Source organism: Pseudomonas sp. BF-RE-21 (assembly GCF_019947305.1).
GTDB classification, from domain to species: Bacteria; Pseudomonadota; Gammaproteobacteria; order Pseudomonadales; family Pseudomonadaceae; genus Aquipseudomonas; species Aquipseudomonas migulae.
In genome coordinates this window covers 1-42,525 of the sequence record NZ_JAGYGF010000058.1, presented here as the reverse complement: position 1 = coordinate 42,525, position 42,525 = coordinate 1, and the positions used below count along the sequence as shown (strand labels likewise).

Below are 42,525 nucleotides of genomic sequence, written 5' to 3'. Positions count from 1 at the left end.
GCGATGGCGTCCTCGAAATCGCCATCGCCGGCAAGCCGGCTCCTACAAGTAATAAAAAAGGCGATCCTTTCGGATCGCCTTTTTTATTACTTCACCACTTTCAAACTTGGCCGACCGCTTGGGCGCGGTGGCTCACTGTCCGGCGGCGGAAGATCATCATCCGGCTCGATCTCTTCCTCGTCCTCCATAGGCGATTCCAGATCGAACACCATGCCCTGACCGTTCTCCCGGGCGTAAATGCCCAGGATCGATGCGATAGGCACGTACAGGGTGTGCGGCACGCCACCGAAGCGCCCCTCGAAGCTGACCGCTTCGTTATCCATGTGCAGATGACGCACGGCGGCCGGCGATACGTTCAGGACAATCTGTCCGTCACTGGCAAAACCCTGAGGCACCTGCACCGACGGATACTCGGAATTGACCAGCATGTGCGGGGTGCAATCGTTGTCCACAATCCACTCGTAGAGCGCGCGGACCAGATAAGGTCGACTGGAGTTCATAGCGGCTCCTTAAGCCTTAGCGCATATCGCGTTCGACGCCAGACAGACTTGCCTGGAAAGCCTCACGCGCAAACGAGCGCTCCATATAATCAAGCAACGGCTTGGCGGGCCGTGGCAGTTCAATACCCAAAATCGGCAAACGCCAGAGTATTGGTAGTAGGCAGCAATCCACCAGACTTTGTTCCTCGCTGAGGAAAAACGGCTTGTCGGCGAACAGCGGCGACACGCCAGTCAGGCTTTCGCGCAGCTCTTTACGAGCAACGACACGGGCAGCTTCCTTGGTCCGCGAATCCAGAATCAGATCCACCAGACCACACCAGTCACGCTGAATACGATGAATCAGCAAACGGCTGTTGGCACGCGCCACTGGATAAACCGGCAGCAAAGGCGGATGCGGGTAACGCTCATCCAGATATTCCATCACCACGGTCGACTCCCACAACGCCAGGTCACGATCGACCAGGGTAGGCAGGCTTCCGTAAGGGTTCACCTCAATCAGTTTAGGCGGCTGGCGGCCAGCTTCCACGTAAATGATCTCGGCGCTGACACCCTTCTCTGCAAGTACGATGCGCACTCGGTGGGAATAGTGGTCGGCGGGGTCGGAGTAACAGGCCAACCGATTGGTCACGCCCATGGCGGTCCTCCTCGCTTGTTGAAATTATCGGAAGCGGAAAAACGAGCGCGCCCAGAGGGCGTCTCCCGTAACGCCTGGATAAACCAGACTCGTTACACCTTCAGAGACGCCCTTGGGCGCGCGCGATTAACAGCAATTGCTTGAAACTTTATCAGTGCACATCTTTCCAGTATTCGCGCTTGAGCAAGTAGGCGAATACGAAGAAGAACGCCAGGTACAGCAAGACGTAGGTACCAATGCGCTGATGCTGCAGCTTAACCGGGTTAGCCGAGTAAGCGAGGAAGGTTACCAGATTCTTGACCTTCTCATCGAACTGCTCTTCGGTCAGAGCACCGCTCTTCGGCACGATGGTCAGCTGATCGCACGCTTCATGAGTCAGCGCGGTACCGGTCAGCGGATCATATTGCTTCTTGCCGTCTTCGACGATCTGGACCTGTTTGCAACCGACGACCTGACGACCTTGCAGGCCCACCAGGACGTTCGGCATGCCCACGTTCGGGAAGACCTTGTTGTTCACGCCCCAAGGACGCGACGGATCTTCGTAGAACGATTTCAGGTAGCCGTAGAGCCAGTCCGTACCGCGAACACGAGCCACCAGGGTCAGGTCAGGCGGTGCAGCACCGAACCAGGTCTTGGCGTCAGCCGGCTGCATGCCGATGCTCATGTGGTCGCCGATCTTGGCGCCAGTGAACACCAGCTTCGACAGCATCAGATCGTGAGGAATGCCCAGATCGTCGGCAACACGCTCATAGCGCTGGAACTTGGCGCTGTGGCAGCCCATGCAGTAGTTGGCGAATGTACGCGCGCCATCTTGCATGGCGGCCTTGTCGGAAACGTCGATGTCGACCTTTTCCAACTCAGGACCACCGTGCTCGGCAGCGAAGGACAGTACAGGCAAAGCAGCAAGAATCAGTACAGCAAATAGCTTTTTCATCAGCCAGTCACCCTTTCCGGAACCGGTTTGGTCTTCTCGAGCCTGGTGTAGAAAGGCATCAGAATGAAGTAGGCGAAGTACAGGAAAGTACACACCTGCGACAGCAACGTACGACCTGGAGTCGGTGCCAGAACACCCAGCACGCCCAGAATCACGAACGAGATGCAGAACACCCAGAGCCAGATTTTGCTCAACCAGCCTTTGTAGCGCATCGACTTGACCGGGCTACGGTCCAGCCATGGCAGGACGAACAGTACAGCGATGGCCGCACCCATGGCGATAACGCCCAGGAGCTTGTCCGGAACCGCCCGCAGAATCGCGTAGAACGGTGTGAAGTACCAGACCGGAGCAATGTGCTCTGGGGTCTTGAACGCGTTCGCCACTTCAAAGTTCGGCTTCTCGAGGAAGTAGCCGCCCATTTCCGGGAAGAAGAACACGATCGAGCAGAAGATGAACAGGAACACCACCACGCCGACGATATCTTTCACGGTGTAGTACGGGTGGAAGGCAATGCCGTCCAGCGGTACGCCGTTTTCGTCTTTGTATTTCTTGATGTCCACGCCGTCCGGGTTGTTCGAGCCGACTTCGTGCAGCGCCAGAACGTGCAGCACCACCAGACCGAGAATCACGATCGGCAGGGCAACAACGTGCAGGGCAAAGAAGCGGTTCAGCGTGATACCGGAAATCAGGTAGTCACCACGGATCCACTGAGTCAGGTCGTTACCGATAACCGGGATCGCACCGAACAGCGAGATGATCACCTGGGCACCCCAGTAGGACATCTGGCCCCACGGCAACAGGTAACCCATGAAGGCTTCCGCCATCAGCGCCAGGTAGATCAGCATGCCGAAGACCCACACCAGCTCACGCGGCTTCTGGTACGAACCGTAGAGCAAGCCACGGAACATGTGCAGATAAACCACGATGAAGAACGCCGAAGCGCCGGTGGAGTGCAGCAGACGCAGGATCGAGCCGTACTCGACGTCGCGCATGATGTATTCGACGGAAGCAAACGCTTCTTCCGCCGACGGGGTGTAGCTCATGGTCAGCCAGACACCGGTAACGATCTGGTTGACCAGAACGAGCAGCGCCAGGGAACCAAAGAAGTAGAAGAAGTTGAAGTTCTTCGGGGCGTAGTACTTGCTGAGATGGTCTTCCCACATTTTGGTCGCGGGAAAGCGCGCATCAACCCAATCCATGAACTTGCTCATCACGCTTTCTCCGTATCGACGCCAATGACAATAATCTCATTGGTCTCATAGGAATGCGGGGGAACTGGCAGGTTCAAAGGCGCAGGTTGCGACTTGTAGACGCGGCCAGCCAGATCGTAGTGGGAACCGTGGCACGGGCAGAAATAGCCGCCCACCCAGTCCTTGCCCAGATCAGCAGGTGCCACTTCGGGACGGAAGGTCGGCGAGCAACCCAAGTGCGTACAGATACCGATCAGCAGCAGAACCTCTGGCTTGATCGAACGCGTAACCGGGTCGACATAGGTCGGTTGTGTCGAGTTCTTGGAGGTCGGGTCAGCCAGCTGGCCCTCGATCTTTTTCAGATTCCCCAGGATTTCCTCGGTACGGCGGACAATGAACACCGGCTGACCGCGCCACTCAGCAATCATCTGCTGGCCTGGCTCGATTTTGCTGACATTCACTTTCACCGGTGCACCTGCGGCTTTCGCCTTGGCACTGGGAAACCATGACCCCACGAACGGGACCGCAGCCCCCACCGCTCCTGCAGCACCCACCACGGATGTGGCTGCTACCAAGAAGCGACGCCGGCCTGCATTCACGCCGTCATTGCTCATTCAGTCCTCTCCCATCAGCTTTGTGGCCTGTTAAATCAGGCATCTACTAAGTAAAACTATGTACTTATAAAAATTTTGCCGAATGGTAATGAAAAGCCCCAATTCTGACAAGGTAATTACCGAAGGGCTCCACTGCCAAGCCTTGTAGTATAGGGGCTCTGCGGATGTGGCAAGTTGTCACAGAGCAATTCTTTGATAAATCGCACCCATAAAAAAACGCCCAGCTCCGTGAGGAAACTGGGCGTTCTTTTTGAACGTGAAAGCGAATTAACGCTTCGAGTACTGCGGACGCTTACGCGCTTTACGCAGACCGACTTTCTTACGTTCAACTTCACGGGCGTCGCGGGTAACGAAGCCAGCTTTGCGCAGAGCGCTACGCAGGGTTTCGTCGTAGTCCATCAGAGCGCGAGTGATGCCGTGGCGGATTGCGCCAGCTTGACCACTTACACCACCGCCGATCACGGTGACGTAGATGTCGAACTTCTCGACAGTCTCAGTCAATTCCAGCGGCTGACGAACTACCATGCGGGCAGTTTCGCGGCCGAAGAAATTATCCAGCGAACGGTTGTTGATGGAGATGTTACCAGTACCCGGACGCAGGAAAACGCGTGCGGTTGCGGTCTTGCGACGGCCAGTGCCGTAATTTTGAGTCGCCGACATAATGAACTATTCCGTTAAAACTTCAGTTCTTGGGGCTGCTGAGCAGTATGAGGGTGTACAGCGCCCGCATAGACTTTCAGCTTACGATACATGTCGCGACCCAGCGGGTTCTTAGGCAGCATGCCTTTGACCGCGGTCTCGATCACGCGCTCAGGGGCTTTAGCGATCAGCTTTTCGAAGTTGATCGACTTGATGCCGCCCGGGAAACCGGAGTGGGAGTAGTAGATTTTGTCGGTGGTTTTAGCACCGGTTACACGAATCTGCTCGGCATTGATAACGACGATGTAATCGCCGGTGTCAACGTGAGGAGTGTACTCAGCTTTATGCTTGCCACGCAGACGGCTCGCGATTTCGGTGGCCAGACGACCCAGGGTCTGACCTGCAGCGTCGACGACAAACCAGTCGCGCTGTACTGTTTCCGGTTTAGCAGTAAAAGTTTTCATTCTTTATAGCCTCAGGGGCCGCCCTGTAAATTAGACGGCGGATCTTACTGAATAGTGCGTACTTTGACAAGTCAAAGGCAGCCGGATACAGACGCTTTCGGGGGCTCGGGTCGGCGCGTCCGTTCAACGGCAAGATTCTTCGGCGGCGGCGCATCACTTCCACTGCAGAAAGAGGTGCGCAATTATGCAGATTGCGAAAAATATTTCAACCTGCTTTTATGATTGTTTTGCCCAAGGAGCACCTGATGGATTATCGACAGCTAGGCCGAACCAATCTGAACGTGAGCGCCATCTGCCTCGGAACCATGACCTGGGGCGAGCAAAACAGTGAAGCTGAAGCCTTCGCTCAGATTGAACGGGCCAAAAGCGCCGGGATCAATTTCATCGACACCGCCGAGATGTACCCGGTACCACCGAAAGCCGAAACCTACGCCACCACCGAGCGCTACATCGGCAATTATTTCAAAAGCCGCGGTGATCGCGCCGACTGGATCCTGGCCAGCAAGATCGCCGGCCCCGGCAACACCATCGACTACATCCGCGACAAAAACCTGCGCCACAACCGCCAGCACATCACCGAAGCCGTGGATGCGAGCCTCAAGCGCCTGCAGACCGACTACATCGACCTCTATCAATTGCACTGGCCGGAGCGCAGCACCAACTTCTTCGGTCAACTGGGCTACAAACACAAGAGTGAAGCGAACCTGACCCCGCTGGAGGACACCCTCGAAGCGCTGGACGAACAGGTCAAGGCCGGCAAGATCCGCCACATCGGCCTGTCCAACGAAACACCGTGGGGCACCATGCGTTTCCTGGCACTGGCCGAAGCCCGTGGCTGGCCGCGTGCGGTGTCGATCCAGAACCCGTACAACCTGCTCAACCGCAGCTTCGAAGTCGGCCTGGCGGAAATCGCCATCCGCGAACAGTGCGGCCTGCTGGCCTATTCGCCGCTGGCGTTCGGTTTTCTGTCGGGCAAGTACGAAGGTGGCGCGCGTCCGCCGAAAGGTCGCCTGAGCCTCTACAGCCGCTTCAGCCGCTATTTCAATCCACAGTCGGAAGCCGCCTGCAGCCGTTATGTGGCGCTGGCCCGCGAGCACGGTCTGGACCCGGCGCAAATGGCCTTGGCGTTTGTGACGCAGCAGCCGTTCGTGACCAGCAACATCATCGGCGCGACGACGCTGGAACAACTGGACAGCAACATTGCCAGCTTCGAGCTGAAACTTTCCGATGAAGTGCTGGCGGGGATCGAGGCGATCCACAAGGATCACCCGAATCCAGCACCGTAACCCGCACATGTAGGAGCTGGCTTGCCAGCGATCAAAGACGATGCGGTGCCGCGCCGAACCGATCGCCGGCAAGCCGGCTCCTACAGTGACCGCGCAATAATCTCCTTCATGATTTCGTTAGTGCCGGCATAAATCCGCTGCACCCGCGCATCCGCCCACGCCCGGGCGATCGGGTATTCCCACATGAACCCGTAGCCGCCATGCAACTGCACGCACTCGTCGAGCACCTTGCATTGCAGGTCCGTGCCCCAATACTTGGCCATCGCCGCCGTCGGCACATCGAGCTTGCCTTGCAGGTGCAACTCCAGGCAGCGATCGACGAAGACCCGGCCAATCTGGATCTCGGTCGCCATCTCCGCCAGCTTGAAACGGGTGTTCTGGAAGTCGGCAATCGCCTTGCCGAACGCCTTGCGCTCGCGGGTGTATTCCAGCGTCCATTGCAGCGCAGCCTCAGCCGATGCCAGTCCGCCAACAGCAACCGTCAGACGCTCTTGCGGCAATTCCTGCATCAGATACGCGAAGCCCATCCCGGCCTGGCCCAGCAGGTTTTCTTTCGGCACGCGAACATCCTGGAAGAACAGCTCCGAGGTGTCCTGCGCTTTCATGCCGACTTTTTCCAGGCGCTTGCCCTTGGCAAAACCCGGCGTGTCGGCCTCGACCAGAAACAGGCTGGTGCCCTTCGCGCCGGCCTTCGGATCGGTCTTGGCCACGACAATCACCAGGTCCGCGAGATAGCCGTTGGTGATGAACGTCTTCGAACCGTTGATCACATATTCATCGCCATCGAGCACCGCCGTGGTTTTCACCCCTTGCAGGTCGGAACCGGCACCCGGCTCGGTCATGGCAATCGCGGTGACCATCTCGCCGGACACCAGTTTTGGCAGGTATTTGTGTTTCAGCGTTTCGCTGCCGTAATGCAGGATGTACGGCGCGACGATGTCGGAATGCAGGGAAAAACCGATCCCGGTCAGCCCCAGACGCCCCACCTCTTCGATCACCACCGCACTGTAGAGAAAATCCGCTCCCAGCCCGCCGTACTCTTCCGGCAGGTGCGAGCAGAGCATCCCCGCCTCCCCTGCCTTGTTCCAGAGTTGGCGGTCGATATAGCCTTGTTTTTCCCATTGCCCATGAAACGGCACGGCCTCTTTTTCGAGGAAGGTTCGCACGCTGTCGCGAAAAAGTTCGTGCTCGGGACTGAACAAGGTTCTGGGGATCATGCGGCACCTGTCGTTATTGTTAGAAGGAATAGACCTTCAGAGACTAAGCCTCGCTTCCGATACAGGACACTGGACACATCCGACAAAAAATAAGACGATCCAGCCGTCTGGTGACCACTTTCCCCTATAAGAATAAAGTTGAATTATGTCTAACCAAGTCTCCACGCCCTTGCGGCGCGTCAGCATCCTGGCTATCGACCGGGTTTTCGCTTCCACCCTCATGCAAGCCAAGGATTTCTTCCACCTGGCCAGCCTGCGTTACGGCAAACAACTGGGCCAGGGCCTGACACCGGCGTTCGAAACGCGCCTGGTCAGCCCCGACGGCAAACCGGTCAACAGCTTCAGCGACGTGATCATGCCGGTGGACGGCGGCCTGGAAAACGCTGACGTCATCATCCTCCCGGCGTTCTGGGACGATTTCGAAACCCTTTGCCAACGTTACCCACAGATCCTGCCGTGGTTGCGCCAGCAGCATGCGCGCGGCGCGGTACTGTGCGGCGAGGCCACCGGGGTGTTCTGGCTCGCCGAAGCCGGGCTGCTCGACGGCAAGGAAGCGACCACTTACTGGCGCTTCTTCAATGCCTTTGCCGAGCGTTTCCCGAGGGTTTATCTCAATCAGGACAAGCATCTGACCGACGCCGACAACCTCTATTGCGCCGGCGGCACCACGTCGGCGTGCGATCTCTATATCTATCTGATCGAGCGTTTCTGCGGCGCCAACGTGGCCCAGGCCGTGGCCCGCGACATTCTCTATGAAGTGCAACGCAGCTACTCGCCGGGACGCATCGGTTTCGGTGGCCAGAAGCTGCACCAGGACGTGATCATTCTGCAGATCCAGCACTGGCTCGAAGAGCACTTCGCCGACAAGTTCCGCTTCGAGGACGTTGCCCGCGAGCACGGCATGAGCATCCGCAACTTCATGCGCCGCTTCCAGACCGCCACCGGCGACAAGCCGCTGCATTACCTGCAACGCCTGCGCATTGAAACGGCAAAGGGCTTGCTGTCCGGCAGCCGCAAGAGCATCAAGACCATCAGTTATGAAGTCGGTTACGACGATGCGAGCTTCTTCGCGCGGCTGTTCCGCCAGCACACCGAGTTGTCGCCGAACCAGTATCGCCAGCAGTTTCAGCAAGCGGCGTAAAACCCCGCAAACCCTGTAGGAGCACAGCTTGCTGGCGATGGCGTCCTTGAGATAGCCATCGCTGGCAAGCCGTGCTCCTACAGGGGATCTGCAACGCACAAAAAAGGCCTGCAATTGCAGGCCTTTTTCGTTTTCCGAAATTTCCTACGGCTTGTGTGCCCGGGACAGGAATTCGTGAGATTGCATTTCCAGCAGACGGCTGAGGGTGCGCTGGAATTCGAAGTTCAGGCGACCGCCGGTATAGAGGTCTTTGAGCTCGACTTCGGCGGAAATGATCAGCTTCACGTTACGGTCGTAGAACTCGTCGACCATGTTGATAAAGCGTCGGGCGATGTCGTCGGTGGTGACGCTCATCTGCTCGACACCGCTGAGCAGCACGGCGTGAAAGATTTTGCCCAGTTCGATGTAATCGTTCTGGCTTCGTGGGCCGTCGCAGAGTTCGCGGAAGTCAAACCAGGCCACGTCATCGCAGGTGCGCAAGGCACGGATTTCGCGGTTCTCGATGATCAGCACATCGTTCTCGATGGCCGCCGTGCATTCCGGCGTCAGCGCACGGAAGCTCTTGCGCAGGCTTTCGTGAGACGCCTCATCGAGCGGGAAGTGGAACAGCTCCGCTTGCTCGAGGTGACGCAGACGATAATCGACGCCGCTGTCGACGTTGACGATCTCGGTGTTCTGCTTGATCAGCGCGATGGCCGGCAGGAAGCGCGCACGCTGCAAGCCGTCCTTGTACAAACCGTCCGGGACGATGTTCGAAGTGGCGACCAGGGTCACGCCGTTCTTGAACAGCTCTTCCATCAGCGTGCCGAGGATCATCGCGTCGGTGATGTCGGAAACGAAGAATTCATCGAAGCAGATCACTCGCGACTCGTCGGAGAAACGCTTGGCGATGATGGTCAGCGGGTTTTTCTCGCCACCGAGGGTCTTCATCTCTTCGTGCACACGCTTCATGAAGCGGTGGAAGTGAGTCCGGGTCTTTTCCTTGAACGGCAGCGCTTCGAAGAAGGTGTCGACCAGGTAAGTCTTGCCGCGACCTACGCCGCCCCAGAAATACAGGCCCTTGACCGGCGCCTGTTCTTTCTTGCCAAACAGTTTGCCGAGCAGGCCCGGTTTGTTCTGCGAGGCCGCGACCAGATCGTCGTACAGGCGCTGCAAATGGCGCACGGCGGTTTCCTGCGCGGCGTCATGGAAGAATTCCGGGCGTTTCAGATCAGCTTGGTATCGTTCTAGGGGCGTCATAATTCGTTAGCAAGGCAACAAAAACGGGCCGTCACTGTAGCGATGGCCCGTGGGAATGGCAATCGGCCCTTGGTCGGACCGAGCCGTTGATTATTCCTGAACCGGCGTCAGCGCAATCCGCAGAGCGTCGATGGCAACGTCACGGGCAGCAGTGTCGGCGAACGCCGGGCTATCGGCCACGCATTCGCCTTCCAGCCAGACGCTGAAGCTCAGGTCTTGATTGCGCACGTCCAGAGGCTGGCCCGCTTGCAGTTGCTTGGTCACCTGGCCAGCGGTTTTACCGTCAGCAAAGTTGCGCGACAGCAGCAGTTGCTCGCCATCGGCCGCCAGCAGGCGGAAGCGGAAACTGCCGTCGTCTTCGCGGAAGCTGACAAAACGCGCAGCTTTCGCGGCTTTCTTCTTGGTGGTCGCCGCGACTTGCGTCTGGGCCACGAAAGAACGCAAGCCGACCGCTTCACGCAGCTCGTTGAGGAAAGGCGTCGCCACGGCACGGGCCTTTTTCGCACCGATTTGCAGGATGTCTTCCAGATCAGCCGGGCGTTCGATCAATTGGTGATAACGCTCGCGGGACTCGCCCAGTTCACTGTCGAGCAGCTGGAACAGACGATTCTTCGCCTCGCCCCAACCCAGGCCCTGCAACAGTTCGCTGCGGAATTCGTCGGACTGCGCCGGGGTGGCAAAGGCCTGGAACAGCGTGAACAGGTGCGAATTGTCTGGATCTTTGGCTTCGCCCGGCGCGCGGGAGTCAGTGACGATCCGCGAGATCGCGTCTTTCATCTCTTTGGCGCTGCTGAACAACGGAATGGTGTTGTCGTAGCTCTTCGACATCTTGCGACCGTCGAGGCCGGGCAGCGTCGCGACGCTTTCTTCGATCAGCGCCTCGGGCATGGTGAAGAATTCTTTGCCCTGGCCAAACAGATGGTTGAAACGCTGACCGATGTCCCGGGCCATTTCCACGTGCTGGATCTGGTCACGACCGACCGGCACCTTGTGTGCGTTGAACATCAGGATGTCCGCGGCCATCAGCACCGGATAGCTGTACAGCCCCATGGTGATACCGGCATCCGGGTCTTCGCCGGTTTCGACGTTCTTGTCCACCGAAGCCTTGTAGGCGTGGGCGCGGTTGAGCAAGCCCTTGGCCGCAACGCAGGTCAACAGCCAGGTCAGCTCCGGGATTTCCGGGATGTCGGACTGGCGATAGAACGTCACGCGGTCCACATCCAGGCCACCGGCCAGCCAGGTCGCGGCGATTTCCAGACGCGAACGCTGGATGCGCAGCGGGTCATCGCATTTGATCAGGGCGTGGTAGTCGGCCAGGAAGTAGAACGAATCGGCATTGCTGTCACGGCTGGCAAGGATCGCCGGGCGGATGGCGCCGGCGTAGTTGCCCAGGTGCGGCGTGCCGGTGGTGGTGATGCCGGTGAGGATACGGGTACGAGTCGTCATGGGTAATCGCTTGTCAGACTGCAATCAATTCGAAAGACGCGGCAGGATCAGATCCTTGAGATCGGTCAGCTTGCCATGAAAAAAGTGTCCGCATTCTGCCACTTTCAGCAGCTCATGGGGACGATCGAGTTTCTCGGACCAGTCGTAGACGGCTTGCGGGTCAATGACTTCATCGGTTTCCGGCTGGATCAGGGTCAGCGGGCAGTTCACCGGCAGCAGGTCGTAACCATTGAGCCGGGTGACAGCAGCGGCCACCATGAACAAATGCTTGAGCTGTTCGCCCTGCGCTTCCAGGCGTCCGCCGAGACTTGCTGCAACAAAACCGCCGAAGGAGAAACCGAACAACGTCAGCGGCAAATCAGGATGTTTGGCGCGCAGCCATGCGGCCGCTGCCTGGGCATCGTCGACTTCGCCGGTCCCCATGTCGTGCGAGCCTTCGCTGGCACCGACGCCACGGTAATTGAAACGCAAGGTAATCAAACCGGCATCGCGCGCGGTGCGCTGCAGGGTCGAGACCACTTTGTTGAGCATGGTGCCGCCCTGCACCGGGTTCGGGTGGCAGATCAGCGCGATGCCGCGCGGCTGCTCGATATCCAGGTAAAGTGCTTCCAATTGCCCGACCGGGCCGTCAATCACTACAGGGGTTTCGCGCATAAGCAAGGAAGGAACTCCGTGACCTCGAATCGGGTCGACTCGTCTAGCAAATTGTCTGTGCCGATGTATTGCGAGTGAATCGCGGTATACAGCGCAGGTTCGAGCCGTTAACGTAAAGCAAAGCCGTTTATAGAGGAAGGACTCGTGGAACACTCGCTCTTAGTTTGGTTGTTGCCGACTCTTGCCCTGGTTGTGGGTGTCGCCATTGGATTCCTGATCGCTCGCCTGGTGCCGAACGCCGCGCCGAGCAGCACCCAACGTCAGCTGGATGACATTCAGGAACGTTTTGACAGTTATCAGAACGAGGTGGTTACCCACTTCAACAGCACTGCAAACCTGGTCAAGAAACTGACTCAGAGCTATCAGGAAGTGCAGGATCACCTCGCCGAGGGTGCCAACCGCCTGGCCCTGGACGAGCAAACCCGCCAACGCCTGCTGGCTTCGCTGCACGCCGACGCGGCAGCGGCCCCACGGGAACGCCTGACGCCACCGCGCAATCAGGAGCCGCCTCGCGACTACGCCCCCAAAGCCCCGAACGCGCCGGGCATGCTTGATGAGCATTACGGCCTGAAGAAGTAATCAGGTTTCGCGCGATACACAAAAGCCCTCGGACGAGTGATTGTCCGGGGGCTTTTTTGTTGCTGATCCAATACCTTTGGTGCCGACTCTGCCCCTTCGCGGGCAAGCCCGCTCCCACAGGGATCGCGTACCTATCAAGCGACTCGGTCACTGTGGGAGCGGGCTTGCCCGCGAAGGGGCCAGAACTGGCGACACAAAAAAACCGCCCGATCTGTTTAGGATCGGGCGGTTTTTTTTACGCCTGGGGTTCAGTCAGGTGGGTAAAGGGGCTGCGTTTACTGCTGTGGATACTCTTGACCCGGAATCGCCTTGAGGTTGACCTCGACGCGACGGTTCTGTGCCCGGCCATTGACGTCGCCGTTGCTGGCAATCGGGTTATCCGGCCCGGCGCCGCGCGCCGACAGGTTGGCACCACTGACACCTTGGGACGTCAGGTAAGTCGCCACGCTCTGCGCACGACGCTGGGACAGGTCCATGTTGTGCTGACGGCTGCCGGTGCTGTCGGTGTAGCCAACGATTTCGATCTGGTTCTGGTTGAACTCTTTGAGCGAACCGGCCAGGTTGTTCAGTGGCTGATAGAAGCTGGAAGCGATGTTCGCCGAATCGGTGGCGAACGTGATGTTGCCCGGCATGATCAGCTTGATCTGATCGCCCTGGCGCTGCACTTCAACACCGGTGTTGGCCATGCTGGCGCGCAGCTTTTTCTCTTGCTGGTCGGCGTAGTAACCGTAACCGGCAGCCGAAGCACCCACTACGGCGGCGCCGATCAGCGCACCCTTGCCACGGTTATCGTGGTTGATGGCGGCACCGGCCAACGCACCCGCCAGAGCGCCGAGGCCGCCGTACTTGGCGGTTTTGCTCATGCCCGTGGAACCACCGTCGGCCTGCCCCTGGCTGCTGTCATATGGGTTGGGCGAGGCGCAGCCTGACAACAAGGCCACAGCCGTAGCGACAATAATCAAACGCTGCTTGGTGAACATGAAGAGCTCCTACTTTTTGCATTCTGGGATGCAACGGGTCTTAGGCATTGGTTCTTTGCGGGCGTTTGATCATTTCGGGCGCAGAAAATTCCGTCGATCCCCTTAAGCCCGCACAAAAGGGTTGTCGCGCATTTCATCACCCAGACGCGTATCCGGACCATGACCAGTCACCACCGTTGCGTCCTCATCAAGGGTGTACAGGCGCTGTTTGATCGACCGCACGATGGTCGCCTGATCGCCACCCCACAAGTCCGTGCGCCCTACCCCGCGACGAAACAACGTGTCACCGGCAATCAGCAGCTTAGCCTCTGAAAACCAAAAGCTCATGGAACCCGGCGTATGACCTGGCGTGTGCAACGCCACGCCGCAACCGCAGGCGAGTTCTTCATCGTCGGCCAACCAGCGATCCGGCGATGGAACCGGCGTGTACGGCACACCGAACATCTGGCATTGCATCTCCAGATTGTCCCAGAGGAACTGATCCTCTTTGTGCAAGTGCAGGGTCGCGCCGGTTTTCTCCTTCAACTGACCGGAGGCCAGGAAGTGATCGAGGTGCGCATGGGTATGGATGATGCTGACAACCTTCAGGCCCAGGGCATCGAGCCGGGCGAGGATCAATTCGTGATTGCCGCCCGGATCGACCACGATGGCCTTCTTCGTCACCGGATCGCCGATGATCGTGCAGTTGCACTGCAACGGGCCTACGGGGAAGGTTTCGCGGATGAGGGTCGGTAGTTGGGACATCGGGGCATGCTCGATAAAAACGGGGACGGGGGATTTTCGCACACAATTGCGTCCAGCCATTGACCTCCTGTGTATCGTCACACTACGTCAGCCCAACACTCCCAATGCCTTGGCCCTCGCCACCGCCTGCGTGCGCCGCTCAACCCCGAGCTTGCTGTTGATGTGGCTGGCGTGGGTTTTAACCGTGTGCAGGGAAATGAACAGCTGATCGCTGATTTCCTGGTTCGAGCAGCCTTGGGCAATGAGTTTCAGAACCGACAGTTCGCGGGAACTGAGTTGCTCGCAGGCTTGTGAGGGCTCCGGAGCAAGGCGTGCAGCGATAACGGGGAGTCGCTCCGACAGGCTCTGCGATACCGTCGCTTTCGCGCAGTTCTGCAGTTGCTCGCGAAGCCAGTCAGGGCATTTATTCAACAAGCCATCAAAAGGCTGCAGCGCGCCGCCACTGGCCGCTTCAAGGGCCTGAGCGAAGGACTGCCGGGCTTCAGGCTCGCGGTTGTGCGCAAGGAGCAGTTCGGTTTTTTGTGTCAGCGCCATCACACTGAGCAACTGCCGACCGGTTTGCTGACCATGCTCGAGTAACGCATTCAATCGCCCTTCGGCCAGCATCGGCTGCGCCTGAATGACCTCAAGCAAGGCCTGCTGCAACTCGATATGCAGTGGCAGTTGCGGATGGAATTCCGGCGGTGCCGCAGGCGTTTCGCCGTTGTAGGTCTGGCCCAGTCGTGCGAGCCAGGCTTCGGCCAGATCGGTGCGTCCCTGGGCCAGCCAGAGTTCGCATTTGACCAGGGTGATCATCGCCAGGTAGTAAATCGGCGGGACGTCCCAGATGTGCATCAGCCGTTCGGCTTCGGCGAGTTCGGCAAAGGCCTTGGCGAACTCGCCGCTGCTGCCTTCGAGCCGGGCGATCACGCAATGGCCGATCAAAACACTGATGTCGCGACAGGCACGGGCCTCAGTCAAACCGGCCTGCAAACGCAGCCGCGCGGTCTGTGGTTGCAGGCGCAGGGCTAGCAGAAATCCTTCGTACAAGGTCAATCGAGCACGCACGGCATACAGCCGTTGCGGCGACAACCCTTGCAGGCGTTGCAGTCCCTGACGGACTTCGTCCAGCGAGCGCAGGATTTCCCCTCGCGCCTGCAACACGCGCGCCCGGTCGTAATGGGCCAGCGCTTCGAACAACGGATTGCCCACCCGTTGCGCCAGTTCAAGCGAGTCGCGGTTCAAACCACGGGCACGCCACAAGTCGCCGTCGGCAATGGCCAGGTTGGAAAGGGTCGAGAGACACATCAGGCGCTGGCCGTAGCGTTTCGATGGCAGGCTTTCCAGCGCTTCGGTGCAATACAGCAGCGTCAATTCGCGGTTGCCGCGCCCGCGGGCAATGATCCCGCTCAATGCCAGCCATTGCGCCAGCATGGATTTCTGCGCAGTGGCCGACGGGGCCGGCAGGAAGCGGCTCAGATGATTGGCCAACTCTTCGGCGGCGTCGAGCTGACAGGCCAGCCCCAAGGCCCAGCTGTAAAGCACGATCAACCGTGGCGTGCTGATCAGCAGGCTGTCGGGCAAGTCCATTTTCCAGCGCAGCAACATGCCGACATTCTGTTCCGCCAGCAATTGCTCTTCCGAAAGGTTCTGCACCAGGTTGGCCGCGACATCCAGATGCCCGGCGCGCAACGCCTGCTCCACCGCCTCATCGAGCAGGCCCTGGGCATTGAACCAGCGACACGCGCGCAGATGCAGGCTGGCCGCCGGCACCATCGCCTGTGAGGTTGGCCGGGTGCGCAGCAGGTCGGAAAACAGATGGTGATAGCGGTACCAGTGGCCATGTTCGTCCAGCGGTACGAGGAACACTTGGTGCGCAAGCAGAAAACGCAGGATCTCGGCACTGTCATGCGCTTCGCGAACGGCATCGCACAGCTCGCTGCAAAAACGCTCTTGAGGGGCCGTGTCATAAAGGAACGACTGCACCTCGGCGGGCAGGCAATCGATGACTTCTTCAAGCAGGTAATCGCGAATCAGCCCTTCCCCACCGTGCAGGGACTGGGGTAACGCACCGTCGGAACCCGCTTCGGAAGCCGCCAGCAACCAGAAACGCAAGCCGGCAACCCAGCCTTCACTGCGCTGGATCAGGTTTTCCAGTGCTTCGCCACGCAACGAACTGCTGTGCCGATCGAGCAGGGTCAAGGCTTCGTCGTGGGTCAGGCGCAGATCCTGCTCATGCAACTCAAGCAATTGTCGCGACAACCGCAGCCGCGCCAGATGCCAGTCCGGACGCTGGCGACTGGTGACCATCACCAGCAAGCCGTCGGGAAGGTGATTGAGGAAAAACTGCAGGCAACGATCGAGCACCGGCCCCTGGGCCAGATGATAGTCATCGAGGACCAGCAGCAATGGCGCTGTCGGCAACAGGTGCACGGCCAACTCATCGAGCAAGCCGTCCAGCCATTCTTCAAAAGCAAACGGCTGATGCCGCTGGCGCATTTTCAGCAGCCCCAGAGACTGGCGGCCCAACTGCGGAAAAAAGTCCTGAAGGCCTTCGAGCAATCGCTCCAGAAAACGGCCTGGATCGTTGTCCCGCGGACTCAACCCCAGCCAGAGACTTTGCCAATGCGCCGGCAGCCCCTGACAGAACTCCACAGCCAATGAGCTCTTGCCAAACCCCGCCGGCGCGCTGACCAGCAGCAGCCGGCCACCGAGACCGGCACTGAGGCGCTCGCATAAACGAGGCCGCAGCACATGGCCGTCGGGCAGCGGAGGCCGATAAAAACGCCCGTCCAATGTTGCGACGGTAACGCTTGCATGGCCCGGGAGTGGGGACAGATCAGTCATGGCCGGCTCTTGTTTGAAATGCTGTTGGCGGCGTTGCAGATGTCCGCAGACTAGCGGTAAACGAAGAGGTAATGAAGGTTATTGCTACAAATGGCTACAAAAAGTCTACGAACAAAAAAAAACCCCGAACCAGTCGGGGCTTCTTTCGAGGATGCGGCCTCTGTTCAGTTCAGGTTAACGAACCCCGGTCTGACGCAATGCCGCCGGCGTGAAGTCGCTGGTGGTGGCAGTGAAACCGAAGTTGTATGCCGACTTCTCTTCGTTCTTCATGCCCAGTGCCAGGTAACGGCCGGACTGCAGGTCGTAGAGGGCTTCCAGGGTGTACCAAGGCACTTGAACGTTGTAGTAGTTCTGGGAGTGAGCTTCCGCTACACGCCAGAGTTGATTGCGACCGTCGTAGTGATCAATGACCGCTGCTTGCCAGGTATCTTCGTCGATGTAGAAGTCACGCTTGGCGTAGATGTGACGCTGACCTTCCTTCAGGGTTGCAACCACATGCCAGACCCGACGCAGCTCGTAACGAGCCAGGTCCTGGTTGATGTGACCGGCCTTGATGATGTCGGCGTACTTCAGCTTCGGATCGTCGAGCTTGTAGCTGTCGGAGGCGATGTACATCTCTTTCTTGCCTTCGAGCTTCCAGTCGTAACGATCCGGTGCACCGTTGTACATGTCCAGGTTGTCGGAGGTACGCAGGCCGTCCGCCGCGGTACCCGGCCCGTCATAAGACACTTGCGGAGCACGACGCACACGACGCTGACCGGCGTTGTAGACCCACGCCGAACGTGGTTCCGCCACCTGATCGAGGGTTTCGTGCACCAGCAGCACACCACCGGCCAGACGTGCAGGCGCGGTCACTTCCTGCTTGAAGTAGAACAGGATGTTGCCCGGGTTCGCCGGATCGTAATCCTTCATCTTGTCGCGGAATACGAACTGATCCTGGAAGTACACCAAGCTGTACGAGCCGTTCGGCTGCGGGGTGGCCTGGGTCACCAGACGGGTCACGCTGCCACCGCGATAACGGGTGATGTGGTTCCAGATAACCTCAACGCCGCTCTTTGGAATCGGGAACGGTACGGCTGTCTCGAAGTTTTTCAGCCCGTTGCCGCCGGACACCAGTTCCGTGGCGGTGGCGTTTCTCTTGATGGCAGCGAACACGTCATCCGGCACGGTCGCGCCGCGATGGGACGGGTAAACCGGCATCTTGAAGGTTTCCGGGTAACGCTTGAACATCGCGTACTGGCCTGGAGCAAGCTTGTCCTTGTACTGATCGACGTTCTGCGCCGTGATGGTGAACAGCGGTTTTTCACTGGCGAACGGGTCGGACAGGAAACCTTTGGCATCGGCGGTGCCGGCGTTCTTCGCCATCGGCTTCCAGGCTGGAATCGAACCGTCAGCATTGCCCGCCATCTCGGCGCCCATTGGCGTCAGGCTCTTGCCCAGCTTGTCCGCTTCGGCCGCAGGGACCGCTGCCATCACACTGGTCGCCAGCAGCGTTAGCCCCAGAACTCCAGCGTTGAACAGACTCTTTGTTGTTTTCATAGGTGTGTTCGTCCTGAAAATGCAGTGCTTAGAAGTTCACGCCGAAGCTGAGCGCAACGAAGTCGCGGTCATCCACGGTGGTGTACTTGCCGTCAAAGAAGTTGGTGTAGGCCAGGGACGCGGTGTAGGTGTTCTGGTACTCGGCATCGAGACCCAGGCTGACCGCTTTGCGACCTTCCTCGAAGTTGCCGCCAGGGCCAGGTGAGTAACCGTCGACGTCATGGGACCAGGCGATGTTCGGCTTGAAGTTCACACCGGCGATCACGTCGTTGTATTCCCAGATCGCACGAGCGCGATAGCCCCAGGAGTCAGTCGTGGTGAAGCCATCGTTTTCGCAGTAGCGGTTGACGTTGTTTTGCGGACCGCCTGCCAGGGTCGAAGCGTTCAATGCCTGGCACTGACCGTTTGGCAATGGACCTGGGCCGTAGCTCGGGTCACGTCCGTAACGGGCTTTCGAAGTGCTTTCCAGGCCGCCGACGTGAGTCCAGCCAACCTCGCCCACCAACGTCAGTCGCTCGGCACCCATCACCTGATCGAAGAAGTGGGTGAAGGTTGTCTGCAGTTGAGACACTTCCTTGCGACGATAGCCATGCTGATCCGCACCAGGCTGCCCTTGCAGCACGGAAACGCTCGGGTTCAGTGGCGTCAGGCCGGAAAAGAGGATGTCGGTGGTGTTGAGCTGTACCGGTGCGTTCGGACGGTAGCTGAACTCACCACTCCAGGCGGTGCCGGTAGGCAACGTGGTGGAGAAGCTCAGGCCATAAAGCCGAATATCTTCAGGGTATTCGATGAAGTAGCTGGAGTTACCCGCCACCACCAATGGCAGGGTTTGCGCCGCCAGTCCGTTCGCGCCACCCACGATGCCAGCTGCGGTTCCCAGCGGAATGCCTGTGCCAACCAGTGCGCCAGTCAGAGCGCCACCCAGTGCCTGTGCGTTATAGGCGCTCGCCGGAGCCCCCTTGCCGCTGAAAATCGGCGCACGGCTGTGGTAGTTCATCATGTAGGCACCGAATTCGGTGTCCAGCGGCTCGAACATGTACTTGAAGGACACGCCGAACTGGCCACTGTCACGCGCATCGCGATCCGGACCACGACGAACGATCGCGCCTTCGTCCGGGTTACCCCAGTTCACGCCCCTGGCAGCCAGCGTGTTGAGGACCGCGTTGCGCGAGGCGGCTGGCAAACGAGCGGCCGCCAACGAGTTGTTGAGCCCGTTACGGGTCCGCAGCACGGCCAGGTTGTTATCGCAGCCATCGGAAATCACGTCCGGTTGCGAGAAGAACGTACCGCAGTTGTCGGTAACGGTCTGGTCCCATTCCAGTTGATAGAACGCTTCCGTGGAAAGGTTCTCGGTCAGGCTCTGGGACACGTAGAACATGTTGACCGGGATCAGGCCTTCCTTGATCTCGGCACCTGGACGGCGGAACGCGGAAACGTCGATCGGGTTGATCGAGTTGATGCCGCCGCCGATGAACGTACTCTCGCCCCAGCTGACCACTTGTTTGCCCAGACGCACGGAACCCGGCTGATCGGCAACCGAGTAGTTGTGGTAGACGAAGGCGTCGAGAATTTGCCCGCCGGAGGACTTGGCGCCTTCCTTGCGGTTGTTGTCGCTGATGTCCTTGAACGGACGGTCTTCGTCCTTGAGTTCGAAGTCATACCAGTATTTGCCCCGGACGAAGATGCCGGTGTCGCCGTATTTCAATTCAAGGTCATGGATGCCTTTGAAGATCTTCGAGAAGGTTTCCCCGCTCTTGAAGTTCAAGTGGCCGTCATCGGAGGTCTGGGACAGGCCACGACCACCGTTGTTGACGCCGATGAGGTTCTTGTTGGCGCTCTCGGTAGACCAACTGGCACCAATCGACAGGGATGAGTCGAACTGACCTTCGATTTCACCAACGTTGAAACTGACGCCGAATGCGGGCCCGGCGAGCGTAGAGGCAAGACTGACAGCCAGAGGCAGTTTTGCCCGGCGCCAGAACTGGTTTACTGATGTCATCGACGCTACTCCATGTGCATTATTGTTATGGCATTGAGTACTTTTAAAAACGCTGTGGTTGACCGGAAGCCAAGGCATTCCGAATTCACTCCAAAGTTGCATCGCCCCGTTTTGTGCGTGTGCCCCGTTCTTAAAAATCCTTGAGCGGACTATAGCCAGCAGGTAGTACTGCTTGATCCCTCTAAAGTGTGATTTGCAGCTGCCGGCCACTCTGGAACAGTCCTTTCGCCAAGCCGACACCTGTCGGCACGGGAATGATGGCTGAAAATTCTGATTTCACAAGCCAAGCGCTTGCTTGGTGGGGCTGGCGTGCCATTTCGGGCACGCCGGAAGACGCTTAAAGCGTCGAGAGGAAGGTGCTGTTGTTGGCTTGCCATTCAGTGATGTCGAGGCGAATTCGCTTCTTGTCGAGTTTGCCGACACTGGTCTTGGGAATTTCAGTAACAAGGGCGATCTGGCTCGGGATGGCCCACTTGCTCAGGTGCCCCAGTTCCACAAATGGCTTGAGGTGCTCCTTGAGTTCCCTGGCCCCGATTACATGGCCCTCGCGGATCACCAGCAAGGCAAACGGGCGTTCGCCCCACTGCGGATCGGCAATGCCCACCACTGCTACTTCGCGTACCGCTGCATGGCGACTGATCAGGTCTTCCAGGTCCAGGGAGGAAATCCATTCGCCGCCGGTCTTGATTACGTCCTTGATCCGGTCGCGAATGTCGATCACGCCCATGCTGTCCAGCGTCGCCACGTCCCCGGTGTGCAGCCAGCCACCGGCCCAGAGCTCCGCGCCCTTCTGCGGCTCATTGAAATAGCCTTCGGTGAGCCACGGCGCACGCAGCACCAATTCGCCCTGGGTCTCGCCATCGGCGGGCAGGAAGTTACCGTCGGTGTCGACAATGGCCGCTTCCACCAAAGGCCCCGGCACGCCGGCCTTGATCCGGTACGTGGTGCGTTCGTCTTCGGTGCCCGCCATCAGCTCATCGTTGAGGTGCGCACAGGAAACCAGCGGGCCGGTTTCCGACATGCCGTACGCGGCGGTCAGCTGAATGCCTTTGGCTTTGGCGGCTTCGTACAACGCACGATTCAATGCACTGCCGCCGATGACAATTTTCCAGCCGCCGAAGTCGGTGCCCTGCGCCGCCTTGGCGTTGAGAACCATCTGCAGGATGGTCGGTACGCAATGCGAGAAGGTGACCTTTTCCTTGCGCCACAGCTCCACCAGGTATTCGGGATCGTAGCGCCCCGGATAAACCTGCTTGAGCCCGAGCATGGTCGCCACATACGGCAAGCCCCAGGCGTGCACATGGAACATCGGGGTGATCGGCATGTACACGTCGTTGGTGCCCAACAGCCGCACACTGTCGATGGCGCCCATGATGGTCGACACGCCCATGGTGTGCAGCACCAATTGCCGATGGGTGAAGTACACGCCTTTGGGATTGCCGGTGGTGCCGGTGGTATAGAAGGTGGTCGCGACCGAATTTTCGTCGAAATCCTGGAAGTCGTACTGCGTGCTCGCGGCCGCCAGCAACTGCTCGTATTCACCGACGAGGTTCGGCAGGTCGGCGGTTTTTTCCGGCAGGTCGGTCAGCAGCAGGGTTTTCTCGACGGTGGTCAGGTGCCCGGCAATCGCGTTGTACAGCCCGACGAATTCGCTGTTGACCAGCACGAAGCGGTCCTCGGCGTGATTCATGGTGTAGAGGATCTGTTCCGGCGACAGGCGCACGTTGATGGTGTGGATCACCGCGCCGATCATCGGAATGGCAAACATGCATTCCAGATAACGATGACTGTCCCAGTCCATCACCGCCACGGTATCGCCGGCCTTGACGCCGGCCGCCGTCAGCACGTTGGCCAGGCGTGCGACCCGTTCGATCAGGGTCGGATAGCTGTAGCGCAATTGATCGCGGTAAATGATCTCGCGGGTTTTCTCATAGCGCGCGCCGGACATCAGCAGCCGTTTGATCAGCAGCGGATACTGGTAAGCGCCTTCGGCTGGGGGGATAACGCGAGTCTGCAACATAAGAATCCCTTTTCTGACTGCACGGTCGTGGCTGAAAGTAAGCACTCTAGTGCCCTTCCATGACAACCAAATCAGCCGAAGGAATGATTTGCAACATTCAGCAAATGCTAGCGTTGCGCCAGCATTTAACAGCTATCCAGACCTGTAGGAGCCGGCTTGCTGGCGATGGTCTTGCAGGCGCCGCATCCTTTCCAGAATAGATGCGTCATCGTTAAAGACCATCGCCAGCAAGCTGGCTCCTACAAAGGGTGGTGTTCGTCGATCAGTGCATTTCGGTAAACGCGAGTTTCACGCCGATGGCGATCAGCACGGCGCCCATGGTCCGGTCGAACCAGTGGCCCATGCGGGCGAAACCCGCGCGTACACGCTGCTGGCTGAACAGCATCGCCACCAGGCAGAACCAGAAAGCCGTCGCCGCCGCCAGGTAAACCCCGTAACCGGCCTGCACCGCCAATGGCGTATGCGGATTGATCACCACGGTGAACAACGACAGGAAGAACAGCGTGGCTTTCGGGTTCAGACCGTTGGTCACGAAACCCGAGGTGAAGGCGCCGCGAGCGGTGCGATCACCCGCTTCCTTGTGCAGGTCGTCAGTCACCGGCTTGGCCGGTTGCGCGCGCAGGGCCTTGAAACCGATGTACAGCAGATACGCGGCCGCCGCCCATTTCAAGGCGTTGAACAGCACGATCGACTGGGACACGATCAGGCCGATACCGAGCAGCGAATAGCCAACGTGCAGGAAAATCGCCGTACCGACCCCCATCGCCGTCCAGGTGCCGGCGCGACGACCGTGGGTCACGCTCTCACGCACCACCACGGCGAAATCCGGGCCGGGGCTGGCGACGGCCAGCAGGTGAATCAGGGCAACGGTCAAGAACTCTGTCCAATACATGCGGGCTCCTCAAAAGGCAGATCGATAAAAGTACGCTCAAGGTGTCCGCAATCCCTGTGGGAGCGAGCCCTGCTCGCGATGAGGGAGTGTCAGTCGCAAAACTCTTGTCTGACACACCATTTTCGCCGGCAAGCCGGTCTCGCTCCCACAGGGGTCAGCGTGCTATCCGATGATGCGTAACGATTTGTTTCATCTGGTAGGCTCGGCAGATTACGCCTTCAGTTCAATGCACAAAAGGTACAGTTGATGACGAACTCTCGCCGCGCCGTTTTCCTCGACCACCCCTCGCTGGACCTCGGCGATCTCGACCTCAGTCCATTGCGCGCCTGCTTCGATGATTTGCAACTGTTTGCGCAGACCACACAGGATCAAGTGATCGAACGCCTCAAGGGCGCCACCGTCGCCATCAGCAACAAAATCCTGATCGACGCAGCCGCCATCGCCGCCAGCCCCGAACTGAAGCTGATCCTGATCACCGCCACCGGCACCAATAACGTCGACCTCGCCGCCGCCCGCGCCCATGGCGTGACCGTCTGCAACTGCCAGGGTTACGGCACGCCATCGGTGGCGCAGCACACGATCATGCTGCTGCTGAACCTGGCGACGCGCCTCGCCGATTATCAGAAAGCCGTCGGTGAAGGTCGCTGGCAACAGGCAAAACAGTTCTGCCTGCTGGACTACCCGATCGTCGAACTGGAAGGCAAAACCCTCGGTTTGCTCGGTCATGGCGAACTGGGCGGCGCGGTCGCACGACTGGCCGAAGCCTTCGGCATGCGCGTGCTGCTTGGGCAGATTCCGGGGCGCCCCGCCCGACCGGACCGTTTGCCGCTGGATGAACTGTTGCCGCAAATCGACGCGCTGACGCTGCACTGCCCGCTCAACGAACACACTCGCCACTTCATCGGTGCCCGCGAACTCGCCTCGATGAAACCCGGCGCTTTTGTGGTGAACACCGCCCGTGGCGGCCTGATTGATGAACAGGCGCTGGCCGATGCCTTGCGTAACGGCCACCTCGGCGGTGCGGCCACCGACGTGTTGAGCGTCGAACCGCCGAGCGCCGGCAACCCGTTGCTCGCCGCCGACATTCCACGCCTGATCGTTACGCCGCACAACGCCTGGGGCAGTCGCGAGGCGCGGCAGCGGATCGTTGGCCAATTGACCGAAAACGCGCAGGGATACTTCAGCGGTAAGGCGCTGCGGGTCGTCAGTTGATAAACTGCGGCACTTTTTTTCAAGGAGCAGAGTATGGATCCGCGCAGTGAAGTACTGCTTCGTCAGGCCGAGTTATTCCAGGGTTCGGTGCTGCTGGCCGGTTTGCCCGCCGATGATTTGCTCGGGCGCCTGCCCGACGCCCACGGCTGGTGCTGGCACGCCGGCGATCAGGCCGCGCTGGATGCCCGCTTCACCGAGCGCAGCCATTTTGGCGTGACTGCGCCCGAGCGCGAATTCGACACCGCCGTGGTGTTTCTGCCCAAATCCAAGGACCTCACCGATTACATCCTCAACGCCCTCGCCTCGCGCCTGGCCGGACGCGAGTTGTACCTGGTGGGTGAAAAACGCAGCGGCATCGAAGGCGCGGCCAAACAACTGAACCCGTTTGGCAAACCGCGCAAGCTCGACAGTGCGCGTCATTGCCAGCTGTGGCTGGTCACCGTGGCCGATGCGCCGCAAGCCAAATCCCTGGAAAGTCTGGCCCAGACCTACGAATTGCCGCTGGCCGAAGGTCCACTGAAAGTCATCAGCCTGCCGGGCGTGTTCAGCCACGGTCGACTGGATCGCGGCAGCGCGTTGTTGCTGGAGCACCTGGACAAATTGCCAAGCGGCCATTTGCTGGACTTCGGTTGCGGCGCCGGTGTTTTGGGCGCGGCGGTCAAACGTCGTTATCCGCACAATCAGGTCACGCTGCTCGACGTGGATGCGTTTGCCGCCGCCAGCAGTCGCTTGACCCTGGCTGCCAATGGTCTGGAAGCGGACGTCATTACCGGTGACGGAATCGATGCCGCGCCGATGGGTTTGAGTGCCATTCTGAGCAACCCGCCGTTCCATGTCGGCGTGCACACCGATTACTTCGCCACCGAGAACTTGCTGCGAAAAGCCGCCAAACATCTGAAAAACGGTGGCGAACTGCGGCTGGTCGCGAACAGCTTCCTGAAGTACCAACCGCTGATCGAAGAGCACCTCGGCGTGTGTGCGATCAAGGCCGAAGGTCAGGGTTTCCGAATCTACCGGGCCAAACGCGGTTAGCAATTTGTACTTGCCCTATCGGATTAGCCTAGGCAGAATCCGCTCCGTCCTAGGGGAGTAGTCTCCCACGAGCGCCATGCTCGTCCGGCATACGTCAACATACTTGGTCCTCAGACCATGGCGTATGCGACCCAAGCGTCCGCATCAGACGGATCGCCAGGGTTTGACAAGACCTATGACACGAACACCTTACCCGGGGCGGGAAGGCTGTACGTGTCATAGCCGTGTCGACCCGCCCCTTAGGAAAACCCTGATGCTGGATTCACTTCTCGTTCCCACCGCAATCGTTGCCTTGGCCGAAATCGGCGACAAGACGCAACTGCTCGCGCTCATCCTTGCTGCCCGCTTTCGCAAACCGTGGCCAATCATCGCCGGCATCGTCGCCGCCACCCTGGCCAACCACGCGGCAGCCGGTGCGGTAGGTGCCTGGGTCGGCAGTTTCTTCTCGGATGCGGTGTTGCACTGGATCCTCGCCGCAAGCTTCGCTGCGACGGCATTGTGGACCCTGGTGCCGGACAAGATGGATGACGATGAAGCCAGCACCGCCCGCAAATTCGGGCCGTTCCTGACGACATTGATCGCGTTCTTCCTCGCGGAAATCGGTGACAAGACCCAGATCGCGACCGTGATGCTGGCCGCGCAATACCCGGAACTGTGGCTGGTGATTATCGGCACCACCCTGGGCATGTTGATTGCCAACGTGCCGGTGGTTTTGGCGGGTAACTTTGCGGCGGACAAATTGCCATTGACCCTGATTCGTCGACTGGCGGCGTCGGCGTTCTTCGTCCTGGCGATTGTCGCGGTGTACAAGGCGATGCAGAGCAGTGGGTGGGTTTGACGCGTTAGGTCGTTAGACCGCGTTATCGTTCATCGCGAGCAGGCTCGCTCCCACATTGGAATGCAATCACCTGTGGGAGCGAGCCTGCTCGCGATGAGGCCCGAGGCTTCAAAACATAACTATCAGGACTTCCGCGCGTTCTCGTACAACGGCATCACCTTCGGAATCGCCGCCTGCAACGACGCAATCCGACTGGACGACGCCGGGTGAGTGCTCATGAACTCCGGTGGCGAACCTTCCGAAGCCTTGCTCATCTTGTTCCACAGGGTGATCGCGGCGTTCGGGTTGTAACCGGCGCGGGCCGCCAGTTCCAGGCCGATCAGGTCCGCTTCGTTTTCGTTGGCGCGACTGTTGGGCAGCGTCATGCCGTAGTTGGCCACGGTGTCCGCCAGGGCCAGGCTGTCCTGGCCCAGACCGAGCAAGGCACCCGCGCCCTGCTTGGCCATTTCGATGCCGTACGCCTTGGACATCGCTTCACGACCGTGCTCACGCAGGGCGTGGGCGATTTCATGGCCCATGATCGCGGCGATTTCATCGTCGGTCAGTTGCAGGCTGTCGATCAGCCCGGTGTAGAAAATGATCTTGCCGCCAGGCCCGCAGTTGGCGTTGAGCTCATCACTCTTGATCAGGTTGACTTCCCATTTCCACTGGGCCGAATCCGGACGGAAAATCGGCGCCTGGGCGATCAGCCGATCAGCGATCACCTGGATGCGCTTGGCATCGTTGCTGGTCTTGTCCAGCACACCTTTGTTGGTCGCCTCGCCAACGGTCTTTTGATAAGACTGGGCGTACATCTGGTTGACCTCGTCCGAGGACAACATGCTGAACATGTACTGCTTGCGCTCCACGCCCACGGCTCCGCCGCTGGTGGTGTTGACCGACTGACAACCCGCGAGCAGCAGACCCGCGCTCAGAGCACACAAAACCAATCGCTTGTTCATCACAAAACTCCCTCGAAACATGCCGCGTATCCTAGGCGTCGATTTGTATCGGCGCCAGATACAACAGACATACAGACGTGGATTTCGGACAAAGCTCTCATCAACAGTAGGAAAAAATTCACATACCGCCACCCGCCACGGCCAGTCACGGCCGGCAATGATTCAATTGCGACATCGACGGCTCCAAAACAGCCATTTCGTCACACCTCACTCATGGCCCTCGAGCCCCCTGCCGATACAGCACCGCAGAAGTCCTCTTGCGTGCGGAGCACCCATGAAATTCAAGTCCATCCAGTTTTCCGTGGCGGCCCTCGCTGGCGCCATCGTATTAAGTGTCGTGGCAGCCCTGGTGCTGTACGCGCTGTTTTCCGGCGCACGGACGCAAGACATGGTTCAGGATCGGACCCAGGCGCAATTCGAGCAAGTCATCGAGCAGCGCCTGACGTCCCTGGCGCAAACCCAGGTCAGCCAGATCCAGCGTGAACTCGAAGCGCCGCTGCTGATTGCCGGCGGACTGGTGCGGGTCAACGCCCTGATCGGCACGCCAGGCGCCGATGGCCAGCCGCAACTGAACCTGAGCCGCGAGCAATTGATCAGCCTGATCAAGGAAAACGTCGCCAAAAACCCGAAGATTCTCGGCACCTACATCGGTTGGGAAAAAAACGCCCTCGACCACAACGACGCAGCCTACGTCGACACCAAGGTCGTCGGCATCGACGCCAGCAACGGGCGCTTCCTGCCGTGGTGGTTCCGCAACGAAGACGGCAGCCTGGGCCTGGACAAACTGGTGGACGTCGACGACCAGAAAACCCTGTCTACCGGCGTGCGCGCCAGCGAGTACTACCTGTGCTCGAAAGAAACCAAAAAATCCTGCGTGATTGATCCGGCGCCCTACAAGGTCGGCGACAAAATCGTCATGCTCGCGTCCTTTATTGAACCGATCATGCTCAACGGTGCGTTCCAGGGCATCGTCGGCGCCGACCTCTCGGTGAACTTCATCCAGGAAATGCTCCTGGGCGCGAACCAGAAGTTGTACAACGGCTCGGGCGTCATGGCGCTGATCGGCGGTAATGGCCGGATCGTTGCCTACACCAAGGACCCGAGCAAATTCGGCGAGAAGGTCAGTGACATCCTCGACAGCCAGCAGATCGCCAACATGGCCAATCTGAAGCGCGGCGAAGTCACCTACACCGTCGACAAGGCCCAGGGCCGGATCGAGTTGTACCTGCCGTTCGGCATCGGCCAGACCGACGCCCGCTGGACGCTGATGCTGCAACTGCCGCTGAACGCGGTGATGGCCGACCTGCAAAAACTCCAGGCCGACCTGAACACCCAGCGCAAATCCGACACCTTCGGCATGGCTATGGTCGGTCTGCTGATCGCCGGCGTCGGTTTGCTGGTGATCTGGCTGGTGGGCCACGGCATTGCTCGCCCACTGAAACAAATGGTGGCCATGCTCGATGACATTGCCAAAGGTGAAGGCGACCTGACGCGCCGCCTGACCAGTGATCGCGCCGACGAACTGGGCTCGATCGCCAAAGGCTTCAACACTTTCCTCGCCAAGTTGCAGGCGATGATCACCCAAGTGGTGACGTCGGTGCAGAGCGTCAGCGATTCGTCGGAACACACCGCTGACATCGCCATCCGCACCAACATTGGCGTACAGAAACAAATGGTCGAAATCGATCAGGTCGCCACGGCGGTGCATGAAATGACCGCCACCGCCCAGGACGTGGCGCGCAACGCGACCCAGGCGGCGCAAGCGGCCAGCCATGCGGATCAGGCGGCCTCTCAGGGCAAACAGATCGTGCGGGATACGTCGAACTCGATCGGTGTGCTGGCCGTGGAAATCGGCAAGGCTGTCGGTGTGGTGCAAAACCTGGCCAAGGACAGCGAGAACATCAACGCGATCCTCACCGCCATTCGTGGCATCGCCGAGCAGACCAACCTGCTGGCCTTGAACGCCGCCATTGAAGCGGCACGCGCCGGCGAGCAGGGCCGTGGCTTTGCGGTGGTGGCCGATGAGGTGCGCAACCTCGCGCAGAAAACCCAGAAGGCCACCGAAGAAATCCAGACCATGATCCAGCAGCTGCAACAAGGCACGCGCGATGTGGTGCGGGTGATGGAAGACAGCCAGAACCGCACCGACGAAAGCGTGCAGCATGCGGCGAAAGCGGCTGAAGCGCTGGATGCGATCACTCAGGCGGTGTCGGTGATCAACGACATGAACACCCAGATTGCCAGCGCAGCCGAGGAACAGAGTGCGGTGGCGGATGACATCAACCGGAACGTGATCAACATTGGGCAAGTGGCCAATGAAGTGGCGGGCGGTGCGGATGAATCAAGCGCGGCGAGTGCGGGGTTGACCAAGCTGGCTGAGCAGCAGCGGCGGTTGATCAATCAGTTCAAGGTTTGATCCAAAGGCCCCATCGCTGGCAAGCCAGCTCCCACAGGTTTTGTGAACGCCACAAACCCCTGTGGGAGCTGGCTTGCCAGCGATGGCGTCAGCCCAGACAACCCATCAGCCGGGAGTCAAACACTCCGGCCCATTCAACTTCGGATCATTCACCAGATTCGCCAACACCCGCTCGCGCAACGCCGCGGGTTCACTGGCCAGTAATCCCTGCAACACATGCAACGGCGTCTCGGGATCGAGCCACGCCTCCTGCCCCGCCGCATCCAGGATCAACGGCCGGCGCTGACTCGCCGCCGGTTGCGTGATCACGGCCGTGCTCAGCCACACCTGTTCCTGTACCGGATACGCCTCCCAGATCGCCGCGAAAAACAGCGTCGAGCCCTCCCCCGGCGTCAGCCAATACGGGCGCTTGCGCGTCGTGCCGCGCCATTCGTAAAAACCGTTGGCCGGCAACAGGCAGCGGCGCTCGCGCAGGGCCTGGCGAAACATCGGTTGCTCGGCCACGGTTTCGGCGCGGGCATGGGCCGGCGTGCGGGACAGATCGGTGAGCCACGGCGGTGTCAAACCCCAGCGGGCACGGGCCAATTCACGCTCGCCGTCGGCGCCGGCACGCAGCATCAACACCGAATCATTGGGGGAAATATTCCACTGGGCCTGCTGATCGGCGGGGAAGCCAGGCAGGGCCGCGAAGGCGGGATTCCAGCGAAACAGGGCATAACGTCCACACATGGGGCAACACGACTCTTGATCAAACGAACGTCAGCCTAACAGACCAGCGTGCCGGGAAAGCTTTCCGGTTCATCGCCGGGCATTGGCAGCGCGGCATTGTACGCGGTGATCAACTCCCGGGCGTATTCGGCCTGGTCGTTATCCACCGACAAGCCCAGCAGGCCGAAGATCGGCAATTCGCCGGTGCCGCCAAGCAAATCGCGGCCGACCAGATGCGCCTCGACGCCCTCGCTGGCCAACATGCTTTGCAGCAACTCGCCTTCCATCAGGTTTTCCGGTTCGTAGATTCGCTGCATGGATGCCCTCACTCGTTCTCGCTGAACACTTCGAGATGCCACTCCTCTCCATGAACCTGCAACACAAACTTAATTGGCCGACAACACACCTGACAGTCCTCGATATAGGTCTGATCACCCGCCGACAAATCCACAGTCGTCTCGACCTCTTCACCACAATACGGACATTCATACTCTGCAGTTTCCAGCATCGCGGTCTCCCAAGTGACTTGTGCGTATAATCGCCGGTCTATTTGCAGGGCTATTTTTGTCTGGCTAACTTTTCAGACCGTGCCCCGTTGGTTTTCGATCAAAACCTTTACTTACCCTAGCCGTTTCTAACAAGAGAGCATGATGGGCGAATTCGATGCCATCCGACCTTACGACGACAGCGAAGTCCCAGCGGTGCTGGCACGCTTGCTCGGCGACAAGGCGTTTCTAGATATCCTCACCCACTTCCGCTTCCCGCGTTTTGCCGGTGCCTTCGGCTGGATGCTCAAACCTCTTATAGCTCATCGGCTGCGCCGTGAGTTCGCCGGCATCGATTCGGTGGCCACGCTGCAGGACAAAGTCGAGTATTACGTCGACCACACCATCGAGCGCGCCACGGACGGTGTCACGTACACCGGCGTCGAGCAATTCAAGTCCGGCAGCGCCTACCTGTTCATCGCCAACCACCGCGACATCGTGATGGACCCGGCCTTCGTCAACTATGCCGTGTACCACGCAGGCCTGCCGACGCCGCGCATCGCGATTGGCGACAACCTGCTGCAAAAGCCCTTTGTCAGCGACCTGATGCGCCTGAACAAGAGCTTCATCGTGCACCGTTCGATCACCGGTCGCCGCGAGAAAATGGCGGCTTATCAGCTGTTGTCGGCGTACATCAACCACTCGATCCGCAACGATTGCGCCTCCATCTGGATCGCGCAGGCCGAAGGCCGGGCCAAGGACGGCGACGACCGGACCGAGTCGGCGATCCTCAAGATGTTCCACATGAGCCGCAAGGACGAGCCGTTCGGCGAAGTCATCCGCTCGCTGAACGTCACCCCGGTGTCGATCAGCTACGAATACGACCCGTGCGACCAGGCCAAGGCCCGCGAACTCTACATCCGCGCCACCACCGGCACCTACACCAAGGCGCCAGGCGAGGACGATGTGAGCATCGCCAAGGGCATTACCGGCTACAAGGGGCGAGTCCACGTGAACTTCGCCGCGCCGATCACCGATCTGTTCGAAGACACCAAGCAATTGGCGGTCGAGATGGACAAGCAGATTCTCGGCGGCTACCGCTTGTTCCCGGTGCACTACCTGGCTTACGCGCAGTGGAAGGATGCCGACCCGCAGTTGCAGGTGCCGAAAGCGTCTGATGTGTTTGCTGCCGACGAACTGGCGAAAGCCCAGGAAGAATGGCAACAGCGCCTGGACGCTTGCCCGGAAGAACATCGTCCGTTCCTGGTGCTGCAATACGCCACGCCGGTGCGTAATCAGTACCGTGTGAAGGCCGGGTTGCCGCTCTAGCAGTGGCCTGGGCACGCACTCTGTAGGAGCGAGCCTGCTCGCGAAAAACGTTCAGACACCGCGTTTATTCAGACTGCACGCGTTATCGTTGACGTCCATCGCGAGCAGGCTCACTCCTACAGGGGGTTACTGTGCATTCAGACCCGCGTGCTGATCCAAGACACCAGCAGCGCCAACCCCAGGCAGGCGAAACCGAAGCGGTAGAAAAACCGGTTCATGCGCAAGGTCGCACCATCCAGCATCAACATTGGCTCATCGATGCGACGGCCCTGGCTCTGCGCTTCGAGGTTGGCCATCGCGCGTTGTTCACGACGACGCGTGGCGTGCAACAGCCAGCTGCCCGGAAAGGCCAGCAGCAAGGCGAGCAGGTTGATCAATTTGGCGGGATGGGCGGTAAACAGCGTCATCAAATGCAGCGACATCACGAACCTCGGACAAAACAGGTGTGGCGGAAGCCAGATCGACGACCGCGGCGCGGATTCTACCGAAAGCCGTCCCTCCTGCCCGCCGCTATACGATAAATAACTCACCATTTGGCAGATTCCTGCCCTGCGTCACGGCTTCGTCATCTGAATGCGCCAATCTCTCGCCCCACCAAAACCGACATGGATACCGTCATGCTGCACGCTGAAAACCAGGATCGCCTCTATCTCATTGCTCAAAGCGACGAACAACAAACTTTGGTCGGCAGCCTTGCCTTCAACGTTCAGGATCGTCATTGGCTGGTGTATTGCGCGCTGGGCGGGCATCAACATGCGGATCTGCCGGAGGCGGATTTGCTGACGGGCGTGAGTGTGCTGGAGTTTTACTCACAAGCCGCCTGACACCGCAGCCCCCTTGTAGGAGCGAGGCTTGCCCGCGAAGGCGGCCTCTCATTCAACATTGATGTCGCCTGACACACCGTCTTCGCGGGCAAGCCTCGCTCCTACACGGGATCGGCGGTGCAGGCACAAAAAAGCCCGGGGCCATCACTGGCGCCGGGCTTTTTGATTTCAGCGAAAACTTATTCGCCGAGAATCTGACCCACGGTCGGGTCCTTGAACAGGCGCGTCAACGCATCGCTCAACACATCGCTGACCAGCTTGGTGTTGGTTTCCTGGTTCGGCGCCATGCCGAAACGCTGGTCCAGGGATGCACCGTAACGACCGCTGTAGCGGCGGTTGGCGTTCTGCACGTCAGAGCGGAAGGTCGCGCCGATGGTCGCCTCGGTCACATACATGCCTTCTTTAGGCGACTGATACTTCAGCTCGGCCAGGGTCACGGTCAGTTGCGGGGCATTCGGCGCATTGTTAGTCGGGGTAAAGCCGAGCAAGCGCACGGCCGCTTCGGCCTGGGCCTGCAGCTTCGGCAGAATCTGCGCGCCCTGCACCGTGATCGCGCTGGTCTCCGGATACAGACCGCCACGGGTGCCCAGGGTTGGCGACGGACGACCGTCCACCACACGCACCACGACTGGCTGGCCATGGCCGACCGGTGCCAGCTGAGTGGTCAGCTTCGGCTCCGGACTCAGTTGTTGCGGGCTGTGGGCGCAGCCAACCAGGGTCAAACTGGTCACAGTGATCAAACCGAACAACAGGCGTTGCAACATGCTCTTCTCTCCAGAATCAGGCACAAACAGGCCGGCAGTATAGCGGTGCGCCACTGCGGGTAACTAGCGTCATGCAACGAATACCAGAATCTCAGACAAACCCCGTGGACCGCGGTTCCTGTCACACATCGTTCACCCTCCTTTCACCGGCACGTCACGACTTGCTGACAACGTATGCGGTAAATCCCACGAGGTATTTCCCATGCGCCTTCTCGTCTCCCTGTTCACACCGCGCCCGTTGCATCGCTGCTTCGCCCTGCTCGACCGCAACGGCCATTGCCAGGCTTTCAAGCAGTGCAGCCTCCAGCCGATGGGCGATGGCTGGGTCGAAATCGAAGAAATCCGCCTCAACTGGCTGCACCATCCCCTGCCCGCCAGCGCCCGTGTCAACCAGCGCCAACCCCGCGCTCGCGCTCAACAACTGCTGGCGACCTGACCAGACGCCTAATAAAAGTCATTAAACACGTCCATTTCCCCGCGTTTCTTAGATACAATCTCCCCCCGATTATAAGGACGTCTCCTGATCGGGCCTCGCAGCAATCGTCAATGCTTCGGTATTGGCACCCCGCACCGCCCACAGAGAGCCGCCCACACAGATCGAGTGAAGCTGGCGCGCTTGCTGTTCCTTGAGCAAAAACCCCACTTTTCGCGAATCTGCAGAGCTGTCATTACGCTCGGTCACTGAGCTGTTTGCCCGTTTTGCCTGTCATGTATTCCATGGCGGCGATCCATCCGGGCACGGTGCCAGGCTGGGACAGCCCTTTTTTGAGGTTCACGTCTTCAAAAGAGCGTGAAAAAAACGGGTTTTCACAACTTCACAAGAGTGTGGCGAGCAAATGAATAGTTTTGCGTCTGAACATGCACCATTAGCGTCTGAAACAGCCCAACGACACAGGACCGAGTATTCCTCGAACACCGGAGCCTGAAGCCTGTCCGCTACGGATTTGGTTGCACAAACGGATGTCTCGACCATAAGTCGAATTGCCAGTCGCGCGTTGAAATGAGTTCATTGACCTCATAAACCCGGCCGGTAGCGTCCGTCGAAGTTGCGATAAATTGCGAAGATTCGGACATGGCGACACTGCCATGGGTACCTGGGGCATCACTGACACGCCCTGAACGCCTGGCAGCCATGCCGACAATTTGGTGCTGCAGATTTTGGAGACGCGTTAAATGGCGCATAACGAAGCAGTCGACGTAGTACTGGTTGGGGCCGGCATCATGAGTGCCACCCTCGCTGTACTGCTCAAAGAGCTCGACCCCGCGATCAAGCTGGAAGTCGTCGAGCTGATGGATTCCGGTGCCGCGGAGAGTTCCAACCCGTGGAACAACGCCGGTACCGGTCACGCCGGGCTGTGTGAGCTCAATTACACGCCGCAGGCCGCCGACGGCACCGTCGACATCAAGAAAGCCGTGCACATCAACACTCAGTTTGAAGTGTCGAAGCAGTTCTGGTCCTACCTGACCAAAAAAGGCACCTTCGGCTCGTGCAAGACCTTCATCAGCCCGGTGCCGCACCTGAGCTTCGTCCAGGGCGACAGCGGCGTGTCCTTCCTCAAGGAACGCTTCAAGGTGCTGAGCAAGCACCACGCCTTCGCGGACATGGAATACACCGAAGACAAGGCAAAAATGGCCGACTGGATGCCATTGATGATGCCGGGGCGTGACGCTGGCGAAACCCTCGCCGCCACCCGTGTGATCAATGGCACCGACGTCAACTTCGGCGCGCTGACCAACCAGTTGCTCAAGCACCTGACCAGCGCACCCGATGCCCAGGTCAAGTACTGCAAGCGCGTGACCGGCCTGAAGCGCAACAACGGCGGCTGGACCGTCAGCATCAAGGACGTCAACAGCGGTAACACCCGCGAAGTCGACGCAAAATTCGTGTTCCTCGGTGCGGGCGGCGCGGCATTGCCGCTGTTGCAGGCCTCGGGCATCGAAGAAAGCAAAGGCTTCGGCGGCTTCCCGATCAGCGGCCAGTGGCTGCGTTGCGACAACCCTGAAGTGGTCAAGCATCACCAGGCCAAGGTGTACAGCCAGGCTGCCGTGGGTTCGCCACCGATGTCGGTGCCGCACCTGGACACTCGCGTGGTCGATGGCAAGAAGTCCCTGCTGTTCGGACCTTACGCCGGTTTCACCACCAAGTTCCTCAAGCACGGCTCCTTCATGGACCTGCCGATGTCGGTTCGCGCCGGCAACATCGGCCCGATGCTGGCCGTGGCGAAAAACAACATGGACCTGACCAAGTACCTGGTCAGCGAAGTGATGCAGTCGATGGAGCAGCGTCTGGATTCCCTGCGCCGCTTCTACCCTGAAGCGAAAGCCGAAGACTGGCGCCTGGAAGTGGCCGGCCAACGGGTGCAGATCATCAAGAAAGACCCGAAAAAGGGCGGCGTTCTGCAGTTCGGTACCGAACTGGTCGCAGCCAAGGACGGTTCCCTTGCTGCCCTGCTGGGTGCTTCGCCAGGCGCGTCGGTGACCGTTTCGATCATGCTGGAACTGATCGAAAAATGCTTCCCGGCCCAAGCGTCCGGCGAGTGGGCAGCCAAACTGGCGGAAATCTTCCCGGCCCGGGAAAAGGTTCTGGAAACCGATGCTGCGCTGTATCGCAAGATCAACGCGCAGAACAACATCGCGCTGGAACTGGTTGAAGAAAGCAGCGAGACACCAAGCTTCGCTTGATTCGACCCCATAAAAAAACGCCCCGTCGGGGCGTTTTTTTTGCCGGTTTCACCCCCCTGTAGGAGCCGGCTTGCTGGCGATGGCATCACCTCGGTCGATCTGACAGACCGAGGGGATGCCATCGCCAGCAAGCCGGCTCCTACAAAAGCGGGTTTAGCCGCGGGCTTTTTCGATCAGCTCGATGTAGTCCGGGGCGTTGCGCTGATCCTTGATCAGGGCAACGAAGTCATTGCCGTGCTCGTCCTTGCCGTCCAGATCAAATCCGGCCTCGACGAAGAACGTCAGAAACCGCTCGAAGTCGTCGATACGCAGGCCACGGTAGGCCTTGATCAGTTTGTGCAGGGACGGCGAAGTGGCGTCGACCGGTTCGAAATCGAGAAACAACTTGATCTGCTCGTCGCCGATCTCGTCACCAATCACTTGTTTCTTATCTTTACGCATTGCCGACTCCAGCTCGCAGACATTTCACGGGGCGGGCAGTTTACCCCTCACTGGCCGCCGGGCTCAACGCGGACGAACGGCCCCGGTGTGCAAGTCGGCCCAGACATGACCGTTGGCGTAGCTGAGGAACTGGCAATACACCGTGTCATTGCGCAGCAAGTCGATCACCACGCGGTATTGCGCCATCGGGTAAAACAGCGTCAGGGTTTTGCTCTTGTCGTCGTAGATCGGCTTTTTCAGGCTTTTGCTTTCGCCATCGAAATTGACCAGCACCTGATTGATGGTCGCGCCCTTGTTCAAGGATTTGCCCTTGAGGCGGATCAGCAGCGGAGACGTTACCGGGATCGGCTGTTGAGTGGACTGCCGTTGGCTGCCGACCACCACCGAATACTCGGTGACCTGCAGCAATTGTTGCTGCTCCGGTTCGGCATCACGCAGCGTCAGGTCGTCAGGCGGCAGAAACTGCCCGTGCATCAGCGCCGGCGCGGCGGCCAGCGGCAGGCTGAGGGTCAGCAACAGGGCGGCGCAGCTGCGGATCAAAAGGCTCATGACGGGCTCCGAAAGGCGGGGCCGGGCACTTTAGCATGGGTATACACCGTCCCTGTAGGAGCGTGGCTTGCCCGCGAAGGCGGTGTGTCAGTCGATAACTAAGGGACTGACACACCGCCTTCGCGGGCAAGTCGGACTGCCGCACCACTCGCTCCTACAGTGGGGGGGTGCGTATCAATCGAACTGTGCGCGCATCCAGGCCTGATACTCGGCCACGCCCGGCTCGCCTTCACGCGGCGCCCAATCAGCCAGCTCACCTTCGCCCACAGGACGATAAGGACCGGCCTTGCACTCGAACATCAGGCTGTCGGCTTCCAGCACCACCAGGCCATGAAACACACCGGTTGGCAGGTCCACGCCGACGCAGTCGCCAGCGGCCTGCAGCACTTGCTTGCGCACCACCGCGCCGGACTCGTCGAAGATCAACACGCCAAGCCGTCCCTTGAGGACCAGCAAGGTTTCAGCCTTGTTCTCCCCCAGATGCCGATGAGGCGGGATGTACGTGCCCGGCTGCAAACCCACCGCCATGCGATGGCAAGCGTCTTCCATCTGATGAAAATTGTGGTGCTGGCGTCCACGCGGATTGGCCGCTGCTTTCTCGGCCAGCTCAGTGAACAGGGTTTGATCAAGAAAGCTCGGCGCTGCCATGTGTTTACATCCCTTTAACGGCAAAAATCCCGTTGGCGTTACGCCAGTAGCCTTTGTAGTCCATGCCGTAACCGAAGATGTAGCGGTCGATGCACGGCAAACCGACGAAATCGGCTTTCAGGTCCGGACGAGCCTTGCGGTCGTGGTCCTTGTCGATCAGCACGGCGGTGTGCACTTTGCGCGCGCCGGCGTGTTTGCAGAAGTCGATGATCGCGCCCAGGGTGTGACCTTCGTCGAGGATGTCGTCGATGATCAGCACGTCACGGTCGATAAACGACACTTCAGGCTTGGCTTTCCAGAAGAGGTCGCCGCCGCTGGTTTCGTTGCGATAACGGGTGGCGTGCAGGTAGGACGCTTCCAGCGGGAATTGCAGATGGGTGAGCAGCTTGCCGGCGAAGATCAGGCCGCCGTTCATCACGCAGAACACCACCGGGTTAGTGTCAGCCATTTGTTCGTTGATATGTGCACCAACGCGGGCGATGGCCGCCTCGACTTCAGCTTCGGTGTACAGGCAGTCAGCCTCTCGCATGATTTGACGGATATGCTCGAGATCAGCGGACATGGCGCTCTCCAAGGGGTGGCATTCAGGAAAAGCGGGCAAAGGTACGCATCCCGCACGGCCAGATCAAGCGTTTGTGGACTAACGTACTCTATTGTCTATAGGACAACACCCTCGGATAGATTAATCTAGGCCGGTTTTTTTGCCCGCCGCCGGAGCCTTTCCCATGCCCATCCTCGAGATCCGCCATCCGCTGATCCGTCACAAACTCGGCCTGATGCGCCGCGCAGACATCAGCACCAAGAATTTCCGCGAGCTCGCTCAGGAAGTCGGTGCCCTTTTGACCTATGAAGCCACCAAAGACCTGCCGCTGGAATCCTACGACATCGAAGGCTGGTGCGGCACCGTGTCGGTCGAGAAAATCGCCGGCAAGAAAATTACCGTGGTGCCGATCCTGCGCGCCGGCATCGGCATGCTCGAAGGCGTGCTGAGCCTGATCCCGGGCGCCAAAGTCAGCGCCGTGGGCGTGGCCCGCAACGAACAAACGCTGCAAGCCCACACGTATCTGGAAAAACTGGTTCCGGAAATCAACGAACGCCTGGCAATGATCATCGACCCGATGCTCGCCACCGGCAGTTCCATGGTTGCCACCATCGACCTGCTGAAAAAAGCCGGTTGCCGCGACATCCGCGCCATGGTGCTGGTCGCCGCGCCGGAAGGCATCGCCGCTGTGGAGAAGGCTCACCCGGACGTGACCATCTACACCGCTTCCATTGACGAGAAACTCAACGAACACGGTTACATCATCCCGGGCCTGGGCGATGCCGGCGACAAGATCTTCGGCACCAAGCAGAAGGACGCTTGAGCATGCAGCAAGAGTTCAACGATCCGCTCTGGCGCACGGTGCTGTCGGGTGCGCAGATGCTGTTCGTGGCCTTTGGCGCGCTGGTATTGATGCCGCTGATTACCGGCCTCGACCCGAACGTGGCGCTGTTCACCGCCGGTTTGGGGACGATTCTGTTCCAGATCGTCACCGGGCGTCAGGTGCCGGTGTTCCTGGCATCGAGCTTCGCCTTCATCACCCCGATCATTCTCGCCAAAGGCCAGTTCGGCCTCGCGGCGACCATGGGCGGTGTGATGGCGGCGGGTTTTGTCTACACCTTCCTCGGCCTCGCCGTGAAGATCAAAGGCACCGGTTTCATCGACCGTTTGCTGCCACCGGTGGTGATTGGTCCGGTGATCATTTCCATCGGCCTGGCCATGGCGCCAATCGCCGCCAACATGGCGATGGGCAAGGCTGGCGACGGTAGTGAGCTGATTCATTACCAGACAGCCATGCTGATCTCGATGCCGGCGCTGCTGACCACGCTGATCGTTGCGGTGTTCGGCAAAGGCATTTTCCGCCTGGTACCGATCATCTCCGGCGTGCTGGTCGGTTTTGCGATGGCGTTCTATTTCGGCGTGGTTGATACCGCGAAGATTGCCGCTGCACCGTGGTTCGCGATCCCGAACTTCACTGCGCCGGAATTCAACTGGCAGGCGATTCTGTTCATCGTTCCGGTGGCATTGGCCCCGGCCATCGAACATATCGGCGGCGTGATCGCCGTGGGCAGCGTGACCGGCCGCGACTACCTGAAGAAGCCAGGCCTGCACCGCACGCTGCTCGGCGACGGCATAGCAACCACCGCAGCCGGCCTGTTCGGCGGCCCGCCCAACACCACGTACGCCGAAGTGACCGGCGCGGTGATGCTGACCAAGAACTACAACCCGAAAATCATGACCTGGGCGGCGATCTTCGCCATCAGCCTGGCGTTCATCGGCAAGTTCGGCGCGTTGCTGCAAAGCATTCCGGTGCCGGTGATGGGCGGGATTCTGTGCCTGTTGTTCGGTTCGATTGCGGCGGTGGGGATGAACACGCTGATTCGCCACAAGATCGACCTGGGCGAGGCGCGCAACCTGGTGATCGTTTCGGTAACGCTGGTGTTCGGGATTGGCGGCGTGCTGGTCGGCACCGGCACCGGCCCGGACGACTTCGGCCTCAAAGGCATCGCGCTGTGCGCGGTGGTGGCGATTGCGCTGAACCTGTTGCTGCCGGGGAATGACAGCTGGAAGCACAAGAAGGCGGATGAGCCTTTGTTGTAAACCAGCCTTTAGATCGCCTTCGCGGGCAAGCCTCGCTCCTACAGATTTTGCGCAAATCCTGTAGGAGCGAGGCTTGCCCGCGATGCTTTTAAAGCGCCAGCGGCGCTCTTTCGCACAATGCGTTCAACGCCTTCGCCCACTGCGGATCATCGTTGAGGCACGGCACCAGCACCAACTCCTCCCCCCCCGCTTCGCGGAATTGTTCTTTCCCGCGATCACCGATTTCTTCCAGCGTCTCGATGCAATCGGCAACGAACGCCGGGCACATCACCAGCACCTTCCTCACGCCCATTCCCGCCAACTCATCAAGGCGCGCTTCGGTGTAGGGTTCGATCCATTTCGCCCGACCCAGCCGCGACTGAAACGACACCGACCATTTGCCGTCCGGCAGGCCCATGCGCTTGGCGAATTCCGCTGCGGTGCGCAGGCACTGGCCGCGGTAACAGGTCGCGACGACTTCCGGTGGCGCACCGGCGCAGCAATCGCCGCCACCTTCGAAACTGTGCCCCGGGTTGAGCTTCTTCAGATGCCGCTCCGGCAAGCCATGGAAGCTCAGCAACAGATGATCGAAATCCTGCTGCAGATGCGGCTTGGCGCTGGCCACCAGGGCATCGATGTATTCCGGCTGATCGTAGAACGGCTCGAGTATCGAGAACTGCACATTGAGTTTGTGCTCGCTCACCACCCGCTTGGCTTCCTCGATCACCGTGGTCACGGTGCTGTCGGCAAACTGCGGATAAAGCGGCGCGAGGGTAATTCGCTTGTGGCCCTGGGCGGCAAGTTGCAGCAGTTTCGACTCAATCGACGGCTCGCCATAACGCATCGCCAGCTCCACCGGCCCGTGGCTCCACTGTGCACTCATGGCCTGTTGCAAGCGGCGGCTGAGCACCACCAGTGGCGAGCCCTCCTCCCACCAGATCGAGGCGTAGGCGTGGGCCGACTGCTCCGGGCGCCTGATCAGAATCAGCGAGACCAGCAAACGGCGCACCGGCCATGGCAGGTCGATCACATATGGGTCCATCAGAAATTGATTGAGGTAGCTGCGCACATCCGCCACCGAGGTGGAGGCAGGTGAACCCAGGTTGACCAGAAGCAACGCGTGATCGGTCATGCAACGTCCTATTTCAGAGGCGGCTGGACAAGTCGTCCAGAGCCGCACGCAGGTCAGTGAACTGGAAGGTGAAGCCCGCTTCCAGCAAGCGCGCCGGAACAGCCTTCTGGCCACCCAGCAACAGCAATGACAACTCGCCCAGGCCCACCTTCAAGGCCAGGGCCGGCATGGGCATGAACGCCGGGCGATGCAGCACGCTGCCCAGCGTCTTGGCAAATTCGCGATTGCGCACCGGTTTGGGCGCGCAGGCATTATAAGGACCGCTGGCGCTTTTCTGATGCAGAAGAAAATCAATCAAGGCAATTTGATCCTTGATATGGATCCACGGCATCCATTGCCGACCAGTGCCCAAAGGCCCGCCCAGCCC

General features: G+C 59.6%; 43 protein-coding genes, 1 pseudogene and 1 riboswitch. Of the genes and pseudogenes, 14 read left to right on the top strand and 30 right to left on the bottom strand.

Annotated elements, in window-relative coordinates:
• Window positions 1–86: 86 nt before the first annotated feature.
• The 7 genes from KGB25_RS25920 to rplM form a co-directional block, all read right to left on the bottom strand.
• Entirely contained in the window at window positions 87–500 is a 414-nt protein-coding gene (locus tag KGB25_RS25920) for a ClpXP protease specificity-enhancing factor (RefSeq protein ID WP_008037283.1), read from the bottom strand.
• Window positions 501–516: 16 nt separating this feature from the next.
• Complete coding sequence (locus KGB25_RS25915) at window positions 517–1,134, bottom strand: glutathione S-transferase N-terminal domain-containing protein (protein WP_007905304.1); 618 nt, start codon at window positions 1,132–1,134, stop codon at window positions 517–519.
• 151 nt (window positions 1,135–1,285) lie between these two features.
• Window positions 1,286–2,068, bottom strand: coding sequence for a cytochrome c1 (locus KGB25_RS25910; protein WP_008025956.1), 783 nt, complete (start codon window positions 2,066–2,068; stop codon window positions 1,286–1,288).
• Window positions 2,068–3,279 carry a cytochrome b gene (locus KGB25_RS25905; protein ID WP_007943720.1) on the bottom strand — a complete coding sequence of 404 codons (1,212 nt, stop codon included), beginning with the start codon at window positions 3,277–3,279 and terminating at the stop codon, window positions 2,068–2,070. Before KGB25_RS25905 ends, KGB25_RS25910 begins: the two co-directional genes overlap by 1 nt.
• The gene (petA, locus tag KGB25_RS25900) at window positions 3,279–3,872 is read right to left on the bottom strand and encodes a ubiquinol-cytochrome c reductase iron-sulfur subunit (RefSeq protein WP_008025954.1); all 594 of its coding nucleotides are present in this window, start codon (window positions 3,870–3,872) and stop codon (window positions 3,279–3,281) included. The genes KGB25_RS25905 and petA overlap by 1 nt, the downstream gene beginning before the upstream one ends.
• Window positions 3,873–4,139: 267 nt before the next feature.
• Window positions 4,140–4,532, bottom strand: a complete 393-nt coding sequence (gene rpsI / locus KGB25_RS25895; protein WP_003228056.1) for a 30S ribosomal protein S9 — start codon at window positions 4,530–4,532, stop codon at window positions 4,140–4,142.
• Window positions 4,533–4,546: 14 nt separating this feature from the next.
• Window positions 4,547–4,975 carry a 50S ribosomal protein L13 gene (rplM, locus tag KGB25_RS25890; RefSeq protein WP_007905295.1) on the bottom strand — a complete coding sequence of 143 codons (429 nt, stop codon included), beginning with the start codon at window positions 4,973–4,975 and terminating at the stop codon, window positions 4,547–4,549.
• A gap of 245 nt (window positions 4,976–5,220) precedes the next feature.
• Between rplM and KGB25_RS25885 the strand changes: the two genes are divergently transcribed.
• Window positions 5,221–6,261 (top strand): NADP(H)-dependent aldo-keto reductase, encoded by a 1,041-nt coding sequence (locus tag KGB25_RS25885; protein WP_008025952.1) that lies wholly within the window; start codon window positions 5,221–5,223, stop codon window positions 6,259–6,261.
• A gap of 80 nt (window positions 6,262–6,341) precedes the next feature.
• Here KGB25_RS25885 and KGB25_RS25880 read toward each other — a convergent pair whose 3' ends face one another.
• Window positions 6,342–7,478: an acyl-CoA dehydrogenase family protein gene (locus tag KGB25_RS25880; protein ID WP_223437263.1), complete on the bottom strand. Its 1,137-nt coding sequence runs from the start codon at window positions 7,476–7,478 to the stop codon at window positions 6,342–6,344.
• Window positions 7,479–7,722: 244 nt separating this feature from the next.
• Here KGB25_RS25880 and KGB25_RS25875 point away from each other — a divergent pair, with 244 nt between their 5' ends.
• Entirely contained in the window at window positions 7,723–8,619 is an 897-nt protein-coding gene (locus KGB25_RS25875) for a GlxA family transcriptional regulator (RefSeq protein ID WP_177318159.1), read from the top strand.
• Between the two features lie 144 nt (window positions 8,620–8,763).
• Here the strand turns inward: KGB25_RS25875 and zapE are convergent, their stop codons facing one another.
• From zapE to KGB25_RS25860, 3 genes are all read right to left on the bottom strand, one after another.
• Complete coding sequence (gene zapE, locus KGB25_RS25870) at window positions 8,764–9,858, bottom strand: cell division protein ZapE (RefSeq protein WP_008025947.1); 1,095 nt, start codon at window positions 9,856–9,858, stop codon at window positions 8,764–8,766.
• A 90-nt stretch (window positions 9,859–9,948) separates the two neighbouring features.
• Entirely contained in the window at window positions 9,949–11,304 is a 1,356-nt protein-coding gene (locus KGB25_RS25865) for a tryptophan--tRNA ligase (RefSeq protein ID WP_008037280.1), read from the bottom strand.
• Between the two features lie 24 nt (window positions 11,305–11,328).
• The gene (locus tag KGB25_RS25860) at window positions 11,329–11,958 is read right to left on the bottom strand and encodes an alpha/beta hydrolase (RefSeq protein WP_223437261.1); all 630 of its coding nucleotides are present in this window, start codon (window positions 11,956–11,958) and stop codon (window positions 11,329–11,331) included.
• Between the two features lie 144 nt (window positions 11,959–12,102).
• Here KGB25_RS25860 and KGB25_RS25855 point away from each other — a divergent pair, with 144 nt between their 5' ends.
• Entirely contained in the window at window positions 12,103–12,537 is a 435-nt protein-coding gene (locus KGB25_RS25855) for a YhcB family protein (RefSeq protein ID WP_008025941.1), read from the top strand.
• Between the two features lie 275 nt (window positions 12,538–12,812).
• Here the strand turns inward: KGB25_RS25855 and KGB25_RS25850 are convergent, their stop codons facing one another.
• The 7 genes from KGB25_RS25850 to KGB25_RS25820 all read right to left on the bottom strand — a co-directional run bounded on the left by KGB25_RS25850 (window position 12,813) and on the right by KGB25_RS25820 (window position 23,537).
• Window positions 12,813–13,517 carry an OmpA family protein gene (locus KGB25_RS25850; RefSeq protein ID WP_008037276.1) on the bottom strand — a complete coding sequence of 235 codons (705 nt, stop codon included), beginning with the start codon at window positions 13,515–13,517 and terminating at the stop codon, window positions 12,813–12,815.
• Window positions 13,518–13,619: 102 nt separating this feature from the next.
• On the bottom strand, window positions 13,620–14,261 hold the full coding sequence (locus KGB25_RS25845) for an MBL fold metallo-hydrolase (RefSeq protein ID WP_207286096.1): 642 nt from the start codon (window positions 14,259–14,261) through the stop codon (window positions 13,620–13,622).
• Window positions 14,262–14,348: 87 nt separating this feature from the next.
• Window positions 14,349–17,087: a LuxR C-terminal-related transcriptional regulator gene (locus tag KGB25_RS25840; protein ID WP_008037274.1), complete on the bottom strand. Its 2,739-nt coding sequence runs from the start codon at window positions 17,085–17,087 to the stop codon at window positions 14,349–14,351.
• A 174-nt stretch (window positions 17,088–17,261) separates the two neighbouring features.
• Entirely contained in the window at window positions 17,262–18,626 is a 1,365-nt protein-coding gene (locus KGB25_RS25835; protein ID WP_008037263.1) for a DUF1329 domain-containing protein, read from the bottom strand.
• Between the two features lie 28 nt (window positions 18,627–18,654).
• Window positions 18,655–20,625 (bottom strand): DUF1302 domain-containing protein, encoded by a 1,971-nt coding sequence (locus tag KGB25_RS25830; protein WP_223437260.1) that lies wholly within the window; start codon window positions 20,623–20,625, stop codon window positions 18,655–18,657.
• Window positions 20,626–20,962: 337 nt separating this feature from the next.
• Entirely contained in the window at window positions 20,963–22,645 is a 1,683-nt protein-coding gene (locus KGB25_RS25825; RefSeq protein ID WP_008025929.1) for a fatty acid--CoA ligase, read from the bottom strand.
• Window positions 22,646–22,907: 262 nt separating this feature from the next.
• Window positions 22,908–23,537, bottom strand: coding sequence for a LysE family translocator (locus KGB25_RS25820; RefSeq protein ID WP_223437258.1), 630 nt, complete (start codon window positions 23,535–23,537; stop codon window positions 22,908–22,910).
• 246 nt (window positions 23,538–23,783) lie between these two features.
• Here KGB25_RS25820 and KGB25_RS25815 point away from each other — a divergent pair, with 246 nt between their 5' ends.
• The 3 genes from KGB25_RS25815 (at window position 23,784) to KGB25_RS25805 (ending at window position 26,619) form a co-directional block, all read left to right on the top strand.
• Complete coding sequence (locus KGB25_RS25815; protein ID WP_192419212.1) at window positions 23,784–24,749, top strand: 2-hydroxyacid dehydrogenase; 966 nt, start codon at window positions 23,784–23,786, stop codon at window positions 24,747–24,749.
• A 33-nt stretch (window positions 24,750–24,782) separates the two neighbouring features.
• Window positions 24,783–25,781 carry a class I SAM-dependent methyltransferase gene (locus KGB25_RS25810; RefSeq protein ID WP_008025924.1) on the top strand — a complete coding sequence of 333 codons (999 nt, stop codon included), beginning with the start codon at window positions 24,783–24,785 and terminating at the stop codon, window positions 25,779–25,781.
• 40 nt (window positions 25,782–25,821) lie between these two features.
• Window positions 25,822–25,945, top strand: a riboswitch (yybP-ykoY riboswitch).
• A gap of 89 nt (window positions 25,946–26,034) precedes the next feature.
• On the top strand, window positions 26,035–26,619 hold the full coding sequence (locus tag KGB25_RS25805; RefSeq protein ID WP_008025922.1) for a TMEM165/GDT1 family protein: 585 nt from the start codon (window positions 26,035–26,037) through the stop codon (window positions 26,617–26,619).
• Window positions 26,620–26,741: 122 nt separating this feature from the next.
• On the opposite strand, the gene KGB25_RS25800 is transcribed toward KGB25_RS25805, so the two are convergent.
• Entirely contained in the window at window positions 26,742–27,560 is an 819-nt protein-coding gene (locus KGB25_RS25800; protein WP_192228959.1) for a M48 family metallopeptidase, read from the bottom strand.
• 19 nt (window positions 27,561–27,579) lie between these two features.
• Between KGB25_RS25800 and KGB25_RS30715 the strand changes: the two are divergent.
• Both KGB25_RS30715 and KGB25_RS30710 read left to right on the top strand, forming a co-directional pair.
• Window positions 27,580–29,121, top strand: a pseudogene (locus tag KGB25_RS30715) (HAMP domain-containing protein); the annotation flags it as partial.
• Window positions 29,122–29,133: 12 nt separating this feature from the next.
• Window positions 29,134–29,976 (top strand): methyl-accepting chemotaxis protein, encoded by an 843-nt coding sequence (locus tag KGB25_RS30710; protein WP_411736649.1) that lies wholly within the window; start codon window positions 29,134–29,136, stop codon window positions 29,974–29,976.
• Between the two features lie 105 nt (window positions 29,977–30,081).
• Here the strand turns inward: KGB25_RS30710 and KGB25_RS25790 are convergent, their stop codons facing one another.
• The 3 genes from KGB25_RS25790 to KGB25_RS25780 are packed head-to-tail and all read right to left on the bottom strand — an operon-like array spanning window position 30,082 to window position 31,192.
• Window positions 30,082–30,705, bottom strand: a complete 624-nt coding sequence (locus KGB25_RS25790; RefSeq protein WP_008037251.1) for an SOS response-associated peptidase — start codon at window positions 30,703–30,705, stop codon at window positions 30,082–30,084.
• A 35-nt stretch (window positions 30,706–30,740) separates the two neighbouring features.
• Window positions 30,741–31,001 carry a putative signal transducing protein gene (locus tag KGB25_RS25785; RefSeq protein WP_008025915.1) on the bottom strand — a complete coding sequence of 87 codons (261 nt, stop codon included), beginning with the start codon at window positions 30,999–31,001 and terminating at the stop codon, window positions 30,741–30,743.
• Window positions 31,002–31,009: 8 nt separating this feature from the next.
• A complete protein-coding gene (locus tag KGB25_RS25780; protein ID WP_008037248.1) occupies window positions 31,010–31,192 on the bottom strand; it encodes a CPXCG motif-containing cysteine-rich protein in 183 nt (60 codons plus the stop codon).
• A 139-nt stretch (window positions 31,193–31,331) separates the two neighbouring features.
• On the opposite strand from KGB25_RS25780, the gene KGB25_RS25775 reads away from it, so the two are divergent.
• A complete protein-coding gene (locus tag KGB25_RS25775; RefSeq protein WP_223437256.1) occupies window positions 31,332–32,498 on the top strand; it encodes a 1-acyl-sn-glycerol-3-phosphate acyltransferase in 1,167 nt (388 codons plus the stop codon).
• Window positions 32,499–32,635: 137 nt separating this feature from the next.
• Here KGB25_RS25775 and KGB25_RS25770 read toward each other — a convergent pair whose 3' ends face one another.
• A complete protein-coding gene (locus KGB25_RS25770) occupies window positions 32,636–32,920 on the bottom strand; it encodes a hypothetical protein (RefSeq protein WP_223437254.1) in 285 nt (94 codons plus the stop codon).
• Window positions 32,921–33,115: 195 nt separating this feature from the next.
• Here KGB25_RS25770 and KGB25_RS25765 point away from each other — a divergent pair, with 195 nt between their 5' ends.
• Entirely contained in the window at window positions 33,116–33,322 is a 207-nt protein-coding gene (locus KGB25_RS25765; RefSeq protein ID WP_008025908.1) for a hypothetical protein, read from the top strand.
• A 179-nt stretch (window positions 33,323–33,501) separates the two neighbouring features.
• Here KGB25_RS25765 and KGB25_RS25760 read toward each other — a convergent pair whose 3' ends face one another.
• Window positions 33,502–34,086, bottom strand: coding sequence for a YajG family lipoprotein (locus KGB25_RS25760; protein ID WP_192228955.1), 585 nt, complete (start codon window positions 34,084–34,086; stop codon window positions 33,502–33,504).
• A gap of 202 nt (window positions 34,087–34,288) precedes the next feature.
• Between KGB25_RS25760 and KGB25_RS25755 the strand changes: the two genes are divergently transcribed.
• Together KGB25_RS25755 and mqo are read left to right on the top strand one after the other, a co-directional pair.
• Window positions 34,289–34,522 carry a hypothetical protein gene (locus KGB25_RS25755; protein WP_008025904.1) on the top strand — a complete coding sequence of 78 codons (234 nt, stop codon included), beginning with the start codon at window positions 34,289–34,291 and terminating at the stop codon, window positions 34,520–34,522.
• Between the two features lie 737 nt (window positions 34,523–35,259).
• Complete coding sequence (mqo, locus tag KGB25_RS25750) at window positions 35,260–36,768, top strand: malate dehydrogenase (quinone) (protein ID WP_008025902.1); 1,509 nt, start codon at window positions 35,260–35,262, stop codon at window positions 36,766–36,768.
• A 153-nt stretch (window positions 36,769–36,921) separates the two neighbouring features.
• Here the strand turns inward: mqo and KGB25_RS25745 are convergent, their stop codons facing one another.
• From KGB25_RS25745 to KGB25_RS25730, 4 genes are all read right to left on the bottom strand, one after another.
• On the bottom strand, window positions 36,922–37,209 hold the full coding sequence (locus KGB25_RS25745) for a PA4642 family protein (RefSeq protein ID WP_008037237.1): 288 nt from the start codon (window positions 37,207–37,209) through the stop codon (window positions 36,922–36,924).
• A 63-nt stretch (window positions 37,210–37,272) separates the two neighbouring features.
• On the bottom strand, window positions 37,273–37,758 hold the full coding sequence (locus KGB25_RS25740; protein WP_008025899.1) for a hypothetical protein: 486 nt from the start codon (window positions 37,756–37,758) through the stop codon (window positions 37,273–37,275).
• Between the two features lie 174 nt (window positions 37,759–37,932).
• Window positions 37,933–38,406, bottom strand: a complete 474-nt coding sequence (locus KGB25_RS25735; protein ID WP_008037236.1) for a WbuC family cupin fold metalloprotein — start codon at window positions 38,404–38,406, stop codon at window positions 37,933–37,935.
• A gap of 4 nt (window positions 38,407–38,410) precedes the next feature.
• Window positions 38,411–38,968 carry a hypoxanthine-guanine phosphoribosyltransferase gene (locus KGB25_RS25730; RefSeq protein ID WP_008025895.1) on the bottom strand — a complete coding sequence of 186 codons (558 nt, stop codon included), beginning with the start codon at window positions 38,966–38,968 and terminating at the stop codon, window positions 38,411–38,413.
• 163 nt (window positions 38,969–39,131) lie between these two features.
• On the opposite strand from KGB25_RS25730, the gene upp reads away from it, so the two are divergent.
• Window positions 39,132–39,770, top strand: coding sequence for a uracil phosphoribosyltransferase (gene upp, locus KGB25_RS25725; protein WP_008025893.1), 639 nt, complete (start codon window positions 39,132–39,134; stop codon window positions 39,768–39,770).
• A gap of 2 nt (window positions 39,771–39,772) precedes the next feature.
• Window positions 39,773–41,047, top strand: a complete 1,275-nt coding sequence (locus KGB25_RS25720) for a uracil-xanthine permease family protein (protein WP_008025891.1) — start codon at window positions 39,773–39,775, stop codon at window positions 41,045–41,047.
• Window positions 41,048–41,135: 88 nt separating this feature from the next.
• Here KGB25_RS25720 and hemH read toward each other — a convergent pair whose 3' ends face one another.
• The gene (gene hemH / locus KGB25_RS25715; RefSeq protein ID WP_223437252.1) at window positions 41,136–42,158 is read right to left on the bottom strand and encodes a ferrochelatase; all 1,023 of its coding nucleotides are present in this window, start codon (window positions 42,156–42,158) and stop codon (window positions 41,136–41,138) included.
• A 13-nt stretch (window positions 42,159–42,171) separates the two neighbouring features.
• Window positions 42,172–42,525, bottom strand: a 354-nt coding sequence (locus tag KGB25_RS25710) for a DUF1731 domain-containing protein (RefSeq protein WP_223437250.1), incomplete at its 5' end; no start/stop codon positions are given.

Excerpts from the sequence above, each read along its gene's own strand:
- KGB25_RS25920 (WP_008037283.1), bottom strand. The coding sequence starts at position 500 with ATGAACTCCAGTCGACCTTATCTGGTCCGCGCGCTCTACGAGTGGATT.
- KGB25_RS25790 (WP_008037251.1), bottom strand. The coding sequence starts at position 30,705 with ATGTGTGGACGTTATGCCCTGTTTCGCTGGAATCCCGCCTTCGCGGCC.
- KGB25_RS25755 (WP_008025904.1), top strand. The coding sequence starts at position 34,289 with ATGCGCCTTCTCGTCTCCCTGTTCACACCGCGCCCGTTGCATCGCTGC.
- KGB25_RS25760 (WP_192228955.1), bottom strand. The coding sequence starts at position 34,086 with ATGTTGCAACGCCTGTTGTTCGGTTTGATCACTGTGACCAGTTTGACC.
- KGB25_RS25825 (WP_008025929.1), bottom strand. The coding sequence starts at position 22,645 with ATGTTGCAGACTCGCGTTATCCCCCCAGCCGAAGGCGCTTACCAGTAT.
- KGB25_RS25770 (WP_223437254.1), bottom strand. The coding sequence starts at position 32,920 with ATGTCGCTGCATTTGATGACGCTGTTTACCGCCCATCCCGCCAAATTG.
- KGB25_RS25785 (WP_008025915.1), bottom strand. The coding sequence starts at position 31,001 with ATGCAGCGAATCTACGAACCGGAAAACCTGATGGAAGGCGAGTTGCTG.
- KGB25_RS25860 (WP_223437261.1), bottom strand. The coding sequence starts at position 11,958 with ATGCGCGAAACCCCTGTAGTGATTGACGGCCCGGTCGGGCAATTGGAA.
- zapE (WP_008025947.1), bottom strand. The coding sequence starts at position 9,858 with ATGACGCCCCTAGAACGATACCAAGCTGATCTGAAACGCCCGGAATTC.
- upp (WP_008025893.1), top strand. The coding sequence starts at position 39,132 with ATGCCCATCCTCGAGATCCGCCATCCGCTGATCCGTCACAAACTCGGC.
- KGB25_RS25915 (WP_007905304.1), bottom strand. The coding sequence starts at position 1,134 with ATGGGCGTGACCAATCGGTTGGCCTGTTACTCCGACCCCGCCGACCAC.
- KGB25_RS25720 (WP_008025891.1), top strand. The coding sequence starts at position 39,773 with ATGCAGCAAGAGTTCAACGATCCGCTCTGGCGCACGGTGCTGTCGGGT.
- KGB25_RS25730 (WP_008025895.1), bottom strand. The coding sequence starts at position 38,968 with ATGTCCGCTGATCTCGAGCATATCCGTCAAATCATGCGAGAGGCTGAC.
- KGB25_RS25910 (WP_008025956.1), bottom strand. The coding sequence starts at position 2,068 with ATGAAAAAGCTATTTGCTGTACTGATTCTTGCTGCTTTGCCTGTACTG.
- KGB25_RS30710 (WP_411736649.1), top strand. The coding sequence starts at position 29,134 with ATGATCACCCAAGTGGTGACGTCGGTGCAGAGCGTCAGCGATTCGTCG.
- KGB25_RS25840 (WP_008037274.1), bottom strand. The coding sequence starts at position 17,087 with ATGACTGATCTGTCCCCACTCCCGGGCCATGCAAGCGTTACCGTCGCA.
- KGB25_RS25800 (WP_192228959.1), bottom strand. The coding sequence starts at position 27,560 with ATGAACAAGCGATTGGTTTTGTGTGCTCTGAGCGCGGGTCTGCTGCTC.
- KGB25_RS25735 (WP_008037236.1), bottom strand. The coding sequence starts at position 38,406 with ATGGCAGCGCCGAGCTTTCTTGATCAAACCCTGTTCACTGAGCTGGCC.
- KGB25_RS25885 (WP_008025952.1), top strand. The coding sequence starts at position 5,221 with ATGGATTATCGACAGCTAGGCCGAACCAATCTGAACGTGAGCGCCATC.
- KGB25_RS25745 (WP_008037237.1), bottom strand. The coding sequence starts at position 37,209 with ATGCGTAAAGATAAGAAACAAGTGATTGGTGACGAGATCGGCGACGAG.
- hemH (WP_223437252.1), bottom strand. The coding sequence starts at position 42,158 with ATGACCGATCACGCGTTGCTTCTGGTCAACCTGGGTTCACCTGCCTCC.
- KGB25_RS25865 (WP_008037280.1), bottom strand. The coding sequence starts at position 11,304 with ATGACGACTCGTACCCGTATCCTCACCGGCATCACCACCACCGGCACG.
- KGB25_RS25850 (WP_008037276.1), bottom strand. The coding sequence starts at position 13,517 with ATGTTCACCAAGCAGCGTTTGATTATTGTCGCTACGGCTGTGGCCTTG.
- KGB25_RS25845 (WP_207286096.1), bottom strand. The coding sequence starts at position 14,261 with ATGTCCCAACTACCGACCCTCATCCGCGAAACCTTCCCCGTAGGCCCG.
- KGB25_RS25830 (WP_223437260.1), bottom strand. The coding sequence starts at position 20,625 with ATGACATCAGTAAACCAGTTCTGGCGCCGGGCAAAACTGCCTCTGGCT.
- rplM (WP_007905295.1), bottom strand. The coding sequence starts at position 4,975 with ATGAAAACTTTTACTGCTAAACCGGAAACAGTACAGCGCGACTGGTTT.
- KGB25_RS25820 (WP_223437258.1), bottom strand. The coding sequence starts at position 23,537 with ATGTATTGGACAGAGTTCTTGACCGTTGCCCTGATTCACCTGCTGGCC.
- KGB25_RS25780 (WP_008037248.1), bottom strand. The coding sequence starts at position 31,192 with ATGCTGGAAACTGCAGAGTATGAATGTCCGTATTGTGGTGAAGAGGTC.
- KGB25_RS25880 (WP_223437263.1), bottom strand. The coding sequence starts at position 7,478 with ATGATCCCCAGAACCTTGTTCAGTCCCGAGCACGAACTTTTTCGCGAC.
- KGB25_RS25815 (WP_192419212.1), top strand. The coding sequence starts at position 23,784 with ATGACGAACTCTCGCCGCGCCGTTTTCCTCGACCACCCCTCGCTGGAC.
- KGB25_RS25765 (WP_008025908.1), top strand. The coding sequence starts at position 33,116 with ATGCTGCACGCTGAAAACCAGGATCGCCTCTATCTCATTGCTCAAAGC.
- rpsI (WP_003228056.1), bottom strand. The coding sequence starts at position 4,532 with ATGTCGGCGACTCAAAATTACGGCACTGGCCGTCGCAAGACCGCAACC.
- mqo (WP_008025902.1), top strand. The coding sequence starts at position 35,260 with ATGGCGCATAACGAAGCAGTCGACGTAGTACTGGTTGGGGCCGGCATC.
- KGB25_RS25805 (WP_008025922.1), top strand. The coding sequence starts at position 26,035 with ATGCTGGATTCACTTCTCGTTCCCACCGCAATCGTTGCCTTGGCCGAA.
- KGB25_RS25775 (WP_223437256.1), top strand. The coding sequence starts at position 31,332 with ATGATGGGCGAATTCGATGCCATCCGACCTTACGACGACAGCGAAGTC.
- petA (WP_008025954.1), bottom strand. The coding sequence starts at position 3,872 with ATGAGCAATGACGGCGTGAATGCAGGCCGGCGTCGCTTCTTGGTAGCA.
- KGB25_RS25835 (WP_008037263.1), bottom strand. The coding sequence starts at position 18,626 with ATGAAAACAACAAAGAGTCTGTTCAACGCTGGAGTTCTGGGGCTAACG.
- KGB25_RS25740 (WP_008025899.1), bottom strand. The coding sequence starts at position 37,758 with ATGAGCCTTTTGATCCGCAGCTGCGCCGCCCTGTTGCTGACCCTCAGC.
- KGB25_RS25810 (WP_008025924.1), top strand. The coding sequence starts at position 24,783 with ATGGATCCGCGCAGTGAAGTACTGCTTCGTCAGGCCGAGTTATTCCAG.
- KGB25_RS25905 (WP_007943720.1), bottom strand. The coding sequence starts at position 3,279 with ATGAGCAAGTTCATGGATTGGGTTGATGCGCGCTTTCCCGCGACCAAA.